General features: G+C 64.0%; 63 protein-coding genes and 2 pseudogenes. 35 read left to right on the top strand and 30 right to left on the bottom strand.

Annotated features, from left to right (window positions below; translation table 11 throughout):
• Positions 1 to 180 precede the first annotated feature (180 nt).
• A complete protein-coding gene (locus NKI41_RS22135) occupies positions 181 to 486 on the top strand; it encodes a hypothetical protein (RefSeq protein WP_352472199.1) in 306 nt (101 codons plus the stop codon).
• A gap of 71 nt (positions 487 to 557) precedes the next feature.
• Here the strand turns inward: NKI41_RS22135 and NKI41_RS22130 are convergent, their stop codons facing one another.
• The 3 genes from NKI41_RS22130 to NKI41_RS22120 form a co-directional block, all read right to left on the bottom strand.
• Positions 558 to 911, bottom strand: coding sequence for a hypothetical protein (locus NKI41_RS22130; RefSeq protein ID WP_352685197.1), 354 nt, complete (start codon positions 909 to 911; stop codon positions 558 to 560).
• 296 nt (positions 912 to 1,207) lie between these two features.
• On the bottom strand, positions 1,208 to 1,639 hold the full coding sequence (locus NKI41_RS22125; protein ID WP_352685195.1) for a DoxX family protein: 432 nt from the start codon (positions 1,637 to 1,639) through the stop codon (positions 1,208 to 1,210).
• 269 nt (positions 1,640 to 1,908) lie between these two features.
• A complete protein-coding gene (locus NKI41_RS22120; protein ID WP_352685193.1) occupies positions 1,909 to 2,661 on the bottom strand; it encodes a tryptophan 2,3-dioxygenase family protein in 753 nt (250 codons plus the stop codon).
• A gap of 155 nt (positions 2,662 to 2,816) precedes the next feature.
• On the opposite strand from NKI41_RS22120, the gene NKI41_RS22115 reads away from it, so the two are divergent.
• Positions 2,817 to 3,293, top strand: coding sequence for an Lrp/AsnC family transcriptional regulator (locus tag NKI41_RS22115; protein WP_502897310.1), 477 nt, complete (start codon positions 2,817 to 2,819; stop codon positions 3,291 to 3,293).
• Positions 3,294 to 3,298: 5 nt separating this feature from the next.
• Here NKI41_RS22115 and NKI41_RS22110 read toward each other — a convergent pair whose 3' ends face one another.
• The gene (locus tag NKI41_RS22110) at positions 3,299 to 3,772 is read right to left on the bottom strand and encodes an Lrp/AsnC family transcriptional regulator (protein WP_352472087.1); all 474 of its coding nucleotides are present in this window, start codon (positions 3,770 to 3,772) and stop codon (positions 3,299 to 3,301) included.
• A 112-nt stretch (positions 3,773 to 3,884) separates the two neighbouring features.
• Between NKI41_RS22110 and NKI41_RS22105 the strand changes: the two genes are divergently transcribed.
• Positions 3,885 to 4,451 (top strand): RBBP9/YdeN family alpha/beta hydrolase, encoded by a 567-nt coding sequence (locus NKI41_RS22105; RefSeq protein ID WP_352685191.1) that lies wholly within the window; start codon positions 3,885 to 3,887, stop codon positions 4,449 to 4,451.
• Positions 4,452 to 4,503: 52 nt separating this feature from the next.
• Here NKI41_RS22105 and NKI41_RS22100 read toward each other — a convergent pair whose 3' ends face one another.
• Complete coding sequence (locus tag NKI41_RS22100; RefSeq protein WP_352465360.1) at positions 4,504 to 5,463, bottom strand: prohibitin family protein; 960 nt, start codon at positions 5,461 to 5,463, stop codon at positions 4,504 to 4,506.
• Between the two features lie 226 nt (positions 5,464 to 5,689).
• On the opposite strand from NKI41_RS22100, the gene NKI41_RS22095 reads away from it, so the two are divergent.
• From NKI41_RS22095 to NKI41_RS22075, 5 genes are all read left to right on the top strand, one after another.
• Positions 5,690 to 6,049, top strand: a complete 360-nt coding sequence (locus NKI41_RS22095) for a hypothetical protein (RefSeq protein ID WP_352685189.1) — start codon at positions 5,690 to 5,692, stop codon at positions 6,047 to 6,049.
• The gene (locus NKI41_RS22090) at positions 6,046 to 6,354 is read left to right on the top strand and encodes a hypothetical protein (protein ID WP_352472092.1); all 309 of its coding nucleotides are present in this window, start codon (positions 6,046 to 6,048) and stop codon (positions 6,352 to 6,354) included. Before NKI41_RS22095 ends, NKI41_RS22090 begins: the two co-directional genes overlap by 4 nt.
• Before the next feature lie 11 nt (positions 6,355 to 6,365).
• The gene (locus NKI41_RS22085) at positions 6,366 to 6,548 is read left to right on the top strand and encodes a DUF3606 domain-containing protein (protein WP_023675702.1); all 183 of its coding nucleotides are present in this window, start codon (positions 6,366 to 6,368) and stop codon (positions 6,546 to 6,548) included.
• A 209-nt stretch (positions 6,549 to 6,757) separates the two neighbouring features.
• Positions 6,758 to 6,955, top strand: a complete 198-nt coding sequence (locus NKI41_RS22080) for a hypothetical protein (protein WP_352472094.1) — start codon at positions 6,758 to 6,760, stop codon at positions 6,953 to 6,955.
• Positions 6,956 to 6,996: 41 nt separating this feature from the next.
• The gene (locus NKI41_RS22075) at positions 6,997 to 7,608 is read left to right on the top strand and encodes a hypothetical protein (protein ID WP_352685187.1); all 612 of its coding nucleotides are present in this window, start codon (positions 6,997 to 6,999) and stop codon (positions 7,606 to 7,608) included.
• Positions 7,609 to 7,623: 15 nt separating this feature from the next.
• Here NKI41_RS22075 and NKI41_RS22070 read toward each other — a convergent pair whose 3' ends face one another.
• Positions 7,624 to 8,529, bottom strand: a complete 906-nt coding sequence (locus tag NKI41_RS22070; protein ID WP_023675699.1) for a S1C family serine protease — start codon at positions 8,527 to 8,529, stop codon at positions 7,624 to 7,626.
• 248 nt (positions 8,530 to 8,777) lie between these two features.
• Here NKI41_RS22070 and yghU point away from each other — a divergent pair, with 248 nt between their 5' ends.
• Positions 8,778 to 9,665, top strand: coding sequence for a glutathione-dependent disulfide-bond oxidoreductase (gene yghU / locus NKI41_RS22065; RefSeq protein ID WP_352685185.1), 888 nt, complete (start codon positions 8,778 to 8,780; stop codon positions 9,663 to 9,665).
• A 219-nt stretch (positions 9,666 to 9,884) separates the two neighbouring features.
• Here yghU and NKI41_RS22060 read toward each other — a convergent pair whose 3' ends face one another.
• Positions 9,885 to 10,556 (bottom strand): hypothetical protein, encoded by a 672-nt coding sequence (locus NKI41_RS22060; protein ID WP_352685183.1) that lies wholly within the window; start codon positions 10,554 to 10,556, stop codon positions 9,885 to 9,887.
• 24 nt (positions 10,557 to 10,580) lie between these two features.
• Here NKI41_RS22060 and NKI41_RS22055 point away from each other — a divergent pair, with 24 nt between their 5' ends.
• Positions 10,581 to 10,877 (top strand): hypothetical protein, encoded by a 297-nt coding sequence (locus tag NKI41_RS22055; protein ID WP_352685181.1) that lies wholly within the window; start codon positions 10,581 to 10,583, stop codon positions 10,875 to 10,877.
• A 157-nt stretch (positions 10,878 to 11,034) separates the two neighbouring features.
• On the opposite strand, the gene NKI41_RS22050 is transcribed toward NKI41_RS22055, so the two are convergent.
• A complete protein-coding gene (locus NKI41_RS22050) occupies positions 11,035 to 11,289 on the bottom strand; it encodes an exopolysaccharide production repressor protein (protein ID WP_352472098.1) in 255 nt (84 codons plus the stop codon).
• Between the two features lie 195 nt (positions 11,290 to 11,484).
• Positions 11,485 to 12,606: a KamA family radical SAM protein gene (locus tag NKI41_RS22045; protein WP_502898851.1), complete on the bottom strand. Its 1,122-nt coding sequence runs from the start codon at positions 12,604 to 12,606 to the stop codon at positions 11,485 to 11,487.
• 491 nt (positions 12,607 to 13,097) lie between these two features.
• On the opposite strand from NKI41_RS22045, the gene NKI41_RS22040 reads away from it, so the two are divergent.
• Positions 13,098 to 13,529 (top strand): SAM-dependent methyltransferase, encoded by a 432-nt coding sequence (locus NKI41_RS22040; RefSeq protein ID WP_023675692.1) that lies wholly within the window; start codon positions 13,098 to 13,100, stop codon positions 13,527 to 13,529.
• A 61-nt stretch (positions 13,530 to 13,590) separates the two neighbouring features.
• On the opposite strand, the gene NKI41_RS22035 is transcribed toward NKI41_RS22040, so the two are convergent.
• From NKI41_RS22035 to NKI41_RS22025, 3 genes are all read right to left on the bottom strand, one after another.
• Entirely contained in the window at positions 13,591 to 15,213 is a 1,623-nt protein-coding gene (locus NKI41_RS22035) for an ABC-F family ATP-binding cassette domain-containing protein (protein ID WP_352685177.1), read from the bottom strand.
• A gap of 161 nt (positions 15,214 to 15,374) precedes the next feature.
• Complete coding sequence (locus NKI41_RS22030; protein ID WP_352685175.1) at positions 15,375 to 15,926, bottom strand: isochorismatase family protein; 552 nt, start codon at positions 15,924 to 15,926, stop codon at positions 15,375 to 15,377.
• Positions 15,927 to 16,289: 363 nt separating this feature from the next.
• The gene (locus NKI41_RS22025; protein WP_352472104.1) at positions 16,290 to 16,661 is read right to left on the bottom strand and encodes a WD40 repeat domain-containing protein; all 372 of its coding nucleotides are present in this window, start codon (positions 16,659 to 16,661) and stop codon (positions 16,290 to 16,292) included.
• 65 nt (positions 16,662 to 16,726) lie between these two features.
• Between NKI41_RS22025 and NKI41_RS22020 the strand changes: the two genes are divergently transcribed.
• Positions 16,727 to 17,191: a GFA family protein gene (locus NKI41_RS22020; RefSeq protein ID WP_352472105.1), complete on the top strand. Its 465-nt coding sequence runs from the start codon at positions 16,727 to 16,729 to the stop codon at positions 17,189 to 17,191.
• Positions 17,192 to 17,230: 39 nt separating this feature from the next.
• Here NKI41_RS22020 and NKI41_RS22015 read toward each other — a convergent pair whose 3' ends face one another.
• The 6 genes from NKI41_RS22015 to NKI41_RS21990 form a co-directional block, all read right to left on the bottom strand.
• Entirely contained in the window at positions 17,231 to 18,001 is a 771-nt protein-coding gene (locus NKI41_RS22015; protein WP_352685172.1) for an exodeoxyribonuclease III, read from the bottom strand.
• A gap of 9 nt (positions 18,002 to 18,010) precedes the next feature.
• A complete protein-coding gene (locus tag NKI41_RS22010; protein WP_352541160.1) occupies positions 18,011 to 18,655 on the bottom strand; it encodes an alpha/beta hydrolase family protein in 645 nt (214 codons plus the stop codon).
• A 181-nt stretch (positions 18,656 to 18,836) separates the two neighbouring features.
• Entirely contained in the window at positions 18,837 to 19,931 is a 1,095-nt protein-coding gene (locus NKI41_RS22005; RefSeq protein WP_352685170.1) for a tetratricopeptide repeat protein, read from the bottom strand.
• Positions 19,928 to 20,842, bottom strand: a complete 915-nt coding sequence (ku, locus tag NKI41_RS22000) for a non-homologous end joining protein Ku (protein WP_352472110.1) — start codon at positions 20,840 to 20,842, stop codon at positions 19,928 to 19,930. Before ku ends, NKI41_RS22005 begins: the two co-directional genes overlap by 4 nt.
• 218 nt (positions 20,843 to 21,060) lie before the next feature.
• Positions 21,061 to 23,559 (bottom strand): DNA ligase D, encoded by a 2,499-nt coding sequence (ligD, locus tag NKI41_RS21995; protein WP_352685168.1) that lies wholly within the window; start codon positions 23,557 to 23,559, stop codon positions 21,061 to 21,063.
• An 87-nt stretch (positions 23,560 to 23,646) separates the two neighbouring features.
• Positions 23,647 to 23,871, bottom strand: a complete 225-nt coding sequence (locus tag NKI41_RS21990) for a hypothetical protein (protein ID WP_352472112.1) — start codon at positions 23,869 to 23,871, stop codon at positions 23,647 to 23,649.
• A gap of 317 nt (positions 23,872 to 24,188) precedes the next feature.
• Between NKI41_RS21990 and NKI41_RS21985 the strand changes: the two genes are divergently transcribed.
• The 5 genes and pseudogenes from NKI41_RS21985 (at position 24,189) to NKI41_RS21965 (ending at position 29,145) form a co-directional block, all read left to right on the top strand.
• Positions 24,189 to 25,139 (top strand): substrate-binding domain-containing protein, encoded by a 951-nt coding sequence (locus NKI41_RS21985; RefSeq protein WP_352472200.1) that lies wholly within the window; start codon positions 24,189 to 24,191, stop codon positions 25,137 to 25,139.
• 228 nt (positions 25,140 to 25,367) lie between these two features.
• Complete coding sequence (locus NKI41_RS21980) at positions 25,368 to 26,936, top strand: sugar ABC transporter ATP-binding protein (protein WP_352685166.1); 1,569 nt, start codon at positions 25,368 to 25,370, stop codon at positions 26,934 to 26,936.
• Positions 26,933 to 27,949 (top strand): ABC transporter permease, encoded by a 1,017-nt coding sequence (locus NKI41_RS21975; protein ID WP_352685164.1) that lies wholly within the window; start codon positions 26,933 to 26,935, stop codon positions 27,947 to 27,949. The genes NKI41_RS21980 and NKI41_RS21975 overlap by 4 nt, the downstream gene beginning before the upstream one ends.
• Before the next feature lie 240 nt (positions 27,950 to 28,189).
• Positions 28,190 to 28,557: pseudogene (locus NKI41_RS21970) on the top strand (endonuclease domain-containing protein).
• Between the two features lie 90 nt (positions 28,558 to 28,647).
• Entirely contained in the window at positions 28,648 to 29,145 is a 498-nt protein-coding gene (locus tag NKI41_RS21965; protein ID WP_352685162.1) for a GNAT family N-acetyltransferase, read from the top strand.
• Between the two features lie 178 nt (positions 29,146 to 29,323).
• On the opposite strand, the gene NKI41_RS33305 is transcribed toward NKI41_RS21965, so the two are convergent.
• The 4 genes from NKI41_RS33305 to NKI41_RS21945 form a co-directional block, all read right to left on the bottom strand.
• Positions 29,324 to 29,953, bottom strand: coding sequence for a DUF982 domain-containing protein (locus tag NKI41_RS33305; protein ID WP_502901228.1), 630 nt, complete (start codon positions 29,951 to 29,953; stop codon positions 29,324 to 29,326).
• Positions 29,950 to 30,165, bottom strand: a complete 216-nt coding sequence (locus tag NKI41_RS21955; RefSeq protein ID WP_352472116.1) for a hypothetical protein — start codon at positions 30,163 to 30,165, stop codon at positions 29,950 to 29,952. The genes NKI41_RS33305 and NKI41_RS21955 overlap by 4 nt, the downstream gene beginning before the upstream one ends.
• Positions 30,166 to 30,268: 103 nt before the next feature.
• Positions 30,269 to 31,900, bottom strand: a complete 1,632-nt coding sequence (gene groL / locus NKI41_RS21950; protein ID WP_352472117.1) for a chaperonin GroEL — start codon at positions 31,898 to 31,900, stop codon at positions 30,269 to 30,271.
• Between the two features lie 57 nt (positions 31,901 to 31,957).
• Positions 31,958 to 32,272: a co-chaperone GroES gene (locus NKI41_RS21945; RefSeq protein WP_352457303.1), complete on the bottom strand. Its 315-nt coding sequence runs from the start codon at positions 32,270 to 32,272 to the stop codon at positions 31,958 to 31,960.
• Positions 32,273 to 32,611: 339 nt separating this feature from the next.
• Between NKI41_RS21945 and NKI41_RS21940 the strand changes: the two genes are divergently transcribed.
• Positions 32,612 to 32,881 carry an usg protein gene (locus NKI41_RS21940; protein WP_352457304.1) on the top strand — a complete coding sequence of 90 codons (270 nt, stop codon included), beginning with the start codon at positions 32,612 to 32,614 and terminating at the stop codon, positions 32,879 to 32,881.
• A 115-nt stretch (positions 32,882 to 32,996) separates the two neighbouring features.
• Here the strand turns inward: NKI41_RS21940 and NKI41_RS21935 are convergent, their stop codons facing one another.
• Positions 32,997 to 33,260, bottom strand: coding sequence for a DUF982 domain-containing protein (locus NKI41_RS21935; RefSeq protein WP_352501214.1), 264 nt, complete (start codon positions 33,258 to 33,260; stop codon positions 32,997 to 32,999).
• A 136-nt stretch (positions 33,261 to 33,396) separates the two neighbouring features.
• Positions 33,397 to 33,609 carry a hypothetical protein gene (locus tag NKI41_RS21930; RefSeq protein ID WP_245274651.1) on the bottom strand — a complete coding sequence of 71 codons (213 nt, stop codon included), beginning with the start codon at positions 33,607 to 33,609 and terminating at the stop codon, positions 33,397 to 33,399.
• A 345-nt stretch (positions 33,610 to 33,954) separates the two neighbouring features.
• Here NKI41_RS21930 and NKI41_RS21925 point away from each other — a divergent pair.
• The 9 genes and pseudogenes from NKI41_RS21925 to NKI41_RS21885 all read left to right on the top strand — a co-directional run bounded on the left by NKI41_RS21925 (position 33,955) and on the right by NKI41_RS21885 (position 41,648).
• A pseudogene (locus tag NKI41_RS21925) lies at positions 33,955 to 34,430 on the top strand (Hsp20 family protein).
• Between the two features lie 29 nt (positions 34,431 to 34,459).
• A complete protein-coding gene (locus NKI41_RS21920; protein ID WP_352685157.1) occupies positions 34,460 to 34,981 on the top strand; it encodes an Hsp20/alpha crystallin family protein in 522 nt (173 codons plus the stop codon).
• Between the two features lie 57 nt (positions 34,982 to 35,038).
• On the top strand, positions 35,039 to 35,722 hold the full coding sequence (locus tag NKI41_RS21915; RefSeq protein ID WP_352685155.1) for a hypothetical protein: 684 nt from the start codon (positions 35,039 to 35,041) through the stop codon (positions 35,720 to 35,722).
• A 109-nt stretch (positions 35,723 to 35,831) separates the two neighbouring features.
• Complete coding sequence (locus NKI41_RS21910) at positions 35,832 to 36,434, top strand: CDP-alcohol phosphatidyltransferase family protein (RefSeq protein WP_352501216.1); 603 nt, start codon at positions 35,832 to 35,834, stop codon at positions 36,432 to 36,434.
• A 26-nt stretch (positions 36,435 to 36,460) separates the two neighbouring features.
• Positions 36,461 to 38,248, top strand: a complete 1,788-nt coding sequence (locus NKI41_RS21905; protein WP_352685153.1) for a bifunctional alpha/beta hydrolase/class I SAM-dependent methyltransferase — start codon at positions 36,461 to 36,463, stop codon at positions 38,246 to 38,248.
• Positions 38,249 to 38,250: 2 nt separating this feature from the next.
• Positions 38,251 to 39,594: a phosphatase PAP2/dual specificity phosphatase family protein gene (locus NKI41_RS21900; protein ID WP_352685151.1), complete on the top strand. Its 1,344-nt coding sequence runs from the start codon at positions 38,251 to 38,253 to the stop codon at positions 39,592 to 39,594.
• Complete coding sequence (locus NKI41_RS21895; RefSeq protein WP_352685149.1) at positions 39,591 to 40,019, top strand: hypothetical protein; 429 nt, start codon at positions 39,591 to 39,593, stop codon at positions 40,017 to 40,019. The genes NKI41_RS21900 and NKI41_RS21895 overlap by 4 nt, the downstream gene beginning before the upstream one ends.
• An 8-nt stretch (positions 40,020 to 40,027) precedes the next feature.
• Positions 40,028 to 40,690, top strand: coding sequence for a lysophospholipid acyltransferase family protein (locus NKI41_RS21890; RefSeq protein ID WP_031211476.1), 663 nt, complete (start codon positions 40,028 to 40,030; stop codon positions 40,688 to 40,690).
• Positions 40,691 to 40,712: 22 nt separating this feature from the next.
• Entirely contained in the window at positions 40,713 to 41,648 is a 936-nt protein-coding gene (locus NKI41_RS21885; RefSeq protein ID WP_352685229.1) for a phosphatidate cytidylyltransferase, read from the top strand.
• Between the two features lie 124 nt (positions 41,649 to 41,772).
• On the opposite strand, the gene NKI41_RS21880 is transcribed toward NKI41_RS21885, so the two are convergent.
• Positions 41,773 to 43,770, bottom strand: coding sequence for an AI-2E family transporter (locus tag NKI41_RS21880; protein ID WP_352685147.1), 1,998 nt, complete (start codon positions 43,768 to 43,770; stop codon positions 41,773 to 41,775).
• Positions 43,771 to 44,030: 260 nt separating this feature from the next.
• On the opposite strand from NKI41_RS21880, the gene NKI41_RS21875 reads away from it, so the two are divergent.
• The 3 genes from NKI41_RS21875 (at position 44,031) to NKI41_RS21865 (ending at position 47,031) form a co-directional block, all read left to right on the top strand.
• Positions 44,031 to 44,318 (top strand): hypothetical protein, encoded by a 288-nt coding sequence (locus NKI41_RS21875; RefSeq protein ID WP_352472132.1) that lies wholly within the window; start codon positions 44,031 to 44,033, stop codon positions 44,316 to 44,318.
• A 334-nt stretch (positions 44,319 to 44,652) separates the two neighbouring features.
• Positions 44,653 to 44,874, top strand: coding sequence for an alkylphosphonate utilization protein (locus tag NKI41_RS21870; protein ID WP_023675660.1), 222 nt, complete (start codon positions 44,653 to 44,655; stop codon positions 44,872 to 44,874).
• 186 nt (positions 44,875 to 45,060) lie between these two features.
• Complete coding sequence (locus NKI41_RS21865; RefSeq protein WP_352685145.1) at positions 45,061 to 47,031, top strand: acyltransferase family protein; 1,971 nt, start codon at positions 45,061 to 45,063, stop codon at positions 47,029 to 47,031.
• A 255-nt stretch (positions 47,032 to 47,286) separates the two neighbouring features.
• Here the strand turns inward: NKI41_RS21865 and NKI41_RS21860 are convergent, their stop codons facing one another.
• On the bottom strand, positions 47,287 to 47,544 hold the full coding sequence (locus tag NKI41_RS21860; protein ID WP_352472134.1) for a hypothetical protein: 258 nt from the start codon (positions 47,542 to 47,544) through the stop codon (positions 47,287 to 47,289).
• A 219-nt stretch (positions 47,545 to 47,763) separates the two neighbouring features.
• Between NKI41_RS21860 and NKI41_RS21855 the strand changes: the two genes are divergently transcribed.
• Together NKI41_RS21855 and NKI41_RS21850 are read left to right on the top strand one after the other, a co-directional pair.
• Positions 47,764 to 48,081: a hypothetical protein gene (locus NKI41_RS21855; protein ID WP_352453504.1), complete on the top strand. Its 318-nt coding sequence runs from the start codon at positions 47,764 to 47,766 to the stop codon at positions 48,079 to 48,081.
• A 223-nt stretch (positions 48,082 to 48,304) separates the two neighbouring features.
• Positions 48,305 to 48,616 carry a hypothetical protein gene (locus NKI41_RS21850; RefSeq protein WP_352467934.1) on the top strand — a complete coding sequence of 104 codons (312 nt, stop codon included), beginning with the start codon at positions 48,305 to 48,307 and terminating at the stop codon, positions 48,614 to 48,616.
• Positions 48,617 to 48,660: 44 nt separating this feature from the next.
• On the opposite strand, the gene NKI41_RS21845 is transcribed toward NKI41_RS21850, so the two are convergent.
• The 3 genes from NKI41_RS21845 to NKI41_RS21835 form a co-directional block, all read right to left on the bottom strand.
• Entirely contained in the window at positions 48,661 to 49,266 is a 606-nt protein-coding gene (locus NKI41_RS21845) for a DUF6456 domain-containing protein (protein WP_352472136.1), read from the bottom strand.
• Positions 49,267 to 49,331: 65 nt separating this feature from the next.
• Positions 49,332 to 49,967, bottom strand: coding sequence for a high mobility group family protein (locus NKI41_RS21840; protein ID WP_352685142.1), 636 nt, complete (start codon positions 49,965 to 49,967; stop codon positions 49,332 to 49,334).
• A 69-nt stretch (positions 49,968 to 50,036) separates the two neighbouring features.
• Entirely contained in the window at positions 50,037 to 50,435 is a 399-nt protein-coding gene (locus tag NKI41_RS21835) for a hypothetical protein (RefSeq protein ID WP_352685140.1), read from the bottom strand.
• 82 nt (positions 50,436 to 50,517) lie between these two features.
• Between NKI41_RS21835 and NKI41_RS21830 the strand changes: the two genes are divergently transcribed.
• A complete protein-coding gene (locus tag NKI41_RS21830; protein WP_352457320.1) occupies positions 50,518 to 51,213 on the top strand; it encodes an XRE family transcriptional regulator in 696 nt (231 codons plus the stop codon).
• A 222-nt stretch (positions 51,214 to 51,435) separates the two neighbouring features.
• Here NKI41_RS21830 and NKI41_RS21825 read toward each other — a convergent pair whose 3' ends face one another.
• Positions 51,436 to 51,741, bottom strand: a complete 306-nt coding sequence (locus NKI41_RS21825) for a hypothetical protein (RefSeq protein WP_352501226.1) — start codon at positions 51,739 to 51,741, stop codon at positions 51,436 to 51,438.
• A 171-nt stretch (positions 51,742 to 51,912) separates the two neighbouring features.
• Between NKI41_RS21825 and NKI41_RS21820 the strand changes: the two genes are divergently transcribed.
• Both NKI41_RS21820 and NKI41_RS21815 read left to right on the top strand, forming a co-directional pair.
• Positions 51,913 to 52,281: a hypothetical protein gene (locus NKI41_RS21820; RefSeq protein ID WP_352472141.1), complete on the top strand. Its 369-nt coding sequence runs from the start codon at positions 51,913 to 51,915 to the stop codon at positions 52,279 to 52,281.
• 67 nt (positions 52,282 to 52,348) lie between these two features.
• Entirely contained in the window at positions 52,349 to 52,807 is a 459-nt protein-coding gene (locus tag NKI41_RS21815) for a GNAT family N-acetyltransferase (RefSeq protein WP_352685138.1), read from the top strand.
• Positions 52,808 to 52,945: the final 138 nt, after the last annotated feature.

Genomic DNA, 52,945 nt, shown 5'->3' with positions numbered 1-52,945 from the left:
AACCGAATTTCTCTTCTGCGCCTCGCGTTGCCCGCCAGCCACTTTGTGGGCGCGAACGCAGCGTCGGCAATTGGCGCTTCCTCCATTTGCCGAGGCATCTCACCGGCCGACGAGCAGCCGCAGCCGCGGATCAGAACAGGCATTCGCGCGTTTGAACCCCAGCCAATGGGAGCAAAAGCCATGAACGTCGCCAATCTGCAACTCGAAGGCCTGCTGATGGCCATCGCATCGATCAATCAGGTCCTGGTCCGCAAGGGCGTGGTCTCCGTCGAAGAGATAGACATCGCCTTGCGCAAGGCCGAAGCCAGCGAGACCAACGAGGAAAGGTCCGAAGGCATGTCGGCGTCGAGCCGCGATGCCGTCAACTTCCCGATCCGGTTGCTGGAGTTGGCCAATCAATGTCAGCCGGAGACGGACATGCCGTCCTTTTCGAAACTGGCGCGCATGGTCGGTCAGATCAAGGAACCTTACAACGACCAGATGTGACGCGGCGATCATAACTGACGCCGCGACAACGGCTTGCCGCGGCGGGGTCGCAAGACTGCTGGCGGCGCCTGCTAGCGGCCCTGCAGGATCTTGATCAACTTGCTGCTGTCGGCCCCCGGCGAGGAAAGCCTGCGGTAGTCCGCGTAAGTCAGCCTGCCATTAGCAACGGCATTGAAGAGCCGGCCACAAAAGGCGCTGTCGTATTTTGCGACACTGACATTCATGATTGCTGCGTAAGTCTTTCTTTCGTTGAGCGGCGTGGACCTCTCGCGTGCAATGCATTCGTTGATCGCCACGCGCTTGGTGACAGGGCTGCCTTCAAGCGTGGTATGCATCGTGTTGAATTCGCCTTCGGTCAAGGTAGTGCAGCCGGCAAGCAGAGACGTGCCGATCATGGCGGCAGCAAAACGCGTGGCGATGTTCATGAATTCCCCCTCAAGACCCATGTCTTGCTTAGCCCGCCGAAAGTTGGAAGTACAGAGGGAATGCAGGCGCATCTACAAAAAGCATAAACCTCGAACGCTCGTACTTTAGCTGTCGCTTTTATTGCGCGCGACCTGCGGATGGCCGGAATGACGGTACCCGGCCGTTCTCGATCGTCACGACGATGCTGGTGCGGATCGTGCTGCCGATCTGGCCCTGGTCGCGGTCATAGACCCGGCCGGGATCGTCGCCACCCTTCTGAGCGCCTTTACGAGAACGCCGGATGCGAGATTGGGCATCACCCCCTGCCAAGCCTCAGCGCCAGGACCCTGCCCGGCCCGTGCACGGCGGCGAACAGCAGCCCGGCCAGGAAGGTGAAGTGATCGACGAAGAAGCCGAACTCCGCCTGGTTGCCGGCCCAGTGCGACGGCCCGTGGAAGGCGAAGCCGAGGAACAGCACATAGGCGCCGGCGACGAGTGCTGCCCATGAGAAGAAGGCGCCGGTCAGGAAACATAGAACGAGGATGACCTCGAGCAGGGCTGCGCACCAGGCCAGGAACAGCGGGAACGGAAATCCAGCCGCCGCGATATAGCCGGCGGTGGCGCCGATATCGATGAATTTGAAGATCACGGCCATCAGGAAGACGGCGGCGAAGATCAGGCGGGCGATAAGGATTGCCGCGGTCTGCCACGGCGACTGAACGGTTGATTGAGCGGTTTCCAAGGTCATGATGTCCTCCCAAGAGTTACGGTGGTTGTGCCCCAAGGACGCACCACCAGCCGCAAGCCCGACATCATCCCCCGAAAAACCTGAGAGATACAAGCGCCGGCACCAAAGTGGCGCCTTCCCTTCTCCCCTTGTGGGAGAAGGTCTCGCCGAAGGCGACGGATGAGGGGTGCTCCAGCTTGGCGCCGGCGGCACTCCGTCCAACACCCCTCATCGGTCTCGGCGCTGCGCGCCGATCCACCTTCTCCCACAAGGGGAGAAGGAAGGTTGTACTACCCCACCTTGACCCCCGGCTTGCTGATCGGCTCCCTTACCGTTCCATACTGGCTGCCCCAGCGGTCGGTCATCGCCCAGCGTATGTCCCAGAGTTCCGGGAAGAAGCGGTGGCGGGCGCCGGCTTCCAGCAATTCGACCGGCCGGCCCTTCAGCGATTTCGCGCCGAGGCCGATCGTGCGGTGGATGAGATAGAGGTGGTTGGCACGGAATTTCTGGAACAGCTCGTCGAACTCGATCAGCGCTTCGGCAACGACATAGCTGTCGCCGTGATCGTAGCCGGTATCGTAGACATCCTCGACCGAAAGGCCGCGGTCGTCGAGGTACGACGCCTTGAAGGCCCGCCACAGATCGGGCGGCAGGCGCAACAGCTGCTTGAAACCCGGCGATTCCTGGCCACTGCCATTGCCGAGTTGCAGCCGGATCTGCTGGTACTCCTTGGGCGACATGGTTTCGAGCAGGTCGAGCTGCGCCGTCATCAGCCACATTAGCCGGTGCACGCGCCCCATCAGCGTGACGATGCGATGCGTGTCCTGCTTTTCCAGGAAATCAACGACATCGACCAGCGTATATGCGATGAGCTTCATCCACAGCTCCTCGACCTGATGCACGATCTGGAACTGCAGCTCGTCGGCATTCACCATCTCGGCCAGCGGCTTCTGGCAGGCCAGCAGCCTGTCGCATTTGAGGTAGACGCCATAGTCGCGCATCTCAGGCGTTTCGATGCGGGCATAATAATCCTGCTTGTCCATGGCCATGCTCCTTGCCGCGGCCGTTGGGCCGCAGGCGCTTGTTGGATCCCGTTCCCGAGTCTAATCGCCTTCTTGCCGAACATTGTCCCTTTCTGTTATTCGATTGGTGCAAAATGAAGGACAAACACTGCATCTGAAGCGGATAGGAAGAACGAATGATGCTGGATGCGGTCGACCGGAAGATCGTCGCGGCGCTCGAACGTGAGGCCCGCATCTCCTTTGCCGCGCTCGCCGACGAGGTCGGCTTGAGCAAGACGCCGTGCTGGAAGCGGGTCAAGGCGCTTGAGGACGCCGGCGTCATCCGCGGTTACTCGACCCGGATCGACCCGGCCAAGCTCGGCTTCGGCATCGAGGCCTTCATCCAGGTGTCGATCGATTTCGAACTGTCGGACGCCTTCGAGGCGGCAGTGCAGAAGCATCCGCTGATCCGCCGCTGCCACGCCACGACTGGCGAGGCCGACTATCTCCTGCAGATAGTCACCGTCGACATGATGGCGCTCGACAGGATGCTGCGCGAGGAGCTCAGCCGGCTGCCCGGCGTGCGGCGCACGATCACCTCGATGGCGATGCGCGAGATCAAGGGCGGCATCTCGTTCGCCAATGCCGTCGGGCATACGCAGACCAAGCGATAGACCGGTCAGGCCCTGGTCATCAATTCGCGTCCCAGCCGCTTCGGTTGCTCGGCGCGCAGAACCACATTTGTCGTCACCGTGCCGTACCGGCCGATGCTGTCGACGATGCTTTCAAGATCGGGCGGTGACGGGACCACGACCTTGACCAGAAAACAATCCTCGCCGGTCACCCGCAGCACCTCGACCACCTCCGGCAATTGGGCGAACTTCTTCAGGCAGGCCTGGATATGCTCATGCGTGGTGCGCAGGCGGATGACCGCCATGGTGCCGAGCCCGAGCGCTGCCGAATTGATCACCGCCTTGTAACCGGTGATGACGCCGCGCTCCTCCAGCCGCTTCACCCGTTCCGAGGTGGCGGGCTGGGACAGTCCGACGCGGCGGCCAAGCTCGGAGATGCCGATGCGGCCATCCTCCTGCATGATCTCAATGATCGCCAGATCGGTGGGATCGAGCCTTGGCCGATAATCGCCGTTCCGCATGATCGCCCTTTAATCCATCGGATTTCGTCGCTGCTTTCCGATGATCTCTCATTCCGCCACCTGGGAGAAGACCTAGAATTGCACGCGCTGCATCAGGAAAGAAGGGCTTCGCATGACCGACTTCATCATTGTGCCGGGCATCGGCGGATCGGGCGAAGCCCACTGGCAGGCACGTTGGCAGCAGGCAAACCCGGCGATGCGGCGGTTCAACCCGGCGAGTTGGGACGCGCCGGACGTCGACGACTGGGTGGCCGCACTGGAAACCGCTGTATGCCAGGCAAGGACACCGCCGGTGCTCGTCGCCCATAGCCTCGGCTGTCTGCTCGTCGTACACTGGCAGCGGATCTCCACCCGCAAGATCAGCGGCGCGTTGCTGGTCGCGGTTCCGGACCCTGCGTCGCCGGCCTTCCCCTCCTCCGCCCGGGCCTTCGCCGACGCACCGCAACAACGGCTTCGCTTTCCGTCGCTGATTGTCGCCAGCACCAACGATCCCTACGGCTCGCTGGACTATGCCAGGGCGAAATCCGAGCGATGGGGCAGCGATCTCCATATCGCCGGACCGCTTGGCCACATCAATGGCGACAGCGGGCTCGGCGACTGGCCGGCGGGAATGGAGCTGCTGACAGCTTTTCTAAGTCAAACGCAAGCAATCGCCCGAGGCGCCGTGCTTCAGCCGTAACCGCACCAGGACGGCTATCGCGCCGCCGCCCTGATCTGGTTTGCGCCGCGCCTCAGTTCGATGCTGCGGCAGGCGTGCTGAGTTCGAGGAACGGCACGGTCGAGCCCGGGATCATCGACTTCGGCAATTCGCCGTTCCATCTCTCCGCCTTGGTCAGTTCGACCAGCAGCGGATTGTTGGCGATTGCGGCGGCGCGAGCCTTGATGGCGCCCGCGGTCGCATCGCCTTCGACCCTGGTCTTGTAGGCGCTGGCCTCGGCTTCGGCCTTGACGCTGTCGGCGCGGCCCTTGGCCTGGGTGACGGCGATATCGGCCTTGATCTTTTCCTGCTGCAGGTTCTGTTCCTGCTTCTGCACCTCGACCTGCGCCGTCATCCTGGCTTCGACCGCCTGCTCGTAGGCATCGGAGAAGTCGATGTTCTCGACCTGCACGCTGTCGATCATCACCGGGCCGTCGGTTACTGCCGCGATGGCCTCGGCGACGTCCTTGTTGAACTTCGCCCGGTTCTGGATAACCGACACCGCGTCGTACTGGCCGAACACCGTCTTGATCTCCTGCGGTGCTTTCCTGGCAATGACGCGGTCGGCCAGTGCCTCGATCGATCCATAATTGGTGTAGACGTTGCTGACTTCGGCGGCCGGCACGTGGAAATTGACGGTGACGCGCATGTCGGCCGGTTGCTGGTCGCGCGAATAGGCCTGCATGGCCGGCAGGCCGCTGCAATCGTTCTGGTTCTCGCAGCCCCATTTGAGCACCTGCTGGCGCAGGCTGATCTTCTCGACACGCTGTAACCACGGCAGCTTGAAATGCAGTCCGGGATCAACGACCGAACTCAGCGCTCCGTTGGTCAAAAGCACGCCGCGGTCGCCCTGATCGATCGTGTACCAGGATCCAAACAGCGCAAAGACGCCGAGCGCCACGATGACGAGTGCGATCAGGCCGGAACCGATCGACCCCGATGCCATCCCCGGCTTGCCCTGCGGACGGCTTGAATTGCCTTGCGTTTCGGTCATCACCCCACCCCAACCTGATTGCCCGTGCTGCTTTTGCCCACAATAGTGGCGGCATTGCAATCCTCTGGATATGGAAAGACCTTCGGGGCAGCCGGCCGGACCGGCGGGTGGTTCAGGGTGGCCAGCCGATTTCCCCTGCAGCCGCGGCTGCGGGCTGGGACGCGTTGCCTGGCGTCTGCTTCTGCCGTCCGGCATCGGTTCTGCGCTTCGGGCAATCCTCGTAGTCGTGGTCGCAGATTGCGAAGGCTTGCGCACCGGCAAGGTCGATTTCGCCACGGAACCGCTGCCGCCGCATGAAAGTTATCTGCTCATTGCAACGGGAGCACAGGACATGGCCGACGACCCGAACCGCTACGAGACCGGAGCGAGGAAATATCCGGCAAAGACGAGCCCCGACGCGGCCGACGAATTTTCGCAGGATGCGGCCGGCAACAAGCCACCTCCCGGCGGCATGGGATTGACCAGGCCGGCTGACGATTTCGACGACAGGACCCTGCATTCGGAGGGCCAGAACCCGCCGCGCGCAGCGATCCGGCCAGACGGCAAGGCCACCGCCAAGAAGCCCGGCAAGGACACAAGACGATGAACGTCGCCAATCTCCAGCTCGAAGGATTGATGATGGCGATCGCGGCCGTCAACAACGCGCTGGTCCACAAGGGCCTGCTGTCGGTCGACGAGGTCGACATGGCGTTGCGCCGGGCCGAGGCGGCGATGACCAGCGAGGAGCGTCTCTATGAAGACATGTCGCCATCCAACCGCGACGCCGTCTGCTTTCCGCTCAGGCTGCTGCAGGCGGCCAACAATGCCCAGGGTGAAACCGGCGTACCGTCCTTTGCCGAACTGGCCAGGATGGTCGGCCGGACCAAGGAGCCCTATAACGACCAGATGTGATGGAGGACGCCATGGCCGACGACAAATCCAAGACCAAGCAGGATCGCAAACTGGTCTCAGGCGAAGAGCCTTACGAGGTCGCTGCCTTTGCCCGCAAATACGGCATACCGCAAAGCGAGGCCGCGACCATCATCAAGCGCTACGGCCCCTCGAGGAGGAAGCTCGACGCGCATATGGCGAGCCGCAACGCCTGATCCAATTCTAGCGGTGGCCGCCGTTCACGCCGGAAGCGTCCCTGCCCTGCCGCCTTGTCGAGAGTATCGGCACCGTCAGCCGTGACCTGTCGGGTTCGCCCCTGTGGGGATTCAACGCCTGGTTTTGACAGCCGCGGAATACTCTCGCGGCGCAACAACTCATTTACCTCGACGCTGTACCAGTCCGATGAGCAAAGCCGGGGGGTCGGATGCAGGAACAATTATTGCGCTACGAATGTGTCATGGAGCCGAACGGCCGATGGATGGTGTGGGACATCGTTCACGATCTGCCGGCGCAATTTTCGCAAATCGCGCTGATCGGCCTGAGCCGTCGTGAAGCGGTTTCGCTCTGCCGGCTGCTCAACGAGACGAGCCGTTCCGAGACGCGGCAGAGCCGGGCCTCCTGAGAAGCATGCTCTCAGGCCTGCCCAAGCGCGAGGGGATCTACATGCGATCGACAATATTCGGTCTGGTCCTGCTGCTGCCGGCCGCCGCCCTGGCAGAACCGATCGAGACGCAGAAGATCATCACGGCGGCGACCGGCGACTGGAACGGCGACGGCGCCGCCGATCTGGCGATGATCGTGGAGACCGAGCCCGGCCATCCCATGGACATGTATTTTTTCCTCAAGGATCGCGATGGCGATTTTCTAAAACCTGCCGGGGTCGTGCATGAACAGATTTACGGCGAATGGAAGGATTATGACCGGCCGGGCCCCGCCACATCCGACACCGAGCCCGAACTCACCGCGCTCCCCAACGGTTCGATCAAGCTCTATGTTCCGGCGATGGAGATCGGCAGCGAGCGGACCAACAAGACGCTGACGCTCGCCTGGCGCAACGGCACGTTCGTCGTCGCCGGTTTTGCCTACGATTATTGGGATTACATGGACGACAATGTTGCCGGCGACTGCGACTACAATGTGCTGACCGGCAAGGGCAAAAGCAGCAAGAAGCTGGCGGACGGCAGCACCAGGCAAGCGACCGTATCGGTCGAAGGCAAGGTCATCGCATTTGCGGAATGGACCCCGGGCACTGGCTTCAGCGCTTGCGGAGAGTGAGAGGTTTCGGTTGCCTCACTGCAGCGGCGGCTTCCACAGCAGGCTGTTGCGATCGGCGGACTTGACGCGCAGCCAGGTTTCGCGGCCATCGCGCAGCACCCGGAGCGGGATCTCGGCACCCGCCGGGCCGCTCTTCCAAAGCTTGCGATAAAAATCGGCAAGCCCATCGACCGCCGTGTCGCGGACATCCGAGATGACATCGCCTTGGCGAAGGCCCGCCTGGGCGGCTGGACCGCCCTCGGCGACGCTCATCACCACGACCTTGCCGTCGCTCTCGGCCGAGAAGGCGCCGAGCCACGGCCGCGGCGGCCTGGCGACCTGCCCGCGCGTCAGCAGATCGTCGAGGATGGGCGGCAGAAGATCGATCGGCACCACCATGTTGATGTCGGCGACCTCGCCGTTGCGGCTCATCTGCAGGCGCAGTGAACCGATGCCGAGCAGCCTGCCATCCGCGCCGATGAGGCCGGCGCCGCCCCATGAGGGGTGAGCCGGCGCCGTGAAGATCGCCTCGTCGAGCAGATATTCCCAATAGCCGGCGAATTCCTGCTTGGTGACGATCCGCGCCCGCACGGAGCGGCCGACGCCGTCGGCGAGCACGACGGGATCGCCGATCTTGGCCCTGGACGCATCGCCGAGCGCAATGGCGGGCAGCCCGAGCGGCGCCAGCGCCTGCACCAGGCCGAAGCCCGACTCCTGGTCGTAGGCGAGCGCATGGGCTGGAACCACGCGCCCGTCCTGGTCGGCCAGCCAGACCTCCTCGGCCTCCGTGATGAGATAGCCGATGGTGAGTACCAGCCCGTCGCCGCGGATGACCACGCCACTGCCCTCGCGGCGGGTGCCAAGTGTATTTGCCGTGAAGGCGTCCTCTGGCACGGTGGCGCGGACGGCCACGATGGATCGCAAAAGGGGTTCGATATTCATGCTTTGGTTCCTGGCAATGTTCGCAGCTGATATGGGCTATAGGTATGGCGCAGGTGATCAGGCGCAAGAGGTGGCGCCGGCTTTGGCGTGGACCGGCGCCGCGCCGTTCGCGCCGGGGTTTTGCAACAGCGCCGGCAGCCCTATCTGTACCTACGGCTATCCCAAGCTGCCCTATGCAAAGTTCCTCCGCCATTGCCCACGTTGATATCTGATATCCTCCCAACCCAACCCTTCCAAAGGCCTCCCAAATGAACGACTACGCAACGGACCAATACACGCCGCCAAAAGTCTGGACCTGGAACAAGGCAAATGGCGGCGCTTTCGCCAGCATCAACCGGCCGATCGCCGGCCCGACGCATGACAAGAAACTGCCGGTCGGCAAGCATCCGCTGCAGCTTTATTCGCTGGCGACACCGAACGGCGTCAAGGTGACGATCATGCTGGAGGAACTTCTGGCGCTCGGCCACAGCGGCGCCGAATACGACGCCTGGCTTATCAGGATCAACGACGGCGACCAGTTCGGCAGCGGCTTCGTCGAGGTCAACCCCAACTCGAAGATCCCGGCCATGATGGATCGCAGTGGGAAAAAGCCGGTCCGCATCTTCGAATCCGGCTCGATCCTGCTCTACCTCGCCGAAAAATTCGGCGAATTCCTGCCGACGGAGCAGCCGGCTCGCGCCGAGACGCTGTCATGGCTGTTCTGGCAGATGGGCTCGGCGCCCTATCTCGGTGGCGGCTTCGGCCATTTCTACGCCTATGCGCCGACGAAGATCGAATATGCCATCGACCGCTTCGCCATGGAAACCAAGCGGCAGATGGACGTGCTCGACCGACGCCTCGCCGAAAGCGAGTATTTAGGCGGCAGCGACTATACGATTGCCGACATTGCGGTGTGGCCCTGGTATGGCGGGCTGGCCAAGGGCCGTATGTATGACGATTCCGGCGAGTTCCTGCAGGTGGAGCAGTACAAGAACGTGCAGCGCTGGGCCGACGCCATCGACGCGCGGCCGGCGGTCAAGCGCGGCCGCATGGTCAACCGCACCTTCGGCGAGCCTTCGATGCAGCTGCACGAGCGCCATGACGCCAGCGATTTCGAGACCAGGACACAAGACAAGCTCGCGGCGGCCAAAAGCTAAGCGGACGACTGAAACTGCTGATCTCCCCCCACAATGGGCAGGGCTATTGCAGATGGAAAGCCGAGGCTTTCGCTCTACGATGGACCCCCACCCCTAACCCCTCCCCACAAGGGGGAGGGAGACTTCCGTTGGCGCTGACCTCGGCAAATTGCCTGCCTTTCGGCGCCAAAAGGGGAAGTAAGGGCGCGCGGCAGCATTCCCTCCCCCTTGTGGGGAGGGTTAGGGTGAGGGTCCATCTTCGTAAGAATCCAAATGCGATTGCCCCGCCACAAGGGGGGAGATCGGCAGCTTCGGCCGACTGCTCAAGCTCGCCTTCACCGCCGCCATCCACAGCCGGTCGATGTTGGCCAGGAATTTCTCGTCGAGCTTTTCGAGGTGCTTCCAGTACATGCCGTCCTCGAAGAAATAGCCGAGTTCCTTCTCGATCCTGTCGGCCTCCTCCGCCTGATCGAGCCGCAGGCCGGCAAGCATCTCGGCCTTCATTTCCGAAAGCCGCGAGGAAGAAAGCGCGCCGACTTCATCGAGCGTCAGCCGCGGGAAGACCAGCCGGCTGCGCGGCAGGTCGGATAGGTTGACGCACAGGCAGCCGCGCCGAAGCGCATGGATGAGCAGGCGGGCCGACTTCGCCTCGAGGTTGCGCAGGGTGACGTCGTTGCGCAGCGGATCGGCGCGGCCGACGCCGTAAAAATGCGTGTTGCCGGGCTGGTCGTAAATCATGTCGCAGCCAAGGAATGCCAGCACGTCCGGCTTCTGACTGTGGATCGTCCAGTAGGCCGCCGTCATCGACATGGTGCCCCCGGCATAGACGAAGCCGCCAAAGCTGTTTTGCGCCGGCACGTAATGCGAGGCGCTGAAGATCTGCGCCTGCTGCAGGGGACCGCCTTGCGGCATCCGCTCCGCCGGGAAATCGCCGGCATGGACGAGGAAATCCCAGTCGGCCGCACGCGCCAGGCGTTGTTGATGGCGACGATCTTGCCGAAGGCCTGCTTGGGCCAGGCGGCGCAGCGCACCACATCGGGGGCGCTGCCGATCAGTAAGATCACGTTTGGTGTTCCGTCGATCACCACAACCCTCTCGACCGGCCGAAATGCATCCCGATGCCGCCCGGTTGAACGGCTTTATAGCCTCAACCGCCCATCGAAAACACCAGCCGGATTTAGGCTGGCATCAACAAAAGGGAGCTTGCCGGCCGGTTGTAAAATGTGGCCTTAGGCACAGTCGTACAAGCAGCAGGCAGGTTTTCCCGCTAGCCCAAAAACGACGATATGAGTTGGGCGATATATATTAGTTGGCTAAACTAGCGGAACGTCCAACGCACATTCCCAGAACCGAACATGTCCTGTCTAGACCATGATATCTATATGGGACATTACTGCATAAGCTGAATGCGACCTCGACGGTTCGGCGGCACAGCCCTCAGACGCCGCGGCTTTGCCGCCGCGCCTTTCGCCCCGGATCCGTAGATCAACCGGACGACGAACAGGAAATATCCAACCTGCATGACGATCAAGGTCAAGATCGTCCAGGCCAGCGTCTTCCAGATTGAACCCGTCGCAAAGTAAGTCGAGATCGCCACGATGGACGATGTGGTGGTCAGCCCCACCAGGAACTGTGGAAAGTTCATGACTTTTCTGCGCCGCCCCGAAACTCGCAACAGCCGGGACGAACTCCCCTAACCCATTACCCCGGGCCAACGTTTTCACTATTTTAGCAATTGCGCAAGCACCAAATAGAACAGCAGTTAACGCATGCTTCCGTGATCAAGGGCTGCATGTCAGGTCACCAAGGTGGGCTGGCTTGGACAGCGGCTGCGCGTCCCCTACTCCCCAGCAACCTCCCTATACGCCCTCACCGCCCCATCAAGCGCACGTATTCGCCACGTCTCCGCTTCGCGCGCCTCGAGATAGGACGGGCCGAGCGGGACTTTCCCTCCGCCGTCCGGCAGGTCCAGCACGTAGACGGGATTGCAGATGCCCGACAGGCGCGCACGCAAGGCGCTGACCAGCGCCTGGCCCTCGGCGATCGTGGTGCGCCGGTGCGCCATTCCGCGCACGAGATCGCCGTGGTGCAGGTAATAGGGTTTGACGCCAAGGCGATACATCAGCTCGCGGCACAGCTCTTCCAGCACCTCGACCGTATCGTTCACGCCTTTCAGCAGAACGCTCTGGTTCAGCAGCACGAAGCCGCCCTGCCGCAACGTGCGGCAGGCCCGCTCGGTCGCCTCCGTGATTTCGCGTGGGTGGTTGAAATGGGTGACGACAGTGACCATCAGCCGGCCCTGCAAGGCTTGAATCAACCCGCCGGTGACGCGCGACGGCAGCGCGACGGGTACGCGAGTGTGGATGCGCAACAGCCGCACATGCTGGATCGCCTCGACACGGGCGCGGATTTCCGCCAGCGCCCTGTCCGGCAGCGACAGCGGGTCGCCGCCGGTCAGGATCACCTCGCGGATTTCCGGATGGGCCGCGATATAGGCGAAGGCCGGCTCCAGCGCCTCGCGCGAAAAACCCCGGCCGATCGAGGTCAGCTGCTCCTTGCGAAAGCAGAACCGGCAATAGACCGCGCATTGATAGGTCGGGAACAACAGAACCCGGTCGGCATGTCGATGCGTCAATCTAGGCACGGGACTGAAGGCGTGGTCGGCGATCGGATCGTCGAGTTCGCCCTCCTGCTCTGCCAGTTCGGCGGGCGACGGGATGACCTGAAGCCGTATCGGATCGGCGGGGTCGTTCCAGTCGATCAGGTCGAGATAGGCCTTGGGAATGCGAACCTTGTGGCGCGTGGCCGCGGCTTTGGCCGCCGCCCGCTCGGCTGGCGACAGCGGCAGCGAATCCAGATCACCTACCTGCCGCACGCCCTCGCGAACATCGTCCCGCCATGCGGCATCCGCCTCGCGAGCGCGCCGGTCATCGGCTGCCACGCCGGCCGCATCGACCGCCATGCTGGCGTCGGGGATGTCGGGATGTGAGGTCATCGCAGGCTCCTTGAATTTCGGGCCGGGGTACAGCATTGGAGCCAGGACTTGAAGGCAATAAGCGGTGTTTGGCCGGATTGGAGGGCGCGGCAGGAAGCCACAACCGGCCATGATCAGAACAATCGTCCAACATCGCTGACGCATAACATTAGCTTGCTCTTATATTAGCTTGAGCGTATACACATAAACGGCCGGTGATCTACCCCCCAACCGGTTAGGCTCGGCGCCAGTTCCCTCCCTACCCCTCAGGTCAACGACGCCGGGCCGCTCGGGCCCGCCCGGTCGCCCGCGGTCGAGACCGGATCGTCGACCTCTTCGATGTCGATCATGCCCCCTGCTCAAGCAGCACCCAGCTGAACATGCCAGCTGAACACATCGGCGATGCCCGCGTCTCTCGGCCTTCCCGTCGCCGGCCGCGGTCGCTAGTCTCGGATTGTGAAAAAGCTGGAGAACAGCGTATGGCGAACGACTTGTCGCCAAGGCTTTTGGAGATCGTCAATGCGCTGCCTTTGCGGCAGGGCATGCGAGTGCTGGAGATCGGCTGCGGACCGGGTGCTGCAGCGCGCGAGATCGCGCGCCGGATCGGCGGCGGGCACGTGCTGGCGATCGACCGCTCAGCCAAGGCCATCGCGCAGGCCGGGGCCGCCTCGCGCGCCGAGATTGCGGCAGGCCGGCTGAGCCTTCGCCAGATCGCCATCGAGGATTTCGAGTTGGAGGCCGATGAGAAGCACTTCGACATTGCCGTTGCGGTGCGCGTCGGCGCGCTGGACGGGCGTCATCCCGAAGCAGGAAAAATTGCCCTGCGACGGCTCAAGGCGGCGTTGACCGCGCAAGGCCGGCTGTTCATCGACGGCGGCGATCCGCTGCGCGAAATTGCGATACATGGCTGAGCACCTCGTGCTTGGCCCCCGGAATCGAGCGTCTACGTGACCGTGCGCGGCAGAGCCGGCCTCAGCTCCGCAACCCCGGCGCCTCCTGCCCGGTGCGCTCGACATATTCGGTATAGCCGCCGCCATAGGTGTGGATGCCCTCGGGCGTCAGTTCCAGCACCCGGTTCGACAGCGCCGCCAGGAAATGGCGGTCGTGCGAGACGAACAGCATGGTTCCCTCGTACTGCGACAGTGCCGTGATCAGCATCTCCTTGGTGGCGATGTCGAGGTGGTTGGTCGGCTCGTCCAGCACCAGCAAATTGGGCGGATCGAACAGCATCAGCGCCATCACCAGCCGCGCCTTCTCGCCGCCCGACAGCACGCGGCATTTCTTCTCGATCTCGTCGCCGGAAAAGCCGAAGCAGCCGGCCAGCGCCCTGAGCGGCGCCTGGCCGGCCTGCGGAAACGCATCTTCCAGCGTCTGGAACACGGTGCGCTCGCCCTCCAGCACTTCCATGGCGTGCTGGGCGAAATAGCCCATCTTGACGCTGGGCCCGCGCGCCACCGTGCCATTGTCCGGCTCGGAAGCGCCAGCGACCAGCTTCAGCAGCGTCGACTTGCCGGCGCCGTTGACGCCCATGATGCACCAGCGCTCGCGGCGGCGCACCTGAAAATCCAATCCCTCGTAGATCGAGCGGCCGCCATAGCCCTTGTGCACGTTCTTCAGCGTCACCACGTCCTCGCCGCAGCGCGGCGCCGGCTGGAAGTCGAACGATACCTTCTGGCGGCGCTTGGGCGGCTCGACCCGGTCGATCTTGTCCAGCTTCTTCACCCGGCTCTGTACCTGGGCGGCATGCGAGGCACGCGCCTTGAAGCGCTCGATGAAGGCGATCTCCTTGGCCAGCATCGCCTGCTGGCGCTCGAACTGCGCCTGCTGCTGCCTGTCGGCAATCGCCCGCTGCTGCTGGTAGAATTCGTAGTTGCCGGAGTAAGCGGTCAGCGAACCGCCGTCGATCTCGACCACCTTGTTGACGATGCGGTTCATGAACTCGCGGTCGTGCGAGGTCATCAGCAGCGCGCCGTCATAGTTCTTCAGGAACTGCTCCAGCCAGATCAGGCTTTCCAGGTCGAGATGGTTGCTCGGCTCGTCGAGCAGCATGGCGTCGGGCCGCATCAAAAGGATCCTGGCCAGTGCCACGCGCATTTTCCAGCCGCCGGACAGCTTGCCGACGTCGCCGTCCATCATCTCCTGGCTGAAGCCGAGGCCGTCCAGCACCTCGCGCGCCCGGCCATCCAGCGCGTAGCCGTCGAGCTCCTCGAAGCGGTGCTGCGCCTCGCCGTAGCGGGCGATGATCTCGTCCATCTGGTCGGCCTGGTCAGGGTCGCCCATGGCGTGCTCGAGCTCGCGCATCTCGGCCGCCACTTCGCTGACCGGTCCGGCGCCGTCCATCACTTCGGCCACCGCACTGCGGCCTTCCATGTCGCCGACATCCTGGCTGAAATAGCCGATGGTGACGCCGCGATCGACCGAGACCTGGCCTTCGTCGGGCTGCTCCTCGCCGTTGATCATGCGAAACAGCGTCGTCTTGCCGGCGCCGTTAGGCCCGACCAGCCCGACCTTCTCGCCCTTCTGCAACGCGGCGGAGGCTTCGATGAAGACGATCTGCCTGCCATTCTGCTTGCTGATGCTTTCGAGACGAATCATGGTTTTCCGGGGAAGGCCAAAGGAGAGTTCCTGCGCCAATACGCGATAGACCGCGCCGGCGGAAGCCCGCAGTAGTGAGGCGCCCCGCGCCAAATTGTCTGAACCCGCCAGTCGCTTCCCGGCTGGATCAGGCTTTGACGGCGTAGGGATGAGCCGGCGGATCAGCTATCGGTCAGGGCTTTTGTCGTCGCCAGCTTGACCCCGGCGGCGGCAAATGCCGCATTGTGCCGGGCGATGATCTCCGCGGCGGTCTCGCTGGCCGCGTCGAGCGTGCTGTGGGCGTCGGAAACCACGGTGACGCCCAGGCCCGCTGCAAAGGCGCCCTTCACCGTGGCCGCCACGCAGAAATCGGTCTGCGCGCCGATCAGAACGACCTCGCCGGCGCCCTGGCCGGCCACCCATTCTGCAAGGGCGGCATTGCTGAACGCATCGCTGACACACTTGGCGAAAGTCGGCTCGTCCGCGGCCTGGCCGAGCGCCGGCCACACCGGCCAGCCCGGCTCACCCGGCGCCAGAGGATCGCCCTGTGGCCCGTCATGCCTGATGAAGGCGACTTTGCGCCCGCTGCGCCGTGCCCATTCGATCAGCGCGCGGGTGCGGGCAACGATGCCGTCGGCATCATGGATCGGCGGTTCGGCAACACCGTCGAACATGCCGGTCTGAAGGTCAATCACGATGAGCGGCGCAGCGGCCGCGGGGCTGGTCTCTGACATGGACGCGAGCATAGCGTGGGTGGTAGGCGGGTCAAGTATACGCGCCGAAGCCGACGCTGGAGCTGCTGATCTCCCCCTCGTGGGGCAGGGCTATCGCAGATGGAACGCCGAGGCTTTCGCTCTACGACGTACCCCCACCCCTAACCCCTCCCCACAAGGGGGAGGGAGACTTCCGTTGGCACTGACCTCGGCAAATTGCCTGCCTTTCGGCGCCAAAGGGGAAGTAAGGGCGCGCGGCAGCATTCCTTCCCCCTTGTGGGGAGGGTTAGGGTGGGGGTCCATCTTCGCAAGAATCCAAATGCGATTGCCCAGCGCAACAGTGGGGGTGTCCAAGCCCCGGCGACGAAATTGGATATCCCGCAATCAATCCGGCGCCCCGGCGAAAAGCACCATCCTATCGGCGCCGCCAGCCGGCCAGTCCCTGATGCTGCGGTCGTAGCCGCCGGTCAGCACCGTGCCGCCCGCGGCAAAGGCAACCGCATAGATCGGGCCGGACTGGCTGTCGAACATGGCGAGCTGGTTGCCGGTCTCCATGTCCCACAGCCGCGCCGTGCCGTCGAGCGAGCCTGAGAGCAGCCGCTCGCCGTCGGCTGAGAGCGCCAGGGCGTACACGGTGCCTTCATGGCCGTCGAAACGGCGGACCTCGCGGCCGCTGTCCAGATCCCACAGCTTGATCGTGTAATCGCCGCTGCCGGTGATGACATGGTGCCCGTCGGCGCCAGCAGCCGCAGGCATCGCCGCGTTTGCCGGCAGGCCGGTCGCGCGCTAGATCGCTGGCAGAGGCTAAGGCGAGGCCAGCAATGGACGATTGGAAGCTACCTTGGGACGGCGGTTGCCTGTGCGCCGGAATACGCTTTCGCATCAGCGCCCCGCCCTTGCTGACGATGGCGTGTCACTGCACCGGCTGCCAGAAGCTGAGCGCCAGCGCGTATTCCCTGACCATCGCCGTGCCCAGCGACGGTTTCGCCGTCACCCAGGGCGAGCCGGTGGTCGGCGGCCTGCACGGCCCGCATCGCCAGCTCTATTGCCCGCATTGCAAGAACTGGATGTTCACGCGCCCGCATGGCCTGGACTTTTTCGTCAACATTCGTGCGACCATGCTGGACGAGCACCAATGGTACGTGCCTTTCGTCGAAGTCTTCACGTCGGAAAAGCTGCCCTGGGCTTCGACCGCCGCTAGCCACAGTTTCGCTACGCAGCCCGACCTTGAGGGATACGCACCTCTGATCGAGGCGTTCGCCCGCGAAGCGGCGCGGCCAACTTGACTGGTTGCCGCCCGGAAAGGCGGCGCCAGCCTCCGTGCCTCACTTCAACTCCACCCAGACCGGCGCATGATCGCTGGCGCCGGTCTCGCCGCGCACGTCGCGGTCGATGCCCGCCGCTACCAGCCGGCGCGACAGCTTCTTGCTGAGCAAGATATGGTCGAGGCGCAGGCCGGCATCGCGCGGCCAGCGGTTGCGGCGATAGTCCCAGAATGTGTAGAGCGTCTCGTTCGGGTGCTTCTTGCGCAGCGCGTCAAGCCAGCCTTGGTCGAGCAGCCGCTGGAACGATGCGCGGCTTTCCGGCTGGACCAGCGCGTTGTCGTCATAGGAGCGGGTCGGGTAGATGTCGCGCGGCTCGGGCACGATGTTGTAGTCGCCGGCCAGCACCACCGGCAGTCCGGTGTCGAGCAACTGCGCCGCATGCGCCTCCAGCCTTTCGTGCCAGTTGAGCTTGTACTGGAATTTCGGGCCGGGCTGCGGATTGCCGTTCGGCGCGTAGAGGCAGGCGACGACGATGCCGTTGACCGCCGCTTCGATGTAGCGCGCCTGCTGGTCGCTATCGTCGCCGGGCAGCGCCTCGCGGGTCAGAACGGGTTCTGCGCCACGCGAAAGGATGGCGACGCCGTTCCAGATCGGCTGCCCGACCCAAACCGCGCCGTAGCCGGCCGCCGCCAGCGCAGTGCGCGGAAACTGCGTCTGTCTCGCCTTGAGCTCCTGCAGGCAGGCGATGTCGGGTTTGGCGGCAGCCAGCCATGCGAGCAGGTTCGGCAGCCGGCTGTTGATGTTGTTGACGTTGAAGGTGGCGATCTTCATCGGCCTGCTTCAGCGCACGATGCGTTCGGTCCACGCCTTCACCGCATCAGCGAGCGTCTTCAGATGATCGGCGGTGGAGAAGCCGGAGATGTTTTTGCGCGGCTTCAGATCATGGTCGCCGTCTTCCAGCCAGAAGATCTCGATTGCGTCGGACAGAGCATAGGTCGCGACCTCGTCTTTGGTCCCGAACTCGTCGCGCGTGCCCTGGAAGATCAATGTCGGCGTCTTGAGATCGGCCAGGTGTTTTGTCCGAAGCTGCGTCGGTTTGTCAGGCGGATGGAAGGGATAGCCGAGACAAAGCAGCCCTGAAATCTCGCCCTTCGAAAACATCTCGTCGGCGATCATCGAAGCGACGCGTCCGCCCATCGACTTGCCGCCGATGATCAGCGGACCCTTCACGCCCTTCGCCCGGAGGTCGGCGATCGCCTTGACGTATTCCGGGTTAACCGTCTCGGCGCGCGGCGGCGGCTTGCGGTGGCCGTAGCGGCGAGCCGCCATGTAGTGGAATTCGAAGCGCGCGACGCGGAAGCCGGCTGCGGCCAGCGCCTTGGCGGTGGCGGTCATCGAGGGCGAGTCCATAGGAGCGCCTGCGCCATGGGCGAGCAGGATGATGATGGCGGCGGTGTCGGGGCCGTCGAAGAGGAAGGTTGTCATGGGGACTCCAACGCTGGTGACCCCTTCTCCCCTTGTGGGAGAAGGTGACCGAGCGAAGCTCGGTCGGATGAGGGGTGTTCCAGGGAACGCCGACGCCTCATTTCTTCCAACACCCCTCAACCGTCTCGGCGCTGCGCGCCGATCCACCTTCTCCCACAAGGGGAGAAGGAGGCGCTACCACCTATCCCGCCGACATCCGCGCCAGCTGCAAATCCACGAACTGTATCCCCTTGCCCGCCGTGCGCGCCCATTCGGAATTGGCGTCGAGCTCGAGGTAGCGCACCCAGCGACGCCGCGCCTCGGCGAGATTGCCGGCGTCGAACTCCAGCCTGGCAAGGTTGAACACCGCGTCGGCATAATTGGGATCGAGTGCGATCGCCTTCAGCAAATGGCGGCGCGCCGAGGCTACCCGCCCCTCTTCGCTCATCAGCCCGGCGAGATTGAACCAGGCCTCGACGAAGCCGGGATCGAGCTTTATGGCGCGGGCATAGTCGTGCGCCGCCTCGGCCGCGTGGCCGGCGGCGCGCAGGCAGTTGGCGCGGTTGAAGGCGGCGATGGCATCGCTTGGGTCGATGGCCAGGCAGCGCTGGTAGAGCGCCGCCGCCTGCTCGTGGTCTTCAGCCCCTTCCGCCGCCTCGGCATCGGCGAACAGCTCTTCCAGCGTGTCGTCATCCTGCGTTCCCAGATCGAACAGCAGCTGGCCGTCGAGTTCGCTCTGGCCGCCTTCGAGATAGATCGCATCGGCCCGCCCGTGCTGCGAGCCGACGGCGAGCGACTTGGCGGTGAGCGAGGCGACCGGGCCCGAGCGGTGCACCGAGCGCGCAATCGCCCCCCACGAGGCGCCGCCGGCAACCAGCCCGGCATATTTGCGGGCGAGGATCAGGTCGCGAAAGGAATACGGTTCGCAATCATGCTCGAAGGCATCGAACAGCGACAAAAGGTCGAGATACTCGCCGGTCAGCCGCGACTGGTCGATCAGCGACTGCCGCGACAGCGCCGAAGCCTCCGGCGCTTTCATCAGGCCGAGCAGGCGCAGGAAGCCGTTCTCGCTGACCAGCTTGCGCCCGGCCGCGCGCTCCGCAGCAGCGCGACGCTCGATCTCGCTATCGCCGGCTTTGGCGAGCAACTTGCGGCCCAACACGACATGTGTGGTGCGCCGAGTGACGCCGCGCCGCAACTGGCCGTGCTGGCGCTCGACCTCGCGCGCCGCCAGCCTGAGCGGAAAGGCCGCCAGCGCGCCGACGATGCCGAAGACCGTGCCGGCGAGAGCCGTCACGCCTTGCTCTTGCCGACGGCTTTGAGAAGGTTCGCCTTGAGCGGGTTTTCCTTGACCGCGGCGGCGCCGGCCTTGGCGGATTTCGCCGCGGGCTTGGCCGTTTCATCGGCCTTGCTCTTCGACTTGGCCGGCGGCTTGGCCGATTGCGACAGGCTCGCCTTCAGCGCGTCCATGAGATTGATGACATTGCCGCGCTCCGGGGCCGCCGCGATGATCGGCTTATGGCCCTTCAGCTTCTCGCGGATCATCGCCATCAGCGCGATCTCGTAGCGGTCCTCGTAATTCTTCGGATCGAACGTGGTTTCCTTCTGCTTGATCAGCGCTTCGGCCAATTGCAGCATTTCGGGATCGGGGTTTCCGGCCGGGATATTGCCGAAATACTCAGCCGTGCCACGCACTTCGTTCGGATTCCTCAAGGTGCAGACGAACATGCCGTTCTCGCGCGCGCCGATCGTCACCACGCGCTCGCGGCTGGACAGCACCAGGCGGGCGATCGCCAGCTTGCCGGATTTGCGCATCGCTTCGCGCAACACGGCAAAGGTCTCCTCGGCCATTGCGCCGTCCGGCGCCAGGTAATAGGGCGCGTCCTGATAGATGACGTCGACCGAATGCTCGTCGACAAAAGCCTCGATGTTCATCGTATGGTTGGATTCGATGCGCACCGCATCGAGATCGGAGTCCTCGATGATGATGTACTGCTTGTCCTCGTATTCGTAGCCCTTGACCAGGTCCGAACGCTCGACCAGCCCGAGCTCGGGGTCGACCGGCTTCATGTTGATGCGGTTGTGCGTCTTCTTGTGCAGCTGGTTGAAGCTGATGCGCTCGCTGGCGCTCGTCGCCGGATAGAGCCGGACCGGACAGCTGACCAGACTGAGCTTGAGGTAACCTTTCCAACTTGCCCTGGGCGCCATGAAATACTCCTACGCGGCCTTGTGCTGTCGAACTGTTCGCAGCGTTCATTCGTCCGGAGGACGAATGCGGCTGCCGAAATCCTACATTGCCCTTACAATACCGGCAAATCCCTAGCGAAATCTTCCTCCGCCGGAGCCCCTGCAGGTAAGAGGTCCGTGGCGAAGAATAATTCAAATTTTCCGGAGCGTCGATGGAGTCTGGGGCCGCGCCCGCGGGACTATCTCGCAGTGCCCATCACCGGCAAATCCCGGGCGAAATCTTCCATGTCGGCCCAAGGGTCGCCTGACGTCGCCAGCAGGCCCGGCAGTGACGAATAATTCAGATCCTGCGGGGCATCGATGGTCGCCAGGTCGCTCCAGCTCACCGGTGTCGAGGCCGGCAAATTGGTGCGGGCGCGCAGCGAATAGGGAGCCGCCGAGGTGTGGCCGCGCGCATTGCGGTGATAATCGATGAAGATGCGCCGCTTGCGGTTATCCTTGCCCATGGTGGTGGTGAAAGTGTCGGGCGCGGTGGCGGCAAGATGCGTCGAGATGGCGCTGGTCGCCTGGTGCAATTTCTTCCAGTTCTGCTTTTGCGTCACCGGTACTGATATGTGGATGCCGTGGCCGCCGGACGTCTTGGCGAACGGCACCAGCCCTAGCGCTTCCAGCTCGCCCTTAATGTGCACCGCCGCCTCAACCACCTCGCGCCAGGCGATCCCCTCGCCCGGGTCGAGGTCGAAAACGACCAGGTCCGGCTTGTCGAGCCGCGTGCGATGGGTGCCCCAGGTGTGGAACTCGACGACACCGAACTGCGCCAGGGCCAGATAGCCCTTGGCGTCTTCCACCGAGAGATAGGATTTGGTCTCGCCCTCCGAATTGGTCGCTTCGAAAGTCGCCACGGATGACGGCATGCCGGTGAAGGCGTGGCGCTGGAAGAAACAGTCCTGCGGCCTGCCGGTCGGGCAGCGCACCAGCGACACCGGCCGGCCGAGAATGTGCGGCAGCATGAAATCGCCGACCAGCGCATAATAGACGGCAATGTCGAGCTTGGTCGGGCCGGTCTTGCCGAACAGCCGTCGCGTCGGGTTGGTCACCCAGATGGTGGCGAGGTCGGCCTCGGCGATCAGCCGCTTGCGCTTGGCCGAAACCGGCGTTGACAGGCCGACGTCGCGCAGGCCGCGGAACACGGCATGGCGCAGCGCATTGTCGGTGGTCCGGTTGGCGTAGTGGATGTGCGCCGAAAGCAGCGGCCGCACCCATTTCATCTCGCGCATGATTTCGCGCGGAACGCCTTCCGGCGCGGACGCCCCGGCGCGCAACGGCTCCAGCCGCGCCAGCAACTCGCCGGCGGTGGCGGCGTCGAAGCCGGTGCCGACCTTGCCGCGATAGTGCAATTCGCCATCCTCGAATTCGCCGAGGCCGAGTGCGGCCAGCCCCTCGGCCGCATCGGAGACTGTGTAGCCGGCGATGACGAAGTCGCCGGTCTGAAGCGCCTTGGTCTTGGTCCAGGTCTTGGTACGGCCGCTCTGGTAGATTGCCGTGGCGCGCTTGGAGACGACACCCTCGAGCCCCATCTCGGACGCCTGGTCATAAAGTGCCTGGCCGTCTCCTTCGACATGATCGCTGAGCTGGATGGCCGAATTGGCGCCGAGACCGGACAGCAATTGAGAAAGCAGCGCCTTGCGCCGGCGGAGCGGCGCTTGTCTCAGGTCCCGGCCGTCGAGATACAGAAGATCGAAGGCGTAGAAGTGGAGTTTGTTGCCGGCGCCTTCGGCCAGCGCATTCTGCAAAAGGGCAAAGCGGCTGATGCCCTTGGCGTCGAGCGCGACGACCTCGCCGTCGATGATCGCCTCGCGGCACGGCAGCCTGGCGAAGGCAAGCGGCAGGTCGCCATAGCGCTTCGTCCAGTCGAGGCCGGCGCGGGTGATCAGCCTGACTGCGCCGTTAGCGAGATGCGCCATGGTGCGGTAGCCATCGAATTTGATCTCGTGCAGCCAGACTTCGCCCGTTCGGGCCGCTGGGTCATCGCCGCCCGGCGGTTTCGAAACCTGCGTCGCCAGTTGCGGCTCGATGCGGGTGGGCAGCGGCGCCTTGACGGCGCCCGGCAAAGCACCTGGCTTCAGCACCACCGGCCTGGCAGGCTTGGCGGCAGGCTTCGGCGTTGCCACCAGCTCCTCGATGCGGCGTCCGGATTTGACGCTTTCCGGGCGGGCTTCCAGTATGTCGAGCTTGGCGTCGGCGGCGAGATCGCGCTCCTTGAACAGCAGCCAGTTCTTCTTGCCCTCATCCTCGCCGGGCTTCGGTTTCAGCCGCGTCAGCATCCAGCCGCCATTCAGCTTTTCGCCGGCGAGCCGGAACTTGAAGGAGCCGGTGCGCAGGCTCTTCTCGACGTCGTCCATCGGCGCCCAGATGCCGGTGTCCCAGACGATCATCGGCCCGCCGCCATATTCGCCTTCGGGAATGACACCTTCGAAGTCGATATACTCGAGCGGATGGTCCTCGGTCTCGACCGCCAGCCGTTTGTCGGCGGGGTTGAGCGACGGGCCGCGCGGCACCGCCCAGCTCTTCAGCACGTCGCCGACCTGCAGGCGAAGGTCGTAGTGGTCGGCGGTGGCGTGGTGCTTGTGAACGACGAAGCGGTTGCCTTCCCCGGCAACCAGCCCGCCGGCGGGTTCCGGCGTCCTCGTGAACTCGCGCTTGGCGCGATAGGCCTTGAGCTTTGGCGGGGCGGTCACGGCCACATGCTCTTGCGCAAAAACAACGGCTTGATGCGCATGTCTTGAATCATTTTGTCAGCATGCGGCAGGTCGGCGTCATGCCGCTCAATCGTCGGTGGCCGGCGTCAATTCGAGCTCGGCCGGCGACAGGCCCTGCTGCAGCTGGCTGAGCCGGAATTCGTCGACCCAATAGGCCTCGCCGTTGACCAGCACCCGCGCGCTGTAGCTGCCGGCCGAAAAACGCTGCGCGGTGATGTACACCTTGTGACGGTCGAGCGCGTTCCGCACCGCGGCGCGCTTGGATTTCTGACTGGCGACGGAACTGGCCATGCTGGTTACTCACGCACAAGCCGCAAGGCGGCGTGCCTTAAGGATGGCCGAGAGCGTGTCGGCTGTCAATTTGGCGGTCGCTGCGAGCCGCGCGCGGTAGCGCGTTCTTGCGCAAAGCTCCGGCCTTGGCTAGCATCCGCCGGCAGGCACCGAGCGGAGGAGAACGTCGCGGTGGACCGGCTGGAGCGCCGTTGCGTCCCTTCAAACACGAGTTGGGCGCTCGAAGGACACTCCATTTTTGAATCGACGCAAGGAACCTTCCGGAAAACCCATTCCGGTTTCGGGGTCGTGCGCTCATCTGGGAGGAGACTAAATTGATCAACAGACGTGAATTCCTGCTGTCGACCGCGGCGATGGGCGCTTTGGCGCTGGCCGCTCCGCAACTGGCTTTTGCCCAGGACAAGCTGACCATCCTGGGTTCGGTGCCGAGCCTCGGCTTTCCGTTCTTCGTGCACATGCTGAACCAAATCAAGGCGGAAGCCCAGGCGCAGGGCGTCAACCTGGTCGAAAGCGACGGCCAGAATTCGGCGCCCAAGCAGACCGCCGATATCGAAGCGGCGCTCGTGCAGAAGGTCAACGCCATCGTCATCTCGCCGCTCGACGTCAATGCGCTGGCCCCAGCCATCGAGGAAGCGGTCAAGGCCGGCGTTCCCGTCGTCACCATCGACCGCCGTGTCGAAGGCGTCGAGGGCATCCTTGCCCATGTCGGCGCCGACAACGTCAAGGGCGGCGAGGCCGAAGCGAAGGCCATGGTGGCGGCATTCCCGAACGGCGCCAAGATCTTCCATCTGCAGGGCCAGCCCGGTGCCGGCCCGGCGATCGACCGCAACAAGGGTGTGCACAACGTCCTCGATCCGATGAAGGACAAGTACCAGATCATCTTCGAGCAGACCGCCAACTTCGCCCGCGCCGAGGCGCTGTCCGTCACCGAGGCCGGCCTTGCCGCCAACGGCAAGCCCGACGCGATCATCTGCGCCAATGACGACATGGCGCTTGGCGCGGTTGAAGCCTGCGCGGCGCGCAACTTCACCGACGTCAAGATCTACGGCTTCGACGCGCTTCCCGAAGCGCTGGTCGCCGTGCGCGACGGCAAGCTGGCCGGAACGGTCGAGCAATTCCCCGGCGAACAATCGCGCACCGCGGTGCAGATCGCGGTCGCTTACGCCAGGGACAAGACCGAGCCGAAGGAAAAGCTGGTGCTTTTGACGCCGATCGTCATCGGCAAGGACAATCTCGACAAGGCGGAGAGGCTGGGCGAGACGAAGTAAGGTTGCACAAAGGGCGCGCAGCGGAAAAAGTAGCATTCTGTCGCGCCCCCCTCTGCCCTGCCGGGCATCTCCCCCACTTGGGGGGAGATCGGAAGCTTCGCCGATGGCGCCTTTTCTGCAACGCAGGAAGATTGGCGAAAGACATCCAATCTCCCCCTCGTGGGGGAGATGTCCGGTAGGACAGAGGGGGGCGCTGACCCGCCGACAATCGCAATCCAGGAGCAAACTTTGCCCAAGGCAGCCGCCATCGCGCCCTCTCCCGCCCTGCTCACCGTCGAGGGCGTGACCAAGCGCTTTGCCGGCGTCACCGCGCTGAACGACGTTTCGCTCGAAGTCCGCCCCGGCGAGATTCTCGGCCTGCTCGGCGAGAACGGAGCCGGCAAATCGACGCTGCTCAAGATCCTGTCCGGCGTGATGCCGCCGTCCAGCGGCCGCATCGTCTTCGATGGGGTCGAATTCAGCCCGCACAATCCGCAGGATGCCAAGCGCCACGGCATCGTAACAATCTACCAGGAACTGAGCCTGATCCCGACGCTGACGGTAGCGGAGAATATCTTCATCGGTCGCGCGCCGCTCGGCCGGTTCGGGCTGGTCAGCTGGCGAAAGATGGTGGAAGACTCACGCGCGATCATCGCTCGCGTCGGCCTCGACCTCGACCCGGCGACGCCGGTGTCGGCGCTGTCGGTGGCCGAGCAGCAGCTGGTCGAGATCGCCCGCGCGCTGTCGCTGAAGAGCCGCTTGATCATCATGGACGAGCCGACCTCGGCGCTGACCGAAACCGAAGTGCACAGGCTGATGTCGATCATGGACCGGCTGCGCAAGGATGGCGTCGCCATCATGTTCGTCACCCACCGGCTGGAGGAGGCCTCGGCGATCTGCGACCGCATGACGGTGCTGCGCGACGGCAGGCTGGCCGGCCATCTCGACCGCGAAGGCGGGCCGATCAAACTGCCGAAGATCATCGAGAAGATGGTCGGCCGCGCCGCTTCCGAGCTCTATGCCAGGCCGACGCAGCGCGACGTCGCCGGCGACGTCCGGCTCTCGGTGCGCGGCCTGCGCACGGTGCGCGATCCGCAGGCGCCGCACGCCATCGTGCTCGAAGGCGTCGATCTCGACCTCAAGGCGGGCGAAATCCTCGGCGTCGCCGGGCTCGTCGGCTCCGGCCGCACCGAGCTCGCCCGCGCCATCTTCGGCGCCGACCGCATTGCCGCCGGCACCATCAGGCTCGACGGCAAGCCGATCGCGCCCGCCTCACCCGCCGACGCCATCGAGCTCGGCATCGGCCTGGTGCCGGAGGACCGCAAGCACCAGGCAATCTTCGCAGCACTCGCCATCCTCACCAATTTCTCGATCGCCGCGCTCGACCGCTACTCCAGTGTCGGCTTCATGGCCGAGCGGCGCGAACGCGAGGCGCTGGCGAACTACAGGAAGATGCTGTCGATCCGCATGGCTTCGCCCGAGCAGGCGATCGAGGGACTGTCCGGCGGCAACCAGCAGAAGGTGATCCTTGCCCGCTGGCTGGCGCGCGATCCCAAGGTGCTGATCGTCGATGAACCGACGCGCGGCGTCGATGTCGGCGCCAAGGCGGAAGTGCACCAGATCCTGGTGGAGCTCGCCGCGCGCGGCATCGCCATCATGATGATCTCGTCCGAGCTGCCCGAAGTGCTTGCGGTGTCGGACAGGATCGTCACCATGCGGCGCGGGCGCATCACCGGCGAGATGCCCGGTATCGAGGCGACCGAGGAGAAATTGATGGAACTGATGGCGCTCGACCAGAAGCAGGAAGCAACGCAATGACCAGCACGACCGAACGGAGCCAGCGCGGCGGCGTCAATATTGCGCGCCTGCTGATGAGCTTCGGCCCGCTGATGTTCCTGGGGTTGCTGATCGTCGTCTTCACCGTGCTGAAGCCGAGCTTCATCGACCCGATCAACCTGTTCAACATCATGCGCCAGATCTCGATCACCGGCCTGATCGCGCTCGGCATGACCTTCGTCATCCTCACCGCCGGCATCGACCTGTCGGTCGGCTCGCTGCTCGCCTTCTGCGGCATGGTCGCGGCGGTGGTGGCCAAGGGCGGCACCGCCAACACGCTGTCGCTGTCGACGTCGGGCACGCAGGGCTATGGCTGGTTCGCCGCCCTTCTCGCCGCCGTCGTCGTCGGCGCCGTGGCCGGCGGCGTCCAGGGCTTTGCCATCACCAGGCTGAAAGTGCCGCCCTTCGTCGTCACGCTTGGCGGCCTCACCGTGTTTCGCGGCCTGACCTTGACGATTTCCAATGGCGGCCCGATCTCCGGCTTCGACGCCTCGATGCGCTGGTTCGGTACCGGCCTGATCGGCCCGGTTCCGGTGCCGGCGATCATCTTCGCGATTGCCGCGATCCTTTGCCATATCGTGCTGCGCTACACACGTTACGGCCGCGCGGTCTATGCCGTCGGCGGCAATGCCGAGGCGGCACGACTCTCCGGCCTGCGTGTCGACCGCATCCTGATCTCGGTCTACATCATCGTCGGCTTCTTCGCCGGCCTTGCCGCCTTCGTTTTGTCGGCGCGGCTCAACTCCTCCGAAGCCGTCGCCGGCATCGGCTACGAGCTGACAGTGATCTCGGCTGTCGTCATCGGCGGCACCTCGCTGTTCGGCGGCATCGGCAGCGTCGGCGGCACGGTGGTCGGTGCAGGGCTGATCGGCGTGCTGCAGAACGGGCTGCAGTTCAACAATGTCTCGTCCTACACGCAAAGCATTGTCATCGGCCTGATCCTCATCCTCGCCGTGGCCTTCGACCGCTGGCTGAAATCGCGGGTAAGGCGGTGATACAGGTGCCATGCCTATCCAGGTCGGCGGGCAGCACCCCCCTCTGTCCTGCCGGACATCTCCCCCTCAAGGGGGGAGATTGGACGTCGCTCCAGCTTTCGCCAATCTCTAAAGAAGGGAGAATTTTCGGCGAAGCTGCCAATCTCCCCCCTTGAGGGGGAGATGTCCGGCAGGACAGAGGGGGGTGTTCAAGCGCAGCACAGAGAAGATGGGCAAGATTCGCGCTGAGGAATAGAAGTAGTGAATCACTATCCCGTACCTCCCCGTAACCGCGGCAATGCGCGCAAGATGCGCAAGGCCATGACGGATGCCGAGCTGAAGCTCTGGAATGAGGTCAGGGCGCATCGACTCATGGGGCTGGCATTTCGGCGGCAGATGCCAATTGCAGGCCATATTGTCGATTTTGCCTGCCCGGACAAAAAGCTGATTGTCGAACTGGATGGCTCCCAGATGCCCGGGCCGATGCCTCAATATCGGACGCTACCAGAAGCGCACGGCTTGAAGCGCTGGGCTGGACTATCCTGCGGTTCTGGAACGACGACGTCATTCGCGATATCGACAATGTCTGCCAGCACATAGTCATGGTGGCCGGCGCGGATGTGCGCTGAACTCAGCCGTGCAGGGCCGGCGGGACAGCACCTCTCTGTCTTGCCGGACATCTCCGCTCAAAAGGGGCAGGTTTCTGAGGCGAGGTGCCAATGACCCAAATAAGAACCATGACCGAACAGGACGTTCCGGCGGTGTCGCGGCTGTTTGGAGGGTCCTGGCGACACACCTATTCGCCAATCCTGGGTGCCGAGACGACGGCACGGCTGTCGGATGACAAGCATGCGCCGGAGCGGCTAACGGAAGAGCTTGGGGACGACAGCAAGATGTCGTTCGTGGCCGAAAGGCCGGACGGCTCGCTCGCCGGTTATGCGATGGCAGCGATGGACGACAAGGGCGAGGTCATGCTCGAGCGGCTCCATATAGACAAAAGCGAGTACGGCACCGGCCTTGCCGCCGACCTGCTGCATGCCGTTCTTGCCGCGCATGCGGGTATTCCCAGCATCGCCCTGGAAGTCACCGAGGGCAACGACCGCGCAATCGCCTTCTATCGCAAGCACGGCTTCGAGGTCGTCGAGCGCCGGCCGGCTGCACACGGGGTGGGCGGCCATGCCTCGCTGATCATGCGCCGGCTGCTACCGATGGCTTAGTAGGCGAAAGCGGCTGAGCGCGTAATCTCCCCCCTCGAGGGGGAGATGGCCGGCAGGCCAGAGGCGCCAGCTTTCTCTTTCGTCCAACATGGCGTCGCGCCAGGACGTACCGACCCCCTCTGTCGCCTTCGGCGACATCTCCCCCTCAAGGGGGGAGATTGGCGACTTCTCCAACCGCTCAGGCCGGGGCGTTGACGCGCTGTGCGCGCGTTGCCCAGTCGGCAACCGTGGCGCCAGCAACGCTCTCGCCGGCAACCATCCCGTTCGTCTGCGGCGCAAGCAGGTCGTTGCGGCGGGCGAAGGCAACGAAGGTGGCGCGCGCCGTCTCGGCGTCGATCTCTCCTTCCAGTGCTGCACGGCACGCTTTTGCGGCGATGTCATGCGCGGCCGTCCGGCTCGTTGCCGGCCACTCAGCCAAAAGCGCATAGGCCTCAGCCGCGCTTTCTATCTTCGTCGGCGTACCGAGGCCGGTGAGGATGTTAACCGGCTTGTCGAACGAAGCACGATCCATGACACTCTCCTTTCCTGGCTCAATCGGCTGCTTGCGGAACTCAACCGCGCGGGCGCTTCGATCCGCCTGCAGGACGGCGTCGATCGGTGAATGCAATACGGCTTGCATGCCCGGCCGCGGCAGCAGCCGATGCCCCTTGACCAGCGCCTCGAGCCAGGCCGCCACGCCCAGCGGCGGATGTTCGCGCCCGTAGAGCCACGCCTTTGCCTTGGCGAGCGGGTGACCCGCCTCTTCGGCGAAATCGGTTTCCGACCAACGCAGCAGGCGCAGGCATTCGCGCATCCGCGCCGCGATCATTTGCGCTCCTCCGTGCCGGCCCCCACGCGTTGAGCCGACAGAAACATCAGCGTGTAGGCCGCCTTGCGGCGGTCCCAGCCGGCCGACTCGGCCATATCCAACAAGCCGTCGACCAAAGGCGCCAGCGCCGCCCTGCAGTCGGTTTCATAGTTGAAATCGTTTTTCGGGCGGGTCGGCGCCGCGATCTTTCCAAAACTGTCCATCATATCCATGGCAACACCTGCTCAGCATTAGTTCCGGACCGGCAAGACCGTGCCCGCTTTTGGCGGGCACGGTCCATCTGCCGTTTCGAAGTCGCGCTTTGGAAGCCTGGCCTTAGAAGTCCATGCCGCCACCGCCGGGCATGGCCGGTGCGGCAGCTTCCTTCTTCGGCTTCTCGGCCACCATCGCCTCGGTCGTCACCAGCAGGCCGGCAACAGAGGCGGCACCCTGGAGAGCAGTGCGCACGACCTTGGCCGGGTCGATGACGCCTTGACTGTAGAGGTCGCCGAACTCGTTGGTCTGCGCGTTCCAGCCATAGCCGAACTCGCCCGTCTCACGCAGCTTGCCGACGATGATCGAACCTTCGGCGCCGGCATTCTCGGCGATCTGGCGCACCGGCGCTTCGATGGCGCGACGCACGATGTCGACACCGGTCTTCTGATCGGGATTGTCGACGACGACATTATCGAGCGCCTTCGCCGCTCTCAGCAGCGCCACGCCGCCGCCGGGCAGGATGCCCTCCTCAACCGCCGCGCGTGTGGCGTGCATGGCGTCGTCGACGCGATCCTTGCGCTCCTTGACCTCGATCTCGGTCGAGCCGCCGACACGGATGACGGCGACGCCGCCGGCGAGCTTGGCCAACCGCTCCTGCAGCTTTTCGCGGTCGTAGTCGGAGGTGGTTTCCTCGATCTGCGCCTTGATCTGGCTGATGCGCGCATGGATTTCATCCTTGCGGCCGGCGCCGTCGACGATGGTGGTGTTCTCCTTCTCGATCAGCACCTTCTTGGCGCGGCCGAGCATCTCCAGTGTGACGTTCTCGAGCTTGATGCCGAGGTCCTCCGAGATCGCCGTGCCGCCGGTCAGGATGGCAATATCCTCCAGCATGGCCTTGCGGCGATCGCCGAAGCCCGGTGCCTTGACGGCCGCGACCTTAAGGCCGCCGCGCAGCTTGTTGACGACCAGCGTCGCCAGCGCCTCGCCCTCGACGTCCTCGGCGATGATCAACAGCGGCTTGCCGGATTGCACGGCGGCTTCGAGCACAGGAAGCATGGCCTGCAGGTTGGACAGCTTCTTCTCGTGGATCAGCACATAGGGTTCTTCGAGTTCGACGCGCATCTTATCCTGATTGGTGATGAAATAGGGCGAGAGGTAGCCACGGTCGAACTGCATGCCTTCGACCACTTCCAACTCGGTCTCAGCGGTCTTCGCTTCCTCGACAGTGATGACACCCTCATTGCCAACCTTTTCCATCGCCTCTGCGAGGAAGCGGCCGATCTCGGCATCGCCATTGGCAGAGATGGCGCCGACCTGAGCGATTTCGTCATTCCTGGTCACCTTGCGGGCATTGGATTTCAGGTCGGCGACCACGGCGTCGACCGCCTTGTCGATGCCGCGCTTCAAATCCATCGGGTTCATGCCGGCAGCGACCGCCTTGGCCCCTTCCCTGACAATGGCCTGAGCAAGAATCGTCGCGGTCGTGGTGCCATCGCCTGCGGTGTCGCTGGTCTTCGAAGCAACTTCGCGGACCATCTGAGCGCCCATGTTCTCGAACTTGTCCTCGAGCTCGATCTCTTTTGCCACCGTCACGCCGTCCTTGGTGATGCGCGGCGCGCCGAACGATTTGTCGAAGACAACGTTGCGGCCCTTGGGACCGAGCGTCACCTTCACCGCATTGGCAAGCATATCGACACCGCGTAACATCTTCTCGCGGGCTTCGGTATGAAATTTCACATCTTTGGCAGCCATTGGAACACTCCTCGATAGGCAGCTTTTCGTTGACTGGAATGCTTGTTCAGGCCCCGCTCAGGCAGCCTTCTTCATTTCGCCCGTGGCTTCGATCACGCCCAGCACGTCGCTCTCTTTCATGATGAGCAGATCCTCGCCATTGAGCTTGATCTCGGTGCCGGACCATTTGCCGAACAAAATGCGGTCGCCGACCTTGACGTCGAGCGGCTGCAATTGGCCGCTGTCGTCGCGCGCGCCCGGACCGGCGGCAATGACCTCGCCCTCCTGCGGCTTCTCCTTGGCGGTGTCGGGGATGATGATGCCGCCCGCGGTCTTTTCGTCGACCTCGATGCGGCGGACCAGGATGCGGTCATGCAATGGACGGAACGCCATGTCGTTCTCCTCTCGGGACAAACAGATTTTCGAACATCTTCCTGACCGGACCGGCAATATCGGCCCGGCACGGGGTGCGCGATCTCTTCTTCAGGCATCGCGCGCATACGAACTAGTCGCGCTTTTTTCAGCTTTCAAGAGGATCATGCAAAAATTTTAGCACTCGACGCCTGAGAGTGCCAATACGCTGTAATTGTTCGCACATTCGCCGTTTCCGGCGCGATGACCCGGCCGGATTTCCAAATCTGTCCGTCTCCTGAGCCGCTTGCCGGCGGCTGGAACCTATGTGGAAGGCGAGGCGTTTTGCAGACCGAGGTTCATTGGGAAAGGAAGGATTGCATGACCAGCAGGGACTTTCAGCTCCAGATGCAAGGGTTTGGCCTCACCACGGCGGAGATCCACTACCGTCTGCCCGATCATCGAAGCCTGCTTCAGCTCTATATCTGGCAGGAATACGATATCGCCCCTGATTTCCCGACGCTGAAGCATTTCCTCGATTTCTGGGAGCGCGAGATCGAAGGCCCGCTGCATTCGGTGCGCGTGGCTCATCACCGTCTGATCCAACCGTCCGAATGGCGGGCCGTAAACGGCATTATCACCGTCCACTGAGGAGCAAGCCGATCTGCCGCCAGACAGCAAACAAAGTGCCTCCGAAGCGGGGGAGAGGGGTAGCTGACTCTCCCCCACTTTGTTTTGGATCTCACAATATCGGAGGGCGTCCGGACTAGCCGGCGTGGTCGACAGGCTTGCGGGCGAGCAATCCAGCCTTGCGCGCCGCCCTGACGAAGGCCTTGCGCGCATCACGCGCGGTGCGCCAGCCGTCGAGCGCGTCGCGGCAGGTCCGATAGGCGGCGCGCCAGCTCCGGCCGCGTGCACGGTCCGGCCACTGCTGGCGCATGCATTCGATGGCTTCCCAACTGCTGGCGACCTTGCGCTCGCTGGATTGGAATTTCAACGTGATCGGCTCGGCGAAGCGGACGTCGTCCATCACTTCCTCCTTGTTTTCTGATCGTCTTCTTGTTTGAGCAAGCAACGTTGTGCTGGCGGCACCGGCGGCCGGCCGGCGCCGCTGAAGGACATGGTTCGTCCCCTTGCGCGGTTCAAGAGCATCGCGCAACAGCCGGTTATTCCTCCTCGTCCGGCCCTTGCAGCAGTTCGATCAGCGTCGCTACCCTTGCCGTCGGCAGCGGTCGGCCCTCGTTCACCAGCGCCTCGTCGGCGGCGATCCAGGCCAGGGCCTCGCGCAATTCCTGGACCGTCCCGTCCGTCGCCGCAATGTCGGCGATCACGGCTTCGTCGACCGGGCCCAGCACAGAAATGATCTCGTCGCGTGTCATGGTCAGCTCCATCTGCGAGTGCCGGGAACGGGCCCGGCAACACAAGAAATCTGGGTCTTGACCTGCTGCAGACAATAACCGGCCGGGGAAGTCAGCGTTGGCAATTGAAACCAGACAGGCAATCTCGTGCCGGACATCTCCCCACTTGTGGCGAGATTGGCAGCCTCGCCGAACCGACCGAAAACCGGCCCGAAAAACCGGCAACGCGAGAGCCACCGGGTCTTGACTTGCGGCGGACAATAACCAAATCGAAGGCACCGGTCGCCGAAATGGGGCCGGCGGAACCAGGGAGCGCCAGCTCTTTGGCGCCCCTCGTATCTATGTTGCTCGATGGAGGATGTAGCTATGAGAACCGCATTCGACTTTTCCCGCTCTATCGGTCGAGCATCGGCTTCGACCGCGTCTTCAACCTGCTGGAAAATGCGCCGCAGGCTTTCGACGCCTGGCCGCCCTATGACATCGCGCGCAGCGGCGAGAACAACTACCGCGTCACTATCGCCGTAGCCGGGTTTTCCGAGGACGACCTCGAAATCACCCATGAACCCAACCTCCTGATTGTCTCCGGCCAGCATAAGGAGCCGGACAACGCAGAGTATCTGCATCATGGCCTCGCCACACGGCCCTTTACCCGCCGTTTCGAGCTTGCCGATCACGTCAAGGTCGCAGGCGCCTCGCTCGACAACGGCCTGCTCAGCATCGATCTGGTACGTGAGGTGCCCGAGGAGATGAAGCCTCGGCGCATCGCCATCGCGACCGATGTCGCCTCGCCGAAGACCGGGCCGAAGGTCGCGCAGGGCGAAGCAAACAAGCAGGCTGCCTGAATGCACCAGTCGAGAAAGGAGACTATGCAATGGCTATTCGTGATCTCATTCCCTGGGGCCGGGAGAACAATCAGACCCCCAGCCTGTTCCGTGACGCCGATCGCGATCCCTTCCTGACCCTGCATCGCGAAATGAACCGCCTGTTCGACGAGGCGTTCCGCGGCTTCGACACGAGGCTGCCGTCGCTCGGTGGCTTCTCCGCTGCCCGCGTCAGCTGGCCCAGTATCGACATCGCCGATGGCGAAAAGGAGATCCGCGTCACCGCCGAGATCCCCGGCATGGACGCGAAGGACGTCGAGCTGCTGCTCGATGACGGCGTGCTGACGCTGCGCGGCGAGAAGCGCGAAGAGACCGAGGACAAGGACAGGCAGTTCTCCGAACGCTTCTATGGCCGTTTCGAGCGGCGTATCCCGCTCGGCTACGAAGTCGACGAAGACAAGGTGAACGCCGCGTTCCGGAACGGTGTGCTCAGCGTGACGCTGCCCAAGACGGAGCGCGCCCAGGCAAAGGCCAAGCGTATCGCCATCACCGGCGGCGACGGCAAGTCCTGACGGCTCGTAGGACGACGCCCCTTCTGCCTGCCGGTTCCGGCGGGCAGAAGCGGGCAAATGTCGATGACCCGTTCTCCCGACGCTCCGGTTCCGCCTGACCAGGCGCAGCACGCCCTGCAGTGCCTGACGACCGAGCATTTCGTGCTGCAAAACGCTCGCGCCGCGACCATTCAGGAAGCGAACCAGAGAGCCGATCTGTTCCTGACCTCGGTCTCGAGCGCAACGATTGCCTTGTCCTTCGTCGCGCAGGTCACGGAGATGGGCAGGCCGTTCGTGTTGTTCAGCCTGATCTTGCTGCCTTGCCTTTTCTTCATCGGACTGGTCACCTTTGTGCGCGCGGTGCAGGTTGCCATCGAGGACATGGTGCATGCCCGCGGCATGGCCAGGATCCGCCATTATTTCGTCGAGCTGGCGCCGGTCCTGCAAAGATACCTCGTCAATTCCACGCATGACGACCCCTCGGCGGTGCTGGTCGACAAGGGCCTCAGACCCTCGCCGCTGCAATATTTCATGACCACCGCGGGGATGGTGGGCACGATCAACGGCGCCATTGCCGGCGTCTTCACCGGCATCATTGTTAAGTCCGCTTTCGGCGGGGGCATGTCGCCCGGCGTGATTTGCGGGCTGGCGGTCTTCGCGACATGCATTCTCATCCTGCGGCGCTATCATAGTCGCGCCTGGGCGGCGGCCGAAGAAAGCTTGCCCGCACGGTTCCCGGGCGACAATGGCAGGGAAAGCTAGCGCCGACATATCCGGATGTCGAAAAGTGGCAGGGCGCCGCCCTTGCGTCTTGCGCGCCAATTGACCATCCTCGCCAACATCATTTGCACCGCGGCCGGGGGGTTCGCATATGCCGACGCTTTATGCGCTGAAACCGGCCTTCCAGGCCAGGCTGCGGCCGCTTGCCGATGGCCTGGCCAGGGCCGGCGTCACCGCCAACCAGATCACACTGCTGGCCGCTGCCCTCTCGCTCGCCGCCGGCCTTGCGGTGGCAGTCCTTGCAGGCCATCGCGCGGTCTTTCTGCTGATGCCGCTCGTGCTGTTTACGCGAATGGCGCTGAATGCCATCGACGGCATGCTCGCAAGGGAACATGGCCAGGCCTCGAAGCTCGGCATGTATCTCAACGAGCTCTGCGATATGATCTCCGACCTCGCTTTGATCCTGGCATTTGCCGTCATTTTTCCCGCCTGGGGTGTCGTTGCATTTGCGATCGCGGCTATGATCACTGAGTTCGCCGGCGTGCTCGGCATCGCCGCCGGAACCGGGCGCAACTATGCCGGCCCGTTCGGCAAAAGCGACCGGGCGCTGGCGCTCGGCATCCTCGCCGTGCTTATCGCGTCCGGCCTGTGGGTCCCGGCGCTCACGCCGCTCGTGTTTCCGGCCATGGCTACACTCTCGCTGGCGACCGCCATCAACCGGATACGCAGCGGCCTTAACGGGAGCGGCAGCTGAATTCCGGTCTCGCCAGGGAGAACAACATGCTTCACCAACAGACGGTTGCCGCGGTGGCTCCAGCCAATATCGAGCGGGTGGCGCAGGAGCGCAGCTTCAAGAGCCATGACGGCACCGAGATCTTCTACCGCTATTGGCCGGCGCTGTCGGAAAACCGCAAGGGCGCCATCCTGCTGTTCCATCGCGGCCACGAGCATGGCGGCCGCATGGCGCATCTGGTCGACGAGCTCCAGATGCCCGATCACGCCTTCTATGCCTGGGACGCGCGCGGCAATGGCCGCTCCGCCGGCGAACGCGGCTATGCGCCGTCGTTTGCGGCGCTGGTGCGCGACATCGATTGCTTCGTGCGCGAGATCGGCAGCGACGGCTTTGCCCGGCGCGACATCGCGCTGATCGCGCAATCCTTCGGCGCCGTGCTTGCCGCCGCCTGGGTGCATGACTATGCGCCTGACATTCGCGCCCTGGTGCTGGCCTCGCCGGCCTTCTCGGTCAAGCTCTACGTACCCTTCGCCAAGCAGGGCATTGCGTTGTGGCAGAAGCTGAAGGGCCGCTTCTTCGTCAATTCCTACGTCAAGGCGAAATTCCTGACGCATGACCCCGAGCGCATCGCCTCCTTCGACGCCGACCCGCTGATCACCCGGCCGATCGCCTCCAACATCCTGGTCGAGCTCTACGATCATGCCGCGCGCATCGTCGCCGACGCCCGCGCCATCACCGTGCCGACACAGCTTCTGATCTCCGGCAGCGACTGGGTGGTGCGGCATGGACCGCAGCACGAATTCTTCGTCAATCTGGCGAGCCCGGCCAAGGAGCGGCACGTGCTGCCCGGCTTCTTCCACGACACGCTGGGCGAGCGCGACCGCCACAAGGCACTCGACCTGATCAGGCCCTTCCTCGAAAAGCAGTTCGCGGCGCCGGAAGAGCCGGTCGACCTGACCGGGGCCGACCGTGCCGGCTACACACGCGACGAGGCCGACCGGCTGGCCTCGCCGCTGCCGCTGCTGTCTCCCAGGGGGCTCTACTGGGCAATGAGCCGCGCCTCGATCCGCATGGGCGCCTGGCTGTCGTCCGGCATGAAGACGGGGATTGCCACCGGCTTCGATTCCGGCTCGACGCTCGACTATGTCTATGAGAACGAGGCGCGCGGCATCAGCCCCATCGGCCGCATGATCGACCGCACCTTTCTCGATGCCGTCGGCTGGCGCGGCATCCGCCAGCGCAAGCTGCATCTGGAGGAGCTGATCGGCAGCGCCGTTGAGACGCTCAAGGCCGCCGGCCGGCCGGTCCATATCGTCGATATCGCCGCCGGCCATGGCCGCTACGTGCTCGATGCCGTGCAGAAAGGCGCCGCGCCGCCGGCAAGCGTACGGCTGCAGGATTTCTCCGAGCTCAACGTCTCGCTCGGCCGCAAGCTGATCGCCGAGCGCCATCTGCCGGCGACCGTCTCGTTCCATCAAGGTGACGCCTTCGACGCCACGATGCTGGCCGGGCTCGACCTGGCGCCGGATCTCGCCATCGTCTCGGGGCTCTACGAATTGTTTTCCGACAATGCCATGATCGCCCGCTCGCTCGGTGGACTGGCCAGCGCCATGCAGCCCGGAAGCCTGCTCGTCTACACCAACCAGCCCTGGCATCCGCAGCTCGAGATGATCGCGCGCAGCCTGACCTCGCACCGCGGCGGCCAGGCCTGGGTGATGCGCCGCCGCACGCAGGCCGAGATGGACCAGCTGGTGGCGGCCGCCGGCTTCGAGAAGCTCGATCAGCGCATCGACCAGTGGGGCATCTTCACCGTTTCGGTCGCGCGGCGCGTCTGAGCATGGACCTGCCTGCCTGTGCCTCACCTCGCGATGCCCCTGCCCTTCCGGCCTTGCCGCGCGAGCCGTATCCCGGGATCGTCCTGCGCGCCGCATTGTGGCTGGCATTTCTGGCGCCGTTCTTCTACACCACCTACGGCTTCGCCAATTGGCTGGCGTCGCGGCGCGACGACGTCGGCAGCATCGTCTTTGGCTGGGAGCATGGCATCCCGTTCCTTGCCTGGACGATCGTGCCCTACTGGTCGATCAACCTGTTCTACGGCTTGTCGCTGCTGTTGAACAATTCGAAGAGCGGCGTCGACCGCCTCGCCGGCCGCTATCTGACGGCACAGATCGTCGCCGTCGCCTGCTTCATCCTGTTCCCGCTGACTGCCACGTTCGTGCGCCCGCAGACGAGCGGTCTGCCCGGCTTCATGTTCGCCGTACTCGGCGGCTTCGACAAACCCTTCAACCAGGCGCCGTCGCTGCATATCGCGCTGCTGGTCATCATCTGGGACCATTGGCGTCACAGATTGGCCGGCATCGCCGGCGTCGCCTGGCATGTCTGGTGTTTCCTGATCGGCGCCTCGGTGCTGACGACGTGGCAGCACCATTTCATCGACATACCGACCGGCGCGCTGCTCGGTCTTTTCGCGCTGTGGCTGTTTCCGCGCGACGGCGCCTTGCCTTTCGCCGGCTTCCGCCTGACCGCGGACCCGAAAGCGCGGCTTCTGGCGCTGTTCTATGCGCTTGGCGCAGCCTTTGCGCTGGCCGGCGCTGCTGCCGGCGCATTGGTCTCGGCGCTATGGCTCATCCTGTTGTGGCCGGCACTGGCGCTGGCCATAGTCGCTTTCGCCTATGCCGGCGCCGGCGCCAAGGTGTTCCAGAAAACAGCCGATGGCCGCGTGTCGCTGGCCAGCCGTCTTCTGCTGTGGCCCTACCGGGTTGCCGCCAAGGTCAATGTGTGGGCATGGACGCGAAAGCTCCCGGCGCAGATCGTCATCGCCGACGGTGTTTCCCTTGGCCGTTTTCCGACCGCCGCCGAGGCCGATGCCTTTGGCACGGTGATCGACCTTGCCGGCGAATTGGAACGGCCGCGTGGCGCCTCGATCCGATGGTTGAGCCTGCCCATGGTCGACCTTTTGCCGCCGTCTCGCGAGGCGCGTGCGCAAGCGGTGGCGGCGATCGAGACAGCGCAGAGCAAGGGCACGGTGCTGGTCTGCTGTGCGCTCGGCTTCCAGCGCAGCGCCGCCGTCGTCGCCGAATGGCTGGTCGCCAGCGGCCGGGCCGCCACGCCGGATCAGGCGCAAGGCAAGCTCGCTGCCGCCGGCCGGCCTGTGCATCTTGGCATGGACGCGGCGACATGACCGCTTTTCGAGATAAGGCCGAGACGTTCGCCGCCGGACTGATGGTGCAGGTGGCGTGGCCGCTGCTGTTGATTGCTGCTGCCTTGCTGGCGGCGCCGGCCATCGGCCTGGCGGCTGCGCCGCAAACATCGTCGCTGTCCGCGGCGGCCTGGCTGATCGCCGCCGCGGGTGCCATAGCCACAATTATTCTCTCGGCCCTGCTTTTGTTCGACGCGCTGCTGTTCCGGCTGATGGCCAGCCACGCCAGCGAGGCAGGCGGCGGTGCGGCGATCGACGGCCTGCTGGCGCGCATGCGGCTGAAACCCACGGCGGCCGGTGGCCGCTCGCTCGACCAGCGGATGGCCGGCACGCGCCGTCTGCTCGCCAAGCAGCGTATCGCCTTCAGCCTGTTCGCGGCGGCCTCGGTCGTCGCGGCATTCTTTTGAGCCCGTCCATGACAAAGCTTCGCGTCAGCACCTATACCCTGCTGCAGACGGTGACCTCGGTCGGCCTGTCGGCACTGGCCTGGGTGGTCACCGGCGTGCGGCCGATCTGGAACGGCAGCCAGCCGTCGGACCGGCAGCGTATCTACTTCGCCAACCATGCCAGCCACGGCGATTTCATCCTGCTGTCGGCCTGCCTCAGCGAGAAGGAGCGCGCCCGTACCCATGCGGTGGCGGCCGCCGATTATTGGAGCAAGACGCGGCTGCGCCGTTTCATTGCCGAGGACATGCTGTCTTCCGTGCTGATCCACCGGCAGTGGACGGATGAAACGCAGCACCCGATCTCGATCATGCTGTCGGTGCTCGACCAGGGCCATTCGCTGATCCTGTTTCCCGAAGGCACGCGCAACATGACCGACGAACCGCTGCTGCCGTTCCGCTCCGGCCTCTACAATCTGTCGATGGCGCGGCCCGATGTCGAGCTCATCCCGTGCTGGATCGAGAACATGTCGCGGGTGCTGCCCAAGGGCCAATTCGTGCCGGTGCCGCTGCTTTGCCGCGTCGTCTTCGGCGCCCCGATCGCCATTCAACCGGGTGAGGAACGCCGCGCCTTTCTCGACCGCGCCCGCGAAACGCTGCTGGCGCTGAACCCCCGGCCGCAGCGAGACGATTGAGGACCAAGGCAAAATGCTGCCGATGATGCACGAAACCCTCATTCTGATTGTCGGCCTGCTGGCGGTGCTGATCAGCGCCAGCGTCGTCGCCGGCGTCTTGTCATGGCGCGCGCCAAAGCCGTTGTCGCCGACGCTGGTCAACCTCACCCAGCGCATCAATGCCTGGTGGGTGATGGTGGTGGCGATCACCGTCGCCTTCTTCTTCGGCCGCCCCGGCATGACCATCCTGTTCGCGCTGATTTCGTTCGCCGCGCTGCGCGAATTCGTGACGCTGACGCACAGCCGCCGCAGCGACCACTGGGTGCTGCTCGGCATGTTCGGCATCGTCATCCCGTTCCAGTACTGGTTGGTGTGGACCGCCTGGTACGGCCTGTTCACCATCTTCATCCCGGTCTACTGCTTCCTGCTGATGCCGGCGATCACCGCGCTGCACGGCGACACCGAACGCTTTCTCGAGCGCGTCTCGGCGCAGCAATGGGCGGTGATGATTTCGGTCTACTGCGTCAGCCACGTGCCGGCGCTGCTGACGCTCGAGGTGCCAGGCTTCGAAGGCCGCAACCTGTTGCTGATCGCTTTCCTGATCATCACCGTGCAAGGCAGCGACGTGCTGCAATATATTTTCGGCAAGCTGTTCGGCCGGCATCTCCTGGCGCCGATGGTCTCGCCGTCGAAGACCTGGGAGGGGCTGGTCGGCGGGCTGGCGGCATCGAGCCTGCTCGGCGCGCTGCTGTCGTTCCTGACGCCGTTCTCGCCGCTGCAGGCAGCCGGCGTCGCCTTCATCGCCTGCCTGATGGGCTTCCTTGGCGGGCTGGTCGCCTCCGCCATCAAGCGCGATCAAGGCGTCAAGGACTGGGGCCATCTGATCGAAGGCCATGGCGGCATGATGGACCGTGCCGACAGCCTGGTCTTCGCCGCCCCGGTCTTCTTCCATACCGTGCGCTATTTCTGGACTATATGATGGTTGGCGCCGTTTGCCGTGGCGGACGGTTCAGGGCGACCTTGCGAAGATAACCTGATCCGTTTCGTTATTACCACTTTCGCGAAAGCGGTAATAACCCGACCTGCCGCAGTCTTCGCCGCACTCATTTTGCCGCGGCGAGCGGCTCTTTCTTGCGCGCCGGCGTCAGGCGGCGCATGCGGCGTTTGGCGGTGGTCTTCAGCGCCACCGGCGGAGCGCTGGACAACGCACCGAGCACCGCGTCTACCATGCCATGTGCGACGAAATCGGCGTTGATCTCGTTGGCCAATCTGGCATCTGCCTCCTGGTTGTCGCTGTCGGCTTCCGACCACAACACGATGCCCACTCGCAACCTTGGTTTGGTGCGTTTCAGCCGACGGACCAGGAACCGCCCGTGCTTGACGGAATCCCGGTTCAAAAATCCGATGACGACACTATCGACGGCGTCGAGCTCAAGGCGGCGAATGCTCCCCGGTTCCATCTCGGCGAAGCTCGCTCTCAACACCGTAGCGCCCTGGACCTCGAGCACCTGGGCCAGCATGGCGGCCGCCGCGTCGTCGAGTTCGCCGCGCCCTCCGGCGCACAGCACCGACATGCCCGTGCCATCCGGCAGTTCGGTGTACTCCTCGCCCTGAACCTCCCCCTGAATGTGCTTGTCCTCGCGTGAGCCGTTGTCCTCGGCCGCGGCCGTGTCGTCCGCTTCCGCCTCCTCCTGCGCGCTGTCGTCGAGGTTCGCCACCATCGTCAGCGCGCTGCCCGCGACCTGCTGTCTTTGCTCGTCGCTCAGCACACCACGCACCCGGTCCTGCTCGCCGAGCAGAAGTGCGGGAATCGCGACCTTGTCGTAGAACTCGACCAGATATTCTTCGTCCAGCATCTCCTCGGCATGGTCCGTCGCTTCCTCGGGATCGCCGGCCAACAGCCGCTGGTAAAGCCGGGCGTGCGGTTCGAGCACGGGTTCGTTGCCGAACAGAACGTCGAGGAATTCGAACTGCGGCACATGGCGGCCGAGCACGACGAGGCAGACCGTGAGCGGCGTCGACAGAACCAGGCCCAATGGCCCCCAGAGCCAGGTCCAGAATATCGCCGCAACGATGATGGCCAATGGCGACAGCCCGGTGCGCGAGCCGTAGAGCCAGGGTTCGATCACGTTGCCGGTGATCAGTTCGACCACGACGAAAAGCCCTGCGGTCCAGAGCACGAGCGACCAGCCGGGCGCCACGGCAAGCGCCAGGAACAGAGGCAACAGCGTCGCGATGACCGGGCCGATATAGGGAACGAAGCGCAGCGCCAGCGCCAGCAAACCCCACAGCAATGGATTGGGTATGCCCAGCAGCCAAAGTCCAATTGCAATCGGGACGGCATAGACGATGTTCACGACCAGTTGCATGAGCAGATAGCGGCCGACGCGCTTGCCGGCATCCTGCAGCGCCTCGGTGGTTCGATGCAGATCGCCATAGCCGACGAGGCGTATGAAGCGATCGCGCAGGTCCTCCCGCTCGAGCAGCATGAATATGACGACCACGACGATCAGTCCGGCCGATGCCAGCGGGCTCAGCAGCGGGCCGATCAGATTCTGGAGAACCTCGAGCGGTCGTTCGCGCGCGACGATTTCGACCGGGATCGGTTCCCGCGGAGGCTGATCGGCGGCGGGTTGCACGGGCTCGGGTCTGTCGAGCTCCTGGCCGACGCGTTCGATCACCCGGCTCAATCTGGAAACGATGCCGCCGCCGACGCCGGTTTCCTTGAGCGACCGGACCTTGGTCAGGATATTCGCCTGGTAGAGCGGAATGTTCTGCGCCAGTTCACTGACCTGCGTGGCGACGATGAAGGAGAACAGCGCCAGCACGGTGAATGCGCCGAGCACACTGGCGATCACGGCCGGAAGACGCGGGATGCCGGCTCGCTTGAGTGCCGACACCATGGGCACGAGCGCAAAGGTAAGCAGCAGCGCGATTGCGATCGGCAGAAAGACCTCGCGCCCGAAATAGAGCGCCGCGACGGCCGTCACGACCGACGCTACGCTGGGCAACGATGTGCGCGGAAGCGCCCTGGCCGCGGAAACGATGCCCGCCCGCCGGGGCTCCGACAGGTGCGCGTCGTTTCGACGATTTGCCGCCACTTGATACCTCCGCTCCGCCGTCGCCATGATCGGGCATATTGAGCCGGCCTGCAACTTCGCAGCGTCTCACCCAGCTGGACGCCGATTGCCCTGGTCGGCAGCGCGGCAAATTCAGTCATGGTAGAATTTTTTGCATTAATGACGTCACGGGCAATCCTGTTCCATGTCTGCGCCAGAACGTGGAACTTTTGGGTCAAAACACCGTTCCTTCGTAGATCGCTGATGGACAACCTCAAAGCAGCAGCTCAGGAGGAATGATCATGAACTTCAAGACGCTTTGCATGGGCGCGATAGCGCTTTCGATGATGACCGGCGCAGCGCTTGCCGCCGGTGCCACTGGCACTTCGGCGCTCGACGATCCGCAGAAAATGACGCCCTTCTTCACCGACGCCGGCATGAAGACCATGAAGTCGGAAGCCGAATTCAAGGCGGCATGGATGGCCATGTCCACGAGCGACCGGGCCATGATGTTGAAGGAATGCAGCGACGCAGGCATTGCCAAGATGCATGCCGACTTCTGCAAGATGGCCAAGCAGCTCAACAAGTAACCGTCCGCTTCTTGCCAAGCGAAATGGGGGCCAAGCGAAAGGGCGGGCGGCCCTTTCGCGACCTTCCAGTCCGCACTCATACCGGCGGGTGCCTAGCCATTTGAAATCGCGACGCCGGCAGGAGCGGCAATGACATTATGGTCCAGGGGCACCGTCTGCTTGCAACCTGGGTTTTCCGGTCGGCCGTTCCCGCATAGTATTGGCGGACGGCCCGCTTGACGCTTGACCCCGCTTGACGCTTGACCCCGCTTGACGCTTGACCTTGTCGCCGAGCGTGGGATAGGCCGGGGACTGGCCCGACCACCTCCCACCGGAGTCCCACGAAAGACCTGCCATGACCGACGCGATCATAAGAGACAGCAATGGCACGGCGCTGCACGAGGGCGATTCCGTGACCCTGATCAAGGATCTCAAGGTCAAAGGCACGTCGGAGACGATCAAGCGCGGCACGTTGGTGAAGAATATTCGCCTCACCGGCAATCCCGGCGAGATCGAATGCAGCACCAGGCAGGTGAAGGGCCTGGTGCTGAAGACCGAGTTTTTGAAAAAGGCGTGATCGCCTCGGCACCCTTCGCTTCGCTTCCATGGCTCTCGAATCGCTCGTGTGAGTGAACCGCCCACGCGAGGAACTGGAGGAGCCGCGCCCTCCCCCTATGTTGCACTGCGTTAGATTTGTTGCATTGCAATATCGTCGCATCGGGTCGAGCCTCTGCGAGGTGGGCATTCCTAGCATGAGGTGATTGTGTCGGCATCATTTCGGCCTGACATCGAAGGGCTGCGCGCGCTGGCGGTGGCGGGTGTCATCGCCTTCCATTTTGGTCTGTCCGGCCTGCCCGGCGGCTTTGCCGGCGTCGACATCTTCTTCGTCATCTCCGGCTATCTGATCACCCGCCACCTGGTTACGGAAATCACCGAGGCCGGGCGGCTGAACCTCTGGCGCTTCTACGCCCGGCGCGCCCGGCGCCTGTTGCCGGCGGCACTGTTCGTCATCCTCGCCACGCTGTTCGCGGGTTACTTCATCCTGTCGCCGGAGGAACAGGCGCTTTACTCGAAAGGCGCCATGTTCGCCTCCGCCTACATGATCAACCTTTGGCTGATCCGCTGGTCGTTCGACTATTTCGCCGCCGACGCCACCAACAACCCGTTCATCCACTTCTGGTCGCTCTCGGTCGAGGAACAGTTCTATTTGGCATGGCCGGCGCTGCTTCTTGCCGCCGCCTGGCTGCGTCCCGGCAAGCGCGCCGCTATAATCGTCATCGGCGTCGCCGGCGCGGCCTCCTTCGCCGCCTGCGCCTGGCTGACGGAAGTGTCGCAGCCCTGGGCCTTCTATTTCTCGCCGCTCAGGGCCTGGGAATTCGCCGCCGGCGGCCTCGCGACCATGGCGCCGGCAAAGATCTGGCGCGACCGGCCGCTGCTGGCCACGCTCCAGGCATGCCTCGGTCTGGCGCTGATCGCCTGGGCCTATCTGATGCTGGACGAAGACTCGCCATTTCCCGGGGTGAATGCGCTGGCGCCTGTTGTCGGCACCGTGCTGCTGCTGCTCAGCGGCAGCGGCGGCCGCAATCTGCCGAGCGCCCTGCTGGCGCTGCCGCCCATGCAATGGTTGGGCCGGCTGTCCTATTCGCTTTATCTCTGGCACTGGCCGGTCATCGTCTATGCGGCGATGGTGGTTCCCAGCCTGTCCATCCTGGACCGCCTTGCCTGCGCGGCGCTGACGCTGTTTCTGTCGATGTTCACCTATCATTTCATCGAGAACCCGATCCGCCGCAACGGCTGGCTGATGGCCGGAGCAGCGCGGGCGCTGGTGCCCGCCGTCGCGCTGACCGGCGCCGGCGTGGTCGCGGCCTATGGCAATGCGCGCTTTGCCGAGCACAATCTCAGCCCCGAACAGCACGTCATCGCCGACAGCGCCGCGCAGCTCTCCACTGTGCGCGCGAGCAATGGCGGCTGCGTGCTCGATTTCGAGACCGTCAAGCCAAAACCCTGCATGTTCGGCCGCAAGGATGCCCAGCGCTCGGTCGTGCTGTTCGGCGACTCGCATGCCGACCATTGGTCGACGCCGCTGATCAAGGCGGCCGAGAAGAACAACTTTCGCGTCGTCACCTTTCTCAAATCCTCCTGCCGGGCTTCGCGGGTGACGACCTGGAACTGGCGGCTGAAGCGCGACTACACCGAATGCGACCAATGGCGCGAGCAGTCGGTCAAGGACATCATCGCGCTCCACCCGCAACTGGTGGTGATCTCGGAGTTCTCGATCGGCAATGTGATGAAGGAATCGCCCGAGGAGTTGAAGCACGCCGACTGGCAAGCGCAGTGGCGGACGGGCCTCACCTGGACGCTTCAGGCCTTCAGCCAGGCCGGCATCAAGGTCGCGGTCATCAGGGACGTTCCCTACAATGCAAGCTACGCCGACAAATGCGTGGCGCGGGCGCTGTGGCGGGGCCAGACGCCCGCGACATGCGACACGCCCCGGATCATGGCGGCAAACGACGACATCGCCACCATCGAGCGCGATATCGTGCGCTCGACACCGAACGCTGCTTACATCGACATGACCGACCGCTTTTGCGACCAGACCACCTGCCACGTCTTCATCGACGGCAAACTAGCCTTCCGCGACCGCCACCACCTGGCAACGCCTTTTGCGGAGACGCTGGAACCGGCGGTGGAGCGGGCGCTGTTTTCGGATGTGATGGCGGCGGCTGTAAAGTAACGGTTCCGGATCTTGTCGGATCACGACTCAGCCCCTCGGCAAGCAACCATGCGGGGGTCAGCTAAGGATGAGACCCGCCAGGAAAACGGTAAGGAGAAGCGACAGCGGAACTGCAAGAAGGCAGCACAGCTCGAAAGTATTGGCTCGCCAAGAAGTCATTGGGCGCTTTTCCATGTTGGCCTTCTCCCTCAACGGCCAGACCGAAACGGCAGTTCCGCTTAAATGTCAGGATGCTCGTCCGCACCGCTCTTTATGCTACTGCCGCAACTCGTTCCGCTTCCTGGTCATCCATCGTGCACGCGCCAGATGTGTCGCCCACGCCCGGAAAGCCCTCTCCGGCTCCCGCTCCGGATCAAGATGCAGGACGATGCGGGCGACCTCGCGCCAGTCCGTTCCTTCCGCCGAAGCGTCGAGCAGCCGGATATAAGTAAGCATGCGATCTTCGTCATAACCGGTCAGCACCGAAGACGTCGGCGCTGCGTTCGCGATATGAAGGTTTGGCGGCTTTAGCATTGCGATCTACCAGCACCGGCGCATCGTAGCAGCCTATGAAGAAGCCCGCGCCCTTTGATCGGAGGATGCGGATCGCGATTCGCCCCGACAGTCGACAAATGCGGACCTCGGGCGGCGGTTCCCCGCCCAGCTGGGCTCACGCCTCACCACGTCGTGATCGGGTCGAGGCAATCTATATATTTTAGTGGAACCTAATTTAGTCAACGCAATTATGCGTGCGTGAGAAAGCGTGAAATCCAGACCGTCACTGAAAGCCGGCTATCGCGGGATCAGTTGGCCGATGATCCAGTGATTGCAGTCGATTTGACGGAACGGATATTGCAGGCGGCCGACAACGACAGGATTGTCTGCCTCGTCGTGGCAACGGAGGAGCTGGAAACCGACCGCATCGAGAAAGCAGAGCCTAAGGAGACCAGGATTGCCGCAAGCTTCGTCCGGGACTTTGAGGTAATGCTGCTTGTTCTTTATGCGGCCTACGCCCTCGCTGTGCTGGGTGCGACCGCGTTCGTTTTGCTGGAATTGGGCCATGTTCTGTAGGCAGACGTCGGCAAAAAACGGGACTGACGCGCGATTGCCGCTGTTTGATGAGAGGAGCGGCCACGCTGCGTCGACGATCCGACCCCGGCGCAGCCAGCGGCGTTTTCGCGCCAGCAGGCGCTAAACTTCGGGCTCGTCCGTTCGTTACATCTTGCCAATCTATGGAACGAGGCTGCCCCTCGGGGGTTTTTCTATTAGAGGGACGTTAAAGAAGGAGGTAGCTATGAAGAAGCTCCTGCTTGCCTCGGTGATCGCCATCGCATCGGCGGCTTCCGTGATCGGCCCGGCGAATGCCGGCGGCAGCGTCACAATCGGCATCGGCAACGGCTATGACGACGACGACTATTACTATCGCCACCATCGGTATTCCGATTACGACGATGAGTACGTTCCCCGTTACCGCTATGATGTCTATAACGAGGACTACGCGCCGCGCTACCGGTACCGGTACCACCGGCGCTGCCACACCGAAGTCATCAGGCACTGGCGTCATCACCACCGGATTATCGAAAGAATCCGTGTCTGCCGTCGTTGACGGATCGATCCGGCCGGTAGTGCCGGCCGGATCGGCGGGGCTTCTCACCTCGGCTTGCGCATCAGCATCATGCCGTAATGCACGGCCAATATGTCGAGCCCGATCTTGAGTAGTTTCACCACCACGTCGCGCGGCTCGCCGGCCTGTTCGGCCAGGCTCTTGACCGTTGCGTCGGCACAGCAGACCTTTTGCACGATGCCGGCGATCTCCCAGTGGGCAAGCGCCCTGGTGGCCTCGGCATGGTCGCGGCCGGCGGACAGGATGTGTTCGGCGACGCCGCTGCCGGTGCGGCCGCCGTCGACGCGCTCGGCCCAGGCCATCGGCTTGGCGGTTGCCTCGGACGAGTTGCGGAAATCCTGGCGGTAGCGCATGCCCGCCTCGCGCTGCTGGCGCGACAGCGAGGTGAGGCCGCTCAGCGGGTCGACGTTGCGCACCCGCACGATGCCGCCGGTCGCTGTGTGGCCGTCATTGGAGACCTCATAGAGGCGCGCTCCTTCCTGCGTCCCCTTCGCCAGCCGCTTGCGGCCGAACCGGTCGTCCTTCAGTGCGAAATCATGGCCGATCTCCTTGCGGATGCGCACCTGCTCAGCCTCGCCTTTCGGCAATCTCGGTGGCCTGGCTTTGACCTTTTGGGCGGTTTTGGTGCTCATCGGCTCGGTCCTCCTGGGTTTTGGTCGTCGGGCTCTGGCTAACTTCCAGCCTCATTGCAGCGGGCTCAAATCGCTTCGGCCGGCAGCGTACGCAGGAAGCGCGCCGCGTGATAGGCGCAGTAGCTTTTCGATGGGTTCGTGCGCATTCCGCAGCACAGCATGTCCAAACCTGGCCGGCTGCCGGGAGCGTCGTTTTCCGCATCCTCCTGCGGCGTCGTGTCGAGCGGCGCGCGGCAGCGCTCGAACAGGCAATCGATGAAGCGCATGGCGGCGAAATGCGGCTGGCGGCCGCCGGCGGCGATCGGGCGCGGCGCCGGCATTTCGAGCGGTGCGCCATCGGTCCCGGTGATCCGAGCCGGACCCGGCTGCCAGGCCGGCGGCGCCAGCCTGGCCGACAGCCTTGCCGGGCGGCAGCGTGGCTCGGCCTTCGGAGCCGACTCCGCTTGATCAGCAGTGCTGGATGGCTCAGGCGCCGAATTTCCGAGCCGGCCGCCAGAGCGTCCGCCACACCAGCCCTTCGATCTGGCAAGGCCGATGGTGCGCAAACGGGCGGTGCGGTGGACGATGCCGATGATGGCTGCACGCGAGGCCGGGCGGCCGCGCAGCGCGGTCAACCGGGTGGCGATCTTCGCGGCCGACAGTCCGCTCGTCAGCCAGTTCTCGATTTGTTCCAGTTCCGAGGCGGAATAGCGGGCGGCCATGATGTTTCATTCCCTGCAAAAATGGTTGTGTGCGGCGCCGGCTTCGCCGGTCTCAGGCTCGAAAGCCGGTCAGCCTTCGCGTGGTCTGCTGCGATCGCGCTTCATCTCGGCCGCCTGCCTTGTTGCGCCGGACACTGCCTTGCCCGTCCGCTCGTCGAAGGCGATGACCGTGCCGTCTTCGGTGCGGATGCAGGAAACCGCGGCTTCCGCATTGCCGGCCGGCAGGCAATTCGTGGCCGGAGTCGTGAGGGGAACGGCTCCGGCCGTTCCGGCCGCTTGCGCTGCCGGATCCGAGGCGCGAGCCTCGGGCATCGTCCCGGCCGGGGAGGAGGACAGCCGCGACGAAGGGGAAAGGGTTGGCACATGCATGGCCTCGGCGATCGGTAGCGCTACCGCCTCCAGGCGAGCGCTGCCGGCGCGCTGAACGGCGGATTCAAGGACCGAAAGCTGGCGAAGCGACTTGTGCATGCCTACATAAGAGCATAACTCAAATCATAATGCAAGCGATTCTTGCATAGACGAAACCGAATCTTATGCCTCAGATGGAGCCATGGCGAAAACTGCACTGTCGATCAAGGTCGGAGCGGCGATCCGCCGGGCGCGCAAGCAGCGCGGCCTGGTGATGCGTCACATTGCCGAGCACAACGACACCGACGTCGCTGCCGTCGGCAATTGGGAGACCGGGCGCAACCTGCCCAAGACCGAGAACCTTTTGAAGACCGCCGCTTTCCTGCGCGTCGACCCGGTGGCGCTCGGCAAGGGCGAGGTCGTTTTCCTCGAAGATGCCGGACCGGTCGCCGATGCCGAGATCGTCACCGATCCCGGCCCCCTGCCCGCCGGGCCGATGGACATCCAGCTTCTCGGTACCGCCGTCGGCGGCGACGATGGCGACTTCACCTTCAACGGCCAGCCGGCCGGCTATGTCCAGCGGCCGCCGGGGATCCGGCATCTGCGCAATGTGTTTGCGCTACACGTGCTGAGCGATTCGATGGTGCCGCGCTACGAGCCCGGCGAGATGATCTATTGCGGCGGCCGCGAAGCGTTGCCCGGCGACCATGTGGTGATCGAGACCCTGCCCGAGGAGAACGAGCAAAACGGCAAAGCCTTCATCAAGAAGCTGGTCAAGCGCACCGCCGCCGAGCTGATCGTCGAACAGTACAACCCGCCCAAGACGCTGTCCTTCAACCGCTACGCCATCAAGAACGTCTTCCGCGTCATCCCGCTCAAGGAACTGCTGGGGTATTGAGGCGGGAGCTTTCCCTTCTCCCCTTGTGGGAGAAGGTGGATCGGCGCACAGCGCCGAGCCGGATGAGGGGTGCTGGAAGGAACGCGGCGGAGGAAATGTAGAAGCGTTTTTTAAGCATTTACGCCATCAAGGTAGCGATCCGTCCAACACCCCTCATCCGACCGAGCTTCGCTCGGCCACCTTCTCCCACAAGGGGAGAAGGGAAGAGCAGCACGCCCGCCCTCAAGCCCGCCTCGACTGCAGCTCTCGACCATTGAGCAGGCGCGCCTCGGCGCGGGTCCGTTGCCGGTCGTCGATGAAGGCGGCCTGGATCGAGACGGCGGCGCCCGGCAGGCCGTCGGCCCGGCAGGCCTTGCAGATCAGGCGCCCCGAAAGTGCGGCCAGCGGTGTCTCCGGCATCACCCCATGCCGCTTGAGCTCGGCCGGCTTCCACCACCTGTTGCGGCCGCAGTCGATGCATTCGACGGCAATCGAGACAACATCGGCGATCGTCGCTTCCTTGCCTGCCAATGCCATGGTTATCCCCATCGTTGTTCCTGCTTTGTTCGCAACATTATCGGATTTTGGAGCGGAGTCGAGTCGGTTCCGCTTACATCAACGTGAAAGTTTCACTTGTTCAATTATTTGAGTTATGCTTATACGTGGCGAGGACTGGAATCGGCGCGAGCAACAGAACCGCGGCCGGCCGGCAGCAAGGGAATGACGATGGACCCAGCCCAGTTCGCCCATGCTTGCGGCTATAGCGGCGACAGCCCGGCCATGCTTGCCGCTTTCGCGGCCATCCGCCAGGACGGCATCCGCAAGGCACGCCAGGGTCATCGCCAGCGCAAGGCGGCGATCGACCGGATGAAGCCGAGCCGCGCTCTGTTCCTGGCGGCGATCCGCCCGGCGCAGTCAGCCGAGGAGGCACTCGAGGATGCCGCCCGCTTCCTGTCGATGTTCCGCAACATGCCGCACTGGCGACAGGAAAGGCGCGCCGCCGACCTCACCCGCGCCAGGCAGCAGCGCCTCTTCGCCCGCTTCTTCCGCCGCTACGGCCACCGCCTCTGGGCGCTCGAGGCGACCTGAAGGCGCGCGGGCCTCCTTGCAAAACGGATGTTGCGATCGCCGACACCGCGCCGTATGTCTCCACGCGATGAGCGAGATCAAATTCCGTCGCGCGCAAGCGCCCGACCTGCCGGCGATCGTTGCAATGCTTGCCGACGATGTGCTCGGCGCGAACCGGGAAGACCCGTCCACGCCGCTTGCGCCATCCTATCTCGATGCCTTCAGCGCAATCGATACCGATCCCAACCAGTTGCTGGCCGTCGCGGTCAACGCCGGGCAAGTGGTCGGAACGCTGCAGCTCAGCTTCCTTCCAGGCATTTCGAGAAAAGGCGCCTGGCGCGGCCAGATCGAAGGCGTTCGCGTCGCCCGGCAATGGCGCTCGCGCGGCGTCGGCAAGCTGATGATCGAATGGGCGATTGAAACATGCCGTTCGCGCAATTGCAGCTTCGTCCAGCTCACCACGGACAAAGGTCGACGGGAGGCTCACGCTTTTTACGAGCGCCTCGGCTTCACCGCCAGTCATCTCGGCTACAAGCTGGCGCTGTAGCGCTCGGCTGATTGCCGAAGTCGGCGCTGCCCCTCATCCGCCTGCCGGACATCTTGTAACTTGTTTCTTGCCGACTCTGCTATGAAGGCAGGTGCGGTGGCGGACGGGAGACCGGAGCATCTTTGGGTGATCGAGCCC

Origin of the sequence: Mesorhizobium sp. M0601, assembly GCF_040320845.1 — a bacterium.
Lineage (GTDB): Bacteria > Pseudomonadota > Alphaproteobacteria > Rhizobiales > Rhizobiaceae > Mesorhizobium.
Note: the sequence above shows the minus strand (reverse complement) of the source record. Positions and strands in the feature narration are given on the sequence as shown.

Bases quoted from the DNA above. Each gene is read 5' to 3' on its own strand.
- NKI41_RS22135 (WP_352472199.1), top strand. From the start codon at position 181: ATGAACGTCGCCAATCTGCAACTCGAAGGCCTGCTGATGGCCATCGCA.
- NKI41_RS22130 (WP_352685197.1), bottom strand. From the start codon at position 911: ATGAACATCGCCACGCGTTTTGCTGCCGCCATGATCGGCACGTCTCTG.
- NKI41_RS22125 (WP_352685195.1), bottom strand. From the start codon at position 1,639: ATGACCTTGGAAACCGCTCAATCAACCGTTCAGTCGCCGTGGCAGACC.
- NKI41_RS22120 (WP_352685193.1), bottom strand. From the start codon at position 2,661: ATGGACAAGCAGGATTATTATGCCCGCATCGAAACGCCTGAGATGCGC.
- NKI41_RS22115 (WP_502897310.1), top strand. From the start codon at position 2,817: ATGATGCTGGATGCGGTCGACCGGAAGATCGTCGCGGCGCTCGAACGT.
- NKI41_RS22110 (WP_352472087.1), bottom strand. From the start codon at position 3,772: ATGCGGAACGGCGATTATCGGCCAAGGCTCGATCCCACCGATCTGGCG.
- NKI41_RS22105 (WP_352685191.1), top strand. From the start codon at position 3,885: ATGACCGACTTCATCATTGTGCCGGGCATCGGCGGATCGGGCGAAGCC.
- NKI41_RS22100 (WP_352465360.1), bottom strand. From the start codon at position 5,463: ATGACCGAAACGCAAGGCAATTCAAGCCGTCCGCAGGGCAAGCCGGGG.
- NKI41_RS22090 (WP_352472092.1), top strand. From the start codon at position 6,046: ATGAACGTCGCCAATCTCCAGCTCGAAGGATTGATGATGGCGATCGCG.
- NKI41_RS22085 (WP_023675702.1), top strand. From the start codon at position 6,366: ATGGCCGACGACAAATCCAAGACCAAGCAGGATCGCAAACTGGTCTCA.
- NKI41_RS22080 (WP_352472094.1), top strand. From the start codon at position 6,758: ATGCAGGAACAATTATTGCGCTACGAATGTGTCATGGAGCCGAACGGC.
- NKI41_RS22075 (WP_352685187.1), top strand. From the start codon at position 6,997: ATGCGATCGACAATATTCGGTCTGGTCCTGCTGCTGCCGGCCGCCGCC.
- NKI41_RS22070 (WP_023675699.1), bottom strand. From the start codon at position 8,529: ATGAATATCGAACCCCTTTTGCGATCCATCGTGGCCGTCCGCGCCACC.
- yghU (WP_352685185.1), top strand. From the start codon at position 8,778: ATGAACGACTACGCAACGGACCAATACACGCCGCCAAAAGTCTGGACC.
- NKI41_RS22060 (WP_352685183.1), bottom strand. From the start codon at position 10,556: ATGCCGCAAGGCGGTCCCCTGCAGCAGGCGCAGATCTTCAGCGCCTCG.
- NKI41_RS22055 (WP_352685181.1), top strand. From the start codon at position 10,581: ATGGACGAGGAAATCCCAGTCGGCCGCACGCGCCAGGCGTTGTTGATG.
- NKI41_RS22050 (WP_352472098.1), bottom strand. From the start codon at position 11,289: ATGAACTTTCCACAGTTCCTGGTGGGGCTGACCACCACATCGTCCATC.
- NKI41_RS22045 (WP_502898851.1), bottom strand. From the start codon at position 12,606: ATGGCGGTCGATGCGGCCGGCGTGGCAGCCGATGACCGGCGCGCTCGC.
- NKI41_RS22040 (WP_023675692.1), top strand. From the start codon at position 13,098: ATGGCGAACGACTTGTCGCCAAGGCTTTTGGAGATCGTCAATGCGCTG.
- NKI41_RS22035 (WP_352685177.1), bottom strand. From the start codon at position 15,213: ATGATTCGTCTCGAAAGCATCAGCAAGCAGAATGGCAGGCAGATCGTC.
- NKI41_RS22030 (WP_352685175.1), bottom strand. From the start codon at position 15,926: ATGTCAGAGACCAGCCCCGCGGCCGCTGCGCCGCTCATCGTGATTGAC.
- NKI41_RS22025 (WP_352472104.1), bottom strand. From the start codon at position 16,661: ATGCCTGCGGCTGCTGGCGCCGACGGGCACCATGTCATCACCGGCAGC.
- NKI41_RS22020 (WP_352472105.1), top strand. From the start codon at position 16,727: ATGGACGATTGGAAGCTACCTTGGGACGGCGGTTGCCTGTGCGCCGGA.
- NKI41_RS22015 (WP_352685172.1), bottom strand. From the start codon at position 18,001: ATGAAGATCGCCACCTTCAACGTCAACAACATCAACAGCCGGCTGCCG.
- NKI41_RS22010 (WP_352541160.1), bottom strand. From the start codon at position 18,655: ATGACAACCTTCCTCTTCGACGGCCCCGACACCGCCGCCATCATCATC.
- ku (WP_352472110.1), bottom strand. From the start codon at position 20,842: ATGGCGCCCAGGGCAAGTTGGAAAGGTTACCTCAAGCTCAGTCTGGTC.
- NKI41_RS21990 (WP_352472112.1), bottom strand. From the start codon at position 23,871: ATGGCCAGTTCCGTCGCCAGTCAGAAATCCAAGCGCGCCGCGGTGCGG.
- NKI41_RS21975 (WP_352685164.1), top strand. From the start codon at position 26,933: ATGACCAGCACGACCGAACGGAGCCAGCGCGGCGGCGTCAATATTGCG.
- NKI41_RS21965 (WP_352685162.1), top strand. From the start codon at position 28,648: ATGACCCAAATAAGAACCATGACCGAACAGGACGTTCCGGCGGTGTCG.
- NKI41_RS33305 (WP_502901228.1), bottom strand. From the start codon at position 29,953: ATGATCGCGGCGCGGATGCGCGAATGCCTGCGCCTGCTGCGTTGGTCG.
- NKI41_RS21955 (WP_352472116.1), bottom strand. From the start codon at position 30,165: ATGGATATGATGGACAGTTTTGGAAAGATCGCGGCGCCGACCCGCCCG.
- groL (WP_352472117.1), bottom strand. From the start codon at position 31,900: ATGGCTGCCAAAGATGTGAAATTTCATACCGAAGCCCGCGAGAAGATG.
- NKI41_RS21945 (WP_352457303.1), bottom strand. From the start codon at position 32,272: ATGGCGTTCCGTCCATTGCATGACCGCATCCTGGTCCGCCGCATCGAG.
- NKI41_RS21940 (WP_352457304.1), top strand. From the start codon at position 32,612: ATGACCAGCAGGGACTTTCAGCTCCAGATGCAAGGGTTTGGCCTCACC.
- NKI41_RS21935 (WP_352501214.1), bottom strand. From the start codon at position 33,260: ATGGACGACGTCCGCTTCGCCGAGCCGATCACGTTGAAATTCCAATCC.
- NKI41_RS21930 (WP_245274651.1), bottom strand. From the start codon at position 33,609: ATGACACGCGACGAGATCATTTCTGTGCTGGGCCCGGTCGACGAAGCC.
- NKI41_RS21920 (WP_352685157.1), top strand. From the start codon at position 34,460: ATGGCTATTCGTGATCTCATTCCCTGGGGCCGGGAGAACAATCAGACC.
- NKI41_RS21915 (WP_352685155.1), top strand. From the start codon at position 35,039: ATGTCGATGACCCGTTCTCCCGACGCTCCGGTTCCGCCTGACCAGGCG.
- NKI41_RS21910 (WP_352501216.1), top strand. From the start codon at position 35,832: ATGCCGACGCTTTATGCGCTGAAACCGGCCTTCCAGGCCAGGCTGCGG.
- NKI41_RS21905 (WP_352685153.1), top strand. From the start codon at position 36,461: ATGCTTCACCAACAGACGGTTGCCGCGGTGGCTCCAGCCAATATCGAG.
- NKI41_RS21900 (WP_352685151.1), top strand. From the start codon at position 38,251: ATGGACCTGCCTGCCTGTGCCTCACCTCGCGATGCCCCTGCCCTTCCG.
- NKI41_RS21895 (WP_352685149.1), top strand. From the start codon at position 39,591: ATGACCGCTTTTCGAGATAAGGCCGAGACGTTCGCCGCCGGACTGATG.
- NKI41_RS21890 (WP_031211476.1), top strand. From the start codon at position 40,028: ATGACAAAGCTTCGCGTCAGCACCTATACCCTGCTGCAGACGGTGACC.
- NKI41_RS21885 (WP_352685229.1), top strand. From the start codon at position 40,713: ATGATGCACGAAACCCTCATTCTGATTGTCGGCCTGCTGGCGGTGCTG.
- NKI41_RS21875 (WP_352472132.1), top strand. From the start codon at position 44,031: ATGAACTTCAAGACGCTTTGCATGGGCGCGATAGCGCTTTCGATGATG.
- NKI41_RS21870 (WP_023675660.1), top strand. From the start codon at position 44,653: ATGACCGACGCGATCATAAGAGACAGCAATGGCACGGCGCTGCACGAG.
- NKI41_RS21860 (WP_352472134.1), bottom strand. From the start codon at position 47,544: ATGCTAAAGCCGCCAAACCTTCATATCGCGAACGCAGCGCCGACGTCT.
- NKI41_RS21850 (WP_352467934.1), top strand. From the start codon at position 48,305: ATGAAGAAGCTCCTGCTTGCCTCGGTGATCGCCATCGCATCGGCGGCT.
- NKI41_RS21845 (WP_352472136.1), bottom strand. From the start codon at position 49,266: ATGAGCACCAAAACCGCCCAAAAGGTCAAAGCCAGGCCACCGAGATTG.
- NKI41_RS21840 (WP_352685142.1), bottom strand. From the start codon at position 49,967: ATGGCCGCCCGCTATTCCGCCTCGGAACTGGAACAAATCGAGAACTGG.
- NKI41_RS21835 (WP_352685140.1), bottom strand. From the start codon at position 50,435: ATGCACAAGTCGCTTCGCCAGCTTTCGGTCCTTGAATCCGCCGTTCAG.
- NKI41_RS21830 (WP_352457320.1), top strand. From the start codon at position 50,518: ATGGCGAAAACTGCACTGTCGATCAAGGTCGGAGCGGCGATCCGCCGG.
- NKI41_RS21825 (WP_352501226.1), bottom strand. From the start codon at position 51,741: ATGGGGATAACCATGGCATTGGCAGGCAAGGAAGCGACGATCGCCGAT.
- NKI41_RS21820 (WP_352472141.1), top strand. From the start codon at position 51,913: ATGACGATGGACCCAGCCCAGTTCGCCCATGCTTGCGGCTATAGCGGC.
- NKI41_RS21815 (WP_352685138.1), top strand. From the start codon at position 52,349: ATGAGCGAGATCAAATTCCGTCGCGCGCAAGCGCCCGACCTGCCGGCG.